We start from the raw sequence: 57170 nt of genomic DNA on the forward strand, positions 1-57170 counted from the left end.
TTTTGCATGATCATTAACAAGCTAATACATTTTTTTAGTAATACGCCCGCCGATTTGCCCATTACGCACGGTTTATGAATATCCGTGCAACGCACGATTTCAACTTTTCCGCCTTTCTCGGTGTAGGTATCAACAAATAGCCCCTCTTTGCGTCGGATTGTGTAACCGTATGACGGCGCATAAATGCTGTTATTTTCGCCCTTGGTTGGTACATAAGCCAAAATCACACAATCACTCCAAATAGGTTTTAATTGTCCGCTTTCCTCTTTCATGGCTGCGCCAATTTTGACCGTCTTAACGTCAATCAATTCAGCGAACACTTGCGGGGTTAAAATGCCTGCGCGGGTGTATTTAATGCGATCAAGTAGCACGGTGTTTTCTTTCAGTTTTAGCCATACATCTTGCGCAATTACGCACACGTTAGGGCGTCGCCCTGTGTTGCTGATAACTGCATCAATGGCGGTATCAAATATCGGCAACGGGTTTGATTTGAGGTTGGAGAATTTACTGTCGCCAGATAAGATAAATTTGTTTTGCGTATTGTAGTTGCTTTCATCTTGGGCAAGTTTGGCTGCTTCCATTTCACGCCCTAGCGCAATGATTTCCTGTACCACTGAAAGGGCGTGCTGTTTGAGTGGGTAGCTCGCTTCGTGGTCTTCGCGGTAGTCGATAGGGTATTCAATATCGTGTTCTTCAAGCTCAATGCTAATTGCTGTCACGTCTTCAGGGGTCAAGCGGTTGCTGTCGCCGTGAACTTGGCGCACGGTGGATTGTTGGCGAAACGCTAGGCGACCAAATTGGGGGATTTTCCCGCCCTCTTTTTCGATTTCCACGATAGGGAATAGCGTTTCACATACTAGCTCATTGTTGTAATAACCGTATGCAAGCTGGGTTAAAATTGGGTCTTGGATGCGTTTTTGTGAAAGTGTTGACATGGTTAAGCTCCTTTCTTGGTGATGATATTAAATGCGGTTAAATAGTCCGTGTTATGATGCCCCATATAAGCGCGGATTTCTTGATCTAGCGCAATCATTTCAGGCGGTGTATCGTCTGCATACGTTACACGGCTTGCGCTGTCGTTAATGGTTGCTGCGCGTTCTGTTGTGGCAATTTCTTCAAAGCAAATAACTTGCGGTAGCTCTTGAAAAAAGTCTTTTATTTTCTGTGTTAAGTTTTCTCCCTCTGAAAAGGTTAAGGTCTCGCCGTTGTCGAAGTTGTTCGCATAATTCAGCAATTCAAGTGAGCGGGCGCGGTGTTTTGGAATTAATTTTCCCTGTGCGATTAAGTCATCAATAAAATTGGCGTTACCGTCATTTTTTGATTGGTTTAACTGCGCTTTTAATTGCTCGTTTTCCGCTTTTAAGCGGTCAATTTCGGTTTGTTCCATTATTCCCCCGTTATTTGATAATTAAATTCAGTGCGGTTTTATAATCAATATCTAGTGCTTGAGATAAATAAATGGCTTTATTATTTAAATCATCAGCAAAAGAAATATCTTCATTCTCACAGTAAAAAATAAAGTCTTCTGTATCGTTAAAATAAAGATATTCAAGGCTTATTTCAGGTGGTAACATATTTTTTACGGCGGGCTTTTGGTCTTTCTCTAAAAAGCCAACGTGATTTAAATAAAATGAAATGCCTTTGGTTGGGTTTTTCTCATTCTCAATTGGAATAAAACTACTTGAAATGCCGTTAATTTGATTGCTTTTGATTTTGCCGATTAAATCGTTGTTGATTTCAGCTTCAGCAAATAACGCATTATTGCAATAAATAACACGATTTACTTTGCCGTATTCGGGCAAGTTGTTTTCAGGGTGGCCAATCACAAGAGGCGCGGGCTTAATTTCTGTATTGTATAAATTCGCAATGCGCTTTAACTCGCTTTCCGTCCATACTTTGCGCGCCCACTTGCCCCCGCCGTTATGCTTGCCAGTGCGAAATATTTCAAAAAGTGCGGTTTTCATTAATCGTCTTCCTTGAGAATGGTGTAAATCTTGTACATAGACAAATTGTACTTTTTGGCTAAAGCTGAATGATTGTTGCCTGTAAACTCTTTCTTAATGCGTGTATTACGCGCTTTAATAGATGACGGCGTAGATTTGGGAACATAGATCACAAGCCCTCCACAATAGTACGCCACCCTTTCTAGCGCATATTCAGTGATTTCGACAGCACTGCCGCCTTTCGCGATAGCTTCTTTCATGCTTTCCCTAATCCCGTCAAAAAGAACACTTGATTTTTGATTTCGTTTCGCCACAAAAGCCCTCCCTTGTTTGCTTTGGAATAACTTTAAAACACTTTAAAGAAAAAAAGATTTTAAAGTGCTTTAAAGAAAACACGCGGCCAACAAAACAAAAAATTTTTTCTATATAAGCAAAAAGTGCTTGGACAACTTGGACAATTGGACAATTTGAATTAAGCAATTGAAATTTAAGAAAATAATTTTTAAAAATTGTCCAAGTTAGGGGGTAAAAAACTTGGACAATTGTCCTAAAAACTTGGGCAATGCTCAAAAAATAGACCAAACAAGGTTATAAAATAATCAATCCTATTTTATATTATGTTAAATATGGCGGTAAGAATAAAAATCCCGCACTAGGCGGGATAATTTTTTCAGGGTTCACAGTAGGGCATAATCACATAAACGGGCGCGCGTTTTTTGTCTATGCGGTAGGGCATTTTTTGCGTGTAGCCCGCATTTTTGGACTTGTCTTTTTTCAATATGCCGTTGTTGTATAAAATTTCGCTAGCTTGGCGGTCATTAAAACCTGCTATAACTTCATTTTTGTACACAACGGGGAATATGTAAAACGTTTCTGTGCTGTTTGTTGGTGTTTCTATCTCCACATAGCCCGCGGCATCCATTGGTTGGTGTTGGCTTGGATTGTGGGGGAACTCCACAAAACGGGCGCGGTAGCGGTCAATAAAGCCGATCACTTGCTCAAGCACTTGTTCTTCTTCCTTGCTGCGTGTGCCGAACACATTCAGCCAGTCGTTGAAACTCACAATCAACGCTTCATTGATGATCTCACTTTCCCACGCGGTGAAGTTTGCTGCCATTTTGAGCGCAGTGTCAATCAAGGCGAACTTGTCCGCTACGCGGTAGATCTGCGCATCTGCGCCCTGCGGTACGCGTTTGAGCCATTTCTCTTTGTACATCTTGAAATTGGCTTTCACGCTCTCTTTGTGCGTGCTTAGGTGCTTGACCCACTCGCGCCCGATAACGCCGTAATTCTCCTTGCACGCCTCGTTTAAGTGGTCGGCGTGCGCCTTGGCATTGGCGAAGGTGTGAAAGTTTTCAGCCTTGCGAATAGGGATATTAATCAAGCGCACCAGTTGCCCCGCTTTAACGCGTATTCCCTCGCTCATTAAGAACGTCTCAACATCTTTTTCACCGGTAGACAATGTCACCGCTCGCCAGCGCATTAGCTCACGGTTTCCGCCGTCTTTTGCGCCCTGTAATTTACCCACGCCATTAAATAGCGTGTAGCAACTTGTTTCAACGTCCCGCACGCGTGAGCCTTGCCCGATTTCATCGAGTGGCAAAAAGCCGTCATTGTGCGCCATAGCTTCATTTGCAACGCCTAGGGCGGTGCTATACCACGTTAAGCGCGTTTTGTCGGGGTGTCCGTAAATGGTGCTAGCAATATTGGCGGTTGTAGTCTTGCCCGTGCTTGAGCCGCCATAAAGGTGAATGCCGAAGTTATCCGCACCTAGCAAGCCCAAAAGGGGCGCGGCAAGGCTTGCCCCCACGCCCAAAATCATGGAATGATTACCCTTGAGATAATCGCCCACATTTTCGCGCCAGCTCTCCAGCGTCCCGCGTGTGTCATAGCCATTCACTGCGGCTGATTGTCCCGCAAACAACACGGGGCGCGCGGGTTCGCCGATTACCTCACCATTTGGCAATAAGTACGCCCCGCCGTGCCAGCCTGTCAGCTCAGTAATCGTCCACGGCGTGCGCTCGCCCGCGGTTTGAAAATAGTCCGCCAGTAGGTTCTTGCTTTTGCTGTCGCTGGCGATTTTCAGCCCTTGCTTGCGTAATTGCTTCCAGCCCTCGCGCTCGCCAACAAGCTCAAGCGCAAGTGCGGTTGTTACGGGTTTATTTTCGTTTTCAGGGGTAAAGCGGAGCACAACGTAGGCGTTTTGTTCGCTCTTGCCCACGCCCACCACCTCAACGGGGCTAGAAAGCCATTTTGTATTTTCGCCCGTGATGTCGCCTGTGGCCTTGTCAATCTTTGGCACCACATAAAATAGCCCGTTTATGCCGTTTTCTGTGCGTTCGTCAATGTAGGGTGTGTTGCGGGGCTCTTTCACGGCTGCGGCGACTTGCTCGGCGATAGCCTGCGCGATTTCGTCGCCTTGGCGTATGCGCTCAATATAGCCGCTTAAATTGGCGATCTTTTGCCCTGCGCGGTCACAGTGCAAAAGCACCTTGGCGCGGGTGTTGTGGGCAATGTTCACACAAAGTGCGGTGATGGCTTTTTCGTCCACTTCGCCGAATTGATAAAGGGCGATCTCTTCTTGCTTTTCGTCAGCCACGCGGTAAAGGTTGATCTCGCTCAAAATATCATTATTGAGAATAACGGGCGGTTTTGATTTTTCGTGACTGATAAGATCACACAACAACCGCCAGCCCACGCCGTCGCCGTTGTGGTAGGCTTCCCACGCATCTGGACCGATTAAAATTAATTGTTGCTCACGGTAGTTGTTGCCTTGCTTTTTCAGATACGGGGCATTTTTAAGCTTGCTCATTGGTGCCCCCTTAATTGTTTTTCAATGATGTTTAATTTTCCAATCAGCACGGTAGACAGATCACTAAATCCCCTTAAAATAATTTTTGATGTTTCAATTTCTGCAAGTGCTTCATCAAATTTTGAGGTGGCTTTTTTTCCGCCTTTAATGATTTTCAAGGTAGGTTTTGAATTACGCATAACGCCCCCCTTTCACTCCTGCCACCAAAGTGCGGTCAGTCTTTGCACTGTCGGGCAATTGTCCTAGCAAAATCAGCACATAATCACGCGCAAAGCTGGCGCGGGCGTGTTGTTCGCTGTTGGCTTGAATGCGCAATTGTTGCGCGCGGGTGCGGTCGTAGTGTTGGCGTGATACGCCGAGAAATTGATAGATCATGGCTGTAACTCCAATGTTAAATTTTTCTGAAGTTACCGCTAAAGTTTCGAGGCTTGGGCGGTAACGTGTAACGGGCTCGAAAACTGCGAACACTGGAACACAGCAAAGGGCGGAACCTTTCCCGCTACACGCTACCATTGAAAGACGCTCTCGGCTTTCGTGAAGCTCTTGGCGTTCTTGAAGTGTACGTGCGCTACACATAAAAAAACACGCATGAGGCGTGCAATGCGCCAATGTTTTATCGTTCGAGTTTCGAGGCTCGGCGGTTGATTTTGCAACCGCACGGATAAAATACGACAAAAGGGGCGCACTTGTAAAGCGTTTTTTGCTAGAATGTGTGTTAGTCATTGTTTCGCGTCGTGTTTGTGAATGATGACTAGGGGCGGTGTTGTGTTGGCGCACAACTCGCCCCGCGTTGTTTCTGTTACTCGTCATTGGCGCTCTCCGTCATGTATCGCTTGATTTCACTAGCGGGGAAAAGCGTCGTCTTGCCGAATTTAACTTTTTTCAACTTCCCCACGCGCACAAGCCGATCGATTGTGGTCGGGTGGACCTTCAACAATTCAGAAAGTGTTTTGCGGGTGTAGTGTTGTTCTACTTCGTAGTTCATCGTAATGCTCCTTAATGCGTCGGTGTTCGTGTGCTGAAAATCTTATAAAATGCTTTATTGTGTTGTCAAATGTCGTCAAAATGATTAATTTGGACAATTAAAATGAGAAAAAGATTAAAACAAAAATAGCCTTCAAAGATACCTTATTTGACCCCGTTAAAATGCCGTTAAAGCGGCGCGCTATTCGTTAAAGGCTTTCTAATGGTAGGGCAAGCAAGGCAAAAGCAAAAAAGCCGTTATTTACCCTTTTTTTTCGTCGTTAAGTTTCTGATAATGATTTAACAAAAACCGTTGTGAGGAACAAAAACCGCATTTAAATGCCGTTTTAACGCTGTTTTTGATTAATTTTTTACAAAATATTACAAAAGACGAGCGGCAAGGTTGGTGGGATAACTTGGACAATTTCGCCAAAAACTTGGACAAAATGCGATTTTTCTTGGACAATTTAAGCTATAACTTGGACAATGATTTTAATATAAGTTATTGAATTTATTGTGATTGATATGTATAAATAGGGTAATTGTCCAAGTTGTCCAAGTACTTTTTGCTTATATAGAAAAAAATAAATAAAAAAGGGCGGAGATGTCCGCCCGTGGTGAAGTGCTTAAAGGGTGTTGGCTGTGGCGCACTGTTCGACATAGTCCGCCCAGCGTTGCATAATGGCTATGCGTTGCTCAAAGAAGTTAGATTGTAGGTAGGCACGGCGCACACTGTTGCCTTTCACGTCGTGCGCAAGGCATTTTTCTACCGCGTCGGGGTTTTCGCCTTGTTCGTTTAAATGCACACTGACAAGGGTTCGCATTCCGTGGGCGGTCATTACGCCCTTATAGCCCATTCTTTTCAGGGCGTTATTGAGTGTATCAGGCACCATAGGCAAGCGCGGTGAGCCAGATTTAGGGAATATATAACGGCTATTGCCCGTGATAGGTTTCATCATTGCCAGTATTTGAAGGGCTTGTTTTGATAGTGGTACACAGTGATCAACACGCATTTTCATTTTATGCGCGGGGATTGTCCAAACGGCGTTTTTCAGGTCTATTTCTTCCCACTCTGCATTGACGGCTTCTGATGACCGCACAATGGTGAGCAGTTTAAATTTGATGGCCGCTTTTGTCTGTGGTGTTGCTCTTGACTTAGCGAGGTCTTGCATAAATTGCGGTAATTGTTCAGACCTAATGCTTGGATTGTGTTTTCTCATGTGTCGCTTGAACATTTGCCCCACTTTAAGGCAAGGATTGAAAGGAATTAGCCCGCCATTTACGGCAAAATTTAAAATGGCGTTAATGTTGGTGATCAGGCGGTGGACCGTGTCTAGCGTTCCTTTGCTTTCCACCGGGCGAAGTGTGGCCACAATCAACGGCGGGGTTATGTCGGATATAGGGTAATGACCGATAAAGGGCAAAACATAAAGTTCAAGCTGTCGCCAGTATTTATCAAGGGTTTTGGCGGTGATGTCGTTTTTTTTCTTCTCTCGCCATTGTTCACATACGGCGTTGAAGGTGTTTTTATTGTCAGCCACGAGCTGCGCTTGTTGTTGCTGGCGGTGCAATGCTGGATCAATGTCATTAAGCAATAATGCCCGCATTTCTTCGCGCTTTGCCCTTGCCTGCGCTAGTGTGATTGTAGGGTAGTCGCCAAAAGAAATTTTGGTGCGCTTCTTGCTGATTGGGTGATCGTATCGAAAACGCCAAATTTTCGCGCCAGTGGGGCGGATATGCAAAAAAAGCCCCTTGCCGTCGTTTAATTCATAGTCTTTTGGCTGTGCTTTGGCTTGTGCGATCTGCGTGTTAGTTAAGCCTTTGACAATCCGCGCCATAGTACCCCCTGATCTGTTTTAGTACCCACATTTGAGGGCATTATAACGCGTGGGTACTTTATTGGGTACAATAATTTTGCGTTTATATGCGTCGTAGTGCGTCTATATACATCTTTAAAAGTGGCTGGAGTGGCGTATTTAGTGGGGTTGTGCGTCTATATGCGTCGTGGTGCTTCTTTGAATTGGTGGAGATAGACGGGATCGAACCGACGACCTCTTGCATGCCATGCAAGCGCTCTCCCAACTGAGCTATATCCCCACAAGGTGCTTTCAACTAGAAAGTGCGGTTATATTAATGACCGCACTTTTATCTGTCAATCATTTTTACAAGATTGGTCGCGATTTTATCTCAACTGTTTAAATTTGATACTACTCAGCAAATTTTTGTTCGAGATATGCAATGGCTTTGCTTAGTCGTGTAAGAGTCCGCTCACGCCCGATGGCTTCAAGGGTAATATCTAATGATGGCGATTGCCCCGAACCTGTTGTTGCTACACGCAATGGCATTCCCACTTTCCCCATACCGAGTTCAAGCTCAGCAGCCGTTTGTTCAATGACATGATGAATAGGCACTGCTTGCCACTGTGAAAGTGCGGTTAGCTTTTCAAGTACCAATTTAAGCGGTGCAATTGCCCCAACTTTAAAGTGTTTTTTATCCGCAGCTTCATCGTAGTGATCGAAGTCTTGATAAAAATAGCGACTGGCAAGTGCCATCTCTTTTAATGTTTGACAACGCTCACCGAGCATCTCCACGATCGTTGTCAATTTTGGACCTTGTGTCGTGTCGATATGATGGTGTTGCATTTGCCATTCGAGAGCGTTGGCAACCTGCTCAACAGGCATTTCGCGAATATAGTGATGATTGAGCCATTTGAGTTTTTCGGTGTTGAATGCACTCGCCGAGCGACTAACGGAATGAAGATCGAAAAGATCGATCATTTCTTGTTGGCTGAAAATTTCTTGATCGCCATGCCCCCAGCCGAGTCGCACAAGGTAGTTGATCAACGCTTCTGGCAAAATGCCTTCATCACGGTACTCCATCACACTCACTGCGCCATGGCGTTTAGAGAGCTTTTTGCTGTCATCGCCCAAGATCATCGACACATGTGCATAGATAGGGATTGGTGCACCAAGTGCTTTGAGGATATTAATTTGGCGTGGCGTGTTGTTGATATGATCTTCCCCACGCACTACATGGGTGATGCCCATATCCCAATCATCAATCACCACGCAAAAATTGTATGTTGGCGAACCGTCTGTACGGCGAATAATCAGATCATCAAGCTCACTATTGCTAATTTCAATCCGTCCACGGATTGCGTCGTCAAACACAACCGAGCCCTCTTGCGGGTTTTTAAAGCGCACCACGTGTGGCTCATCAGGGCTATGCTCGCTATGATCGTGTAAACAGTGACGGTCGTAGCGCGGTTTTTCTTTGTTGGCTTCTTGGCGCTCACGAAGCTCTTCAAGGCGCTCTTTTGAGCAGTAGCAACGGTAGGCGAGCCCTTGCTCAAGCATTTGATCGATCACGTCGTTATAGCGTTCAAAGCGTTTAGTTTGGTAATAAGGCCCGTGTTCCCAATTCAGCCCCAGCCACGCCATACTGTCTAAAATGGCATCGGTCGCTGCTTGGGTTGAGCGTTCGAGATCGGTGTCTTCAATACGCAATACAAACTCGCCTTGATTGTGGCGAGCGTAAAGCCAAGAGTAAAGTGCGGTTCGTGCACCGCCAACGTGTAAATAGCCTGTTGGGCTTGGGGCAAAGCGAGTGCGCACTTTTACAGCGGGATCTAGTGGAAAAAGGGGTTTCATTTCCATAATATAACCTTAAAATTCGATTCGTTAAGCAAATTACGGCTTATTGTACTCGGATGAGGCGGTGATGAATAGCAAAAATCAATGTTAGTGGCTATTTTTAAACCAGTTAAGCATAAAAAAAGAAAAAGTCGTTGACTGAAATACTGCGTCAATTATAATGCACCTTCACAACAAGTGGGCGATTAGCTCAGTTGGGAGAGCACCTCCCTTACAAGGAGGGGGTCACTGGTTCGAGCCCGGTATCGCCCACCACTTTTTCAAAGTCACTTGTTGCGCAAGATAAGGGTGATTAGCTCAGTTGGGAGAGCACCTCCCTTACAAGGAGGGGGTCACTGGTTCGAGCCCGGTATCACCCACCACTTATCTTGTACCCAATAAATCAAGGGGTGATTAGCTCAGTTGGGAGAGCACCTCCCTTACAAGGAGGGGGTCACTGGTTCGAGCCCGGTATCACCCACCACTTGATTTCCGCATTGCGGGCGATTAGCTCAGTTGGGAGAGCACCTCCCTTACAAGGAGGGGGTCACTGGTTCGAGCCCGGTATCGCCCACCATTATTTTTCATTGTAATTTCAGCCAAATTCATTAAAATCATGTTATTCATTTCTTACCGAGAAATATCATGAAGTTACTTAATCGGTTGCATAAAACATGCACGCGAGTGCGCTTTTATCTCGGTCAAACCGCACTTTTGCTTTTTCCTCAGTGGTATTTCCAGCGGAAAGCAAACGCCCTGAAGCGTCAGTGGCAGACAATTCAATCTTCTGCTCCCACGCGAGCGACACAGATTTTAGCGCGGGTCAATTATTATAATAAACTCACACGTCCGTTTGATCTTTCTTGCAATCCAGCACGGGAGCAAATTTGTTCGTTTCGCCTTGCCGATAATGGTTCAACCTATTATCTGGACAGTAAGCCACTGTTGAAACTGTTTTCACCGCACTTTTATTTTTTGCATGAATTTGGGGATGTAACACATGTTCCAACTGAGCCGAGTATTGTTAAAAGTCGTCCGATTATGAATACTATGCTTAACCAACCAACCAACCAACCAACCAACCAACCAACCAACCAACCAACCAACAATGAAAATTCTGTTGTGTTAAAACTCGACAGTGTGCGTCATTTCTATGTGTATCCTGATAAAGTGCGGTTTGAAGACAAAAAGCCGATGCTGGTTTGGCGTGGTGCCTCACATCAGCCGCACCGTCAACGATTTCTTGAAATGTTTCATGATCATCCATTGTGCGATGTGGGTTGCGTGCATAAACGTTCGTTAGCAACCCCTTATCATCGTGATTATTTAAGCATTGCTGAGCAATTGCAATATCGTTATGTGTTGAGCATTGAAGGCAATGATGTGGCGACGAATTTGAAATGGATTATGGCATCCAACTCACTGTGTTTTATGGTTAAACCAGTGTATGAAACCTGGCTGATGGAAGGGCGGCTTGAGGCGGGCAAGCACTATGTTGAGCTGAAAAGTGACTATTCTGATTTAGCAGAAAAAATTGCCTTTTATAATGCCAATCCTGATAAAGCTAAAGCGATTATTGCGAATGCCAATGCGTGGATGGCGCAGTTTTTCGACAAACGCCAAGAGCAACTGGTGAGCTATTTGGTGCTAGAGAACTATTTTCAATTGCAAAATGTGATGAAATAGGTCTCTTTTTTGTTGTTTTCTTAATCAAATGGGTGTAGTTTGAGCAGGAGATTATTGTGAATCCATTAGGAGGCTCTATGCGCGGGTTACACACAACACCTTATTCATCTCGCCACTATGGTGTGGCAACATTAGCAGGTATCGTCGGCGGGATACTTTCTGCCATGGTCAAATCAGGCTGTGAGGATATTTTGCCACCTCGTCCACCTGGTGCAGTGCCACCACCTATCGGTATTATCACGGATCTTGGGCTTTCGCCTGATTCGATGGTCTACACCTTCTCAGAGCAGGTCGTTAACTGGGGCGGCAATGGCATTCACTACCTCTTTTCCATTGTTATTGCCATACTTTATTGCTGCCTAGTTGAAGTGTACCCAAAAGTGAAAATGGCTTGTGGGGTAGTGTTTGGGCTAGTGGTTGCTGTGCTCGGCTTTCACACCATTGTGTTGCCTATTCTTGGGCTCACAGCCCCCATCTGGCAATGGCCAGCGGACAGCTTGATTTCAGAACTGATCGGCACCCCGATTTGGATCATTGTGATCGAAATGGTACGCTATTACCTACGCAGTCGCATTGTAGGCAATAGCATCAATTAATCACGCAACCGCACTTTGATGTAAAAGTGCGGTCTGGCATGCACAAAGCAGCGGTTATTTATGCCGCGCTTTCAGTTTGCCAATCACATCCGCCCAGCTTAAGTTGGCGTCTTGCAGCAACACGGTTAAGTGATAGGCTAAATCTGCGGCTTCACTAATTGTTTCTTCGCGATCTTTCACAGTGGCGGCAAGGGCGGTTTCCACCCCTTCTTCGCCTACTTTTTGCGCAATGCGTTTGGTGCCTTTCGCATAAAGTTGTGCGGTATAAGAACTTTGTGGATCGGCAGTTTTACGTTCACTGAGAAGGCGTTCGAGTTTAGCGAAGAAGACCCAGTTGAGTGCGTCGCTTTCAGCAAATTGGTGAAAGCAACTTTCTGCCCCCGTATGACAGGTTTCTCCGATGGGGTTTGCGATGATTAATAGCGTATCATTATCACAATCCACACTCATATCCACCACATTCAGAAAATGCCCTGAAGTTTCGCCTTTTGTCCACAACCGTTGTTTGGTACGTGAAAAAAACGTGACTTTTTTCTCAGCCAACGTTTTTTCCAGTGCCTCTGGATTCATATAGCCGAGCATTAGCACTTCACTGGTGACCGCACTTTGCACAATCACGGGCAGCAGCCCATCTACTTTTTGCCAATTGATTTCAGGCAATGTTGTCATAATAACCTTCCTGTTTAACGACGAATGTCGATCTGTTGTGTGGCGAGGTACGCTTTCAGCTCGCCAATATTAATAATTTGTTTGTGGAACACGCTCGCAGCCAGTGCGCCGTCGACGTTGGCTTCAATGAACGCATCACGAAAATGCACCATTTCGCCCGCACCGCCTGAGGCAATCAGTGGCACGTGGCACACCGACCGCACTTTTTGTAATTGCACAAGATCGTAGCCATTGCGTACACCGTCTTGATTCATCATATTTAGCACAATTTCCCCTGCGCCACGACGTTGCACTTCTTCCACCCAATCTAACGTTTGCCAGTTGGTTTGGCGAGTGCGTTTTTCATCGCCCGTAAATTGGTTGACCCAGTATTTATCTGTTTCAACATCATGCCAAGTGTCGATCCCAACCACAATCGCCTGCACGCCAAAGCGATCGGCAAGGCGTTCGATGAGCGTAGGATCAGCCAGTGCAGGGGAGTTGATGGAGATTTTATCTGCGCCAAAGGCGAAAATTTGCTCAGCATCTGCCACGGTTTTAATGCCGCCTGCGACGCAAAACGGGATATCGATTACCTCTGCCACTCGCTGCACCCAGCTTTTATCAATGGTTCGCCCGTGTGCCGAGGCGGTGATGTCGTAAAACACCAGCTCATCTGCGCCCTCTTCGGCGTAGCGTTTTGCCAGTGGCACAATATCGCCAATGATTTCATGATTGCGAAACTGCACGCCTTTGACTACCTGCCCGTCGCGCACATCTAAACAAGGAATTATCCGTTTTGCCAACATGCAATTGCCTCCGCCACGTTAAATTTGCCTTCCAACAGTGCACGGCCCACGATCACGCCAGCCACGCCTGTGCCTTTGAGGGCTTCAATGTCGGCTAGCGAGCCGATGCCGCCTGAGGATTGAAACCGCACTTTAGGGTATTGCGCGCACACTTGGCGGTAGAGATCTACATTCGATCCTGCGAGTGTGCCGTCGCGTGAGATGTCGGTGCATAGCACATGTTGTAAGCCCACTTGGCTGAAATCGTCAATCACATGCTCTAATGTGAGCGTGCTGGTTTCTTGCCAGCCGTGAATGGCGATCAATTTTTGCCCATGGGTAATATTCACATCCAGCGCAAGGACAAATTTTTCCGCACCAAAGCGTTCAAACCAGCCTTTCACCATCTCGGGTTGCTTGATGGCAGTGGAACCAATCACCACACGGTTGGCACCCACGGCAAATAAATCCGCCACATCTTGCTCAGTGCGAATACCTCCGCCCACTTGCACAGGACAGCCCGTTTTTTCAATGATCGAGCCAATAAGTGCGGTTTGGCGGGCGTTTGGATCTTTTGCCCCCGTTAAATCGACCAAATGCAACTGCTTTGCCCCTTGTGCTACATAGTCAGCAAATTGTGTGATCGGGTCGTCGCTGTAGGTGGTCTGCTTGGCATAATCGCCTTGATGCAACCGTACCACGTGCCCGTCAATTAAATCTAACGCTGGGATAATAAGTGATGTTGTCATAATGTTCCTTTCATTTTTTTCTCTGAAATCAGCGCATTTACGCTAACCATAATCGTAATTTCAAACCCCATTTGCTGGCAAGTCCTGTGGTGGTATGCACAACTTTGCCTTGTTTGATAATGATAATGCTTGGTGTTACTTGCACTTGCCATGCACTGGCAAGCGCACCTTGAGGGTCATTAATGGTGCGAAAGTGGTAATGATGCTCATGCAAATACGCCTTGACCGCACTTTTATCGCCTGAACGCAACGCTACACTGACCACTTGGACACCCTCATCCACAAGGCTTGCCACCGCAGGCGAGGTCAGCTTGCAAATCGAACACCAACTGCCCCAAAAATAGAGCAACACAGGCTTTTCTTCACTCAATTTTCCTAGCTGTAAAGTGCGGTTATTCATATCCACCAGCTCCGCCTCCAACGCATTTTGCGGCGCAACAGGGCGACGGAAGTGGTCAACAATGAGAGATATTATCAGCACTGTTAGCCCTAAGGCGAGTACATTTTTTAGCCCTTTCTTAATCCAAGGACGCATCACACCTTCTCCACAAAATTGCGTAGTAATTGTGCCCCGGCTTTTCCTGAGCGTTCGGGGTGGAACTGCACGCCGTAGAAATTACCCTGTCCAATGGCGGCGGAGAACGGTTCGCCGTAGTCGCAGGTGGCAATGGTGTGTTTATTTGGGCGCACGGCAAAGCTGTGGACAAAATAGAAGTAGCTGTCTTGCGCTAGGCCGTCAAATAGCGGATGATCCGCCTCAAACCGCACTTTATTCCAACCCATATGCGGCAGTGGTAATCCATAATCGGGCAGTTTTTCGGTTTGTCCGCCAATCACGCCCAGTGCTGCCACATTGCCCTCCACTGAGAAATCTGTCATCAGCTGCATGCCAAGGCAAATGCCCAGCACAGGTTGGGTGAGAGATTGGATGGTGTCAATCAAATCGCGATCGCGCAAATTCGCCATCGCTGCATTTGCTGTGCCCACGCCTGGCAATAACAATTTATCCGCTGAACGGATCGCATTTAAATCATGGCTAATCTCTGCCGCAATCCCTAAGCGATCAAACGCAAATTTAACAGAAGACAGGTTCGCACAACCTGTGTCGATGATAATGAGTTTGGTCATATTTCCTCTATGCAATTATTTGAATAATAGCGATTAAAATACCAATAATCACAAATGCTAAATTCCACTTTTCTTGTTTGTTTTGTTTCTCTTTTTCTTCAACTCTGCGCCTACTGTCGGCATCTAAATGTAAAATATAGTGAACATTGGCTAATTGTGTTAATAACTCTTGTGCAGACTGACTAACTTCGAGGGCATTATCAAAAACCTTCCAACATTCACATAAACTTGGATTTTTCATTAAAACAGGTTGATGAAAAAACAATATTGCATTGAATTTTGTCGCTTCAATATAGAGTTGATTTAATTCCTCTATATTACAATTTTTACTATTAATTTCTTGTGCAAGCCGATCAGCAATACATTCAATTGCGCCTAGATAAGCATAGGCGAGAGCCTGCAAAAGCAGTTGTCTTTTAAAATGATCTTTTTGTCCATCAATATGAGAGTAGAAGCAAAAACCACGCCCATCAATATATGCTCGATGTGACGGATAAGAGATGAAATCATTACTTTTTATGGCTTTTGAGCCTCGAATTTCTTTTGATAATAATGCTGCTTCATTGTCGTCGAACTGAGATTGAATTAATATACTTGCTTTGGATAATTCAAAAGCATGAACGGGTGGTGTGCTAGAATGTTCTGTAATAATTATATTCTGCTCATAGTTTTTTCCAACAAAGAATTTAAGAAAAAAGTTGCCTTGTTCATCCGTTTTAAATTGACAGTTATCAAGCAAGATTTGTCGCAGAAAGCCGATTCTACCGCCTATATTGAGATCTTGGTAGCCTGACATATCCTGTGGCGAAAATGTCTTAAAAAGCTGATATGTTTGCACTATTTCACCTCCGTTAATCAAGTGCGGTCAAACCGCACTTTGCTATTACAATACCCCTTTTGAACTCGGCAGTACGTCGCTTTCCACTTTAAAGGCTTGCCGCAAGGTGCGGCCGAAGCATTTGAAGAGGGCTTCCACTTGATGGTGGGCATTTTTGCCTTTGACTTTTAAATGTAAGGTGCAGGCGAGCGCGTAGGTGAGCGACATGAAAAAGTGCTCTACCATCTCGGTGCTGAAATCGCCGACTTTATCGCGGGTAAATTTGGCTTTGAATTTCAGGTAGGGGCGACCTGATAAATCCAGTGAACATTGTGCTTCGCATTCGTCCATCGGTAGCACAAAGCCAAAGCGGGCAATGCCACGTTTGTCGCCAAGAGCTTGTTTGAGTGCTTCGCCAAGGGCAAGTGCGGTGTCTTCGATGGTGTGGTGATCGTCAATGTGCAAATCGCCTTTCACTGTTACATTCATTCTAAAACCGCCGTGGGTGGCAATTTGGTCGAGCATGTGATCGAAAAAGCCCAGCCCCGTTGCGATGTTGTTCACACCGGTTTCATCAAGCCACACTTCCACGTGGATGTCGGTTTCTTTGGTGGTTCGGATTACGCTGGCGTGGCGTGGTTTGTGGTCTTTATAGACTTTTTTCTCCGCCAAGATTTTTTCTGCGATCAGTTCCCAAGGTAATTTCTCAGGGTGATATTGTAGACCTGTGATGCCTAAATTGTCTGCCAGTTGCAAATCCGTTTCGCGATCGCCAATCACAAAGCTATGGGCAGGGTCGAACAGTTTTTTATCAATGTATTTTTTCAACAATTTGGTTTTCGGCTTGCGGCAATCGCAGTTATCTTCGCTCTTGTGTGGGCAGATGAGAATATCGTCAAAGGTGATACCTTGGGAGCGAAAAATTTCTAACATCGTGTTGTGTGGTGCGTCAAAATCTGCCTGAGGGAAAGCGTCAGTGCCTAAACCGTCTTGATTGCTGACCATCACAAAACGGTAGCCTTTGTCCTTGAGTTTTAACAATGCCGGGATCACATTCGGCTCAAGTTTTAATTTTTCGAGGCTGTCGATTTGAAAATCGGTTTTCGGCTCGTCAATCAGCGTGCCGTCACGGTCGATAAAAAGAATGTTTTGTTGTGTCATAATGTGTCCTTAGCGTTGTGCAAATGTATTAATCGCCGCCAGTGTGCGTGCGTTTTCATCTTGGGAGCCGATGGTCATGCGAATGCAATTTTCGAGCATGAATTGGCTGTGTTGATTACGTAAAATAATGCCATTGTGCCAGAGATAATCAAATAGGGCTTGCCCGTCTTTGGCTCGGAACAGCACATAGTTAGTGGCACTATCAAATACGTGTTCAATAATCGGACAGTTTTGCAAGGCGTTGATGACGAAAGTGCGGTTGTCGATCACCTCTTGCACGCGTACACGCATTGCGTTTATCCCTTCATCGCTCAGGGCTTGTTCGGCGATGTCGCTTACTGGCACAGGGATGGGGTAAGGGGCAATTACTTTTTGTAACACCTCAATAAGTGCTGGGTTTGCCAGTGTGAAGCCGCAGCGAAGTCCTGCCAGCGCAAAGGCTTTGGACAATGTGCGGATAATCGCCAAGTGTGGGTAGCGTGGCAAAAGTGCGGTTACGCTGTGTTCTGGACAAAATTCAATATACGCCTCGTCCACCACCACGATAGCACGCTCGGCGGTCATGTCTAAAAGTGCGGTCAGATCATCACGGTTAAGCAACGTACCCGTTGGGTTGTTCGGTGAGCAGACAAAAATGACTTTCACGCCGTCAAGGTTTTGCTCAATTTGGGCTAAATCGAGCTGAAAATTCTCCTTTAGCGGCACGGATTTGAGCGAGACACCGCAAGTTTCGCTGCTAACAGAATACATGCCATACGTCGGCGGACAGTACATTACCGCATCGTGTTCTGGCTCACAAAATGCACGAATAATCAGCTCGATCGCCTCATCACCGCCACGGCTGACCAACACATTTTCAGGTGTCAGCCCTGCATAGCGGGCATAGCGTGCGATAAGGGTTTCAGGTTGTGCTTCGGGGTAGCGATGAAAAGTGCGGTTTTTCAGTTGAATATCAGGCGAGCTGTGGTATTCATTAGCGTTAAGCCAAATATCGCCATTGCCCCCTAAACGCCGCGCGGATTGATACGGTGTGAGAATTTGAATATTTTTACGAGCAAGAGCATTGATGTTCATAAGAAATCCTATTTATCTTTTAATGATTTTAAGCGAATGCTCACGGCATTTTTGTGCGCCTCAAGCTGTTCGGCACTGGCCATGAGTTCCACTGTTTTGGCTAAATCTTTAAACCCTTGTGGTGTGAGTTCTTGCACGGTCATGCGTTTAGAAAAATCCGCTAAGCCTAAACTGGAGCTGGTGCGTGAATAACCATAGGTTGGCAGCACGTGGTTGGTGCCGCTGGCATAATCGCCCATGCTTTCAGGGGAATAGGCACCTAAGAAAATTGAGCCTGCGTTATCTAATAGTGGCAAGAGGTTGCGTGCGTTGTCAATTTGTACGATTAAGTGTTCGGGTGCGTAAGCATTGCTGATCTCCACACATTGGGCGAGATCGCTTGCGATAATGGTACGGCTATGTTCAAGTGCTTTACGTGCTGTTTCTGCACGCGGTAATGTGGAGAGCTGGCTTTCTAGTGCTAAATCCACTTCGAGTGCGAAACTTTCACTGGTGGTAACTAGCATGACTTGCGAATCTGCGCCGTGTTCAGCTTGAGAAAGTAAATCTGAGGCGACAAAATCGGGGTCGGCCATGTCATCGGCAATGACTAACACCTCAGATGGCCCCGCTTGCATATCAATTGCGGCACCGCCTGGCATTTGGCTGACTTGGCGTTTTGCTTCGGTTACATAAGCATTGCCAGGGCCGAAAATTTTATCCACTTTCGCCACGCTTTCCGTGCCAAATGCCATGGCGACAATTGCTTGTGCACCACCCACAGCATACACCGTTTCAACGCCGCAGAGTTTGGCACAATAGAGAATTTCATCGGCAATAGGTGGAGGCGAGCAGAGCACGATTTTTTGACAACCTGCAATTTTGGCTGGAATCGCCAGCATGAGCACAGTGGAAAAGAGCGGTGCACTACCACCAGGAATATAAAGACCTACTCGATTTATTGGGCGTGTTAGCACCTGACAACGCACGCCAGCTTGGGTCTCGACATCAACGGTGGGCATCGTTTGTGCTTGATGAAACGTGCGAATATTATCATACGCATTTTGAATAGCGGCTTTTAATTCAACGCTGACACGTTCGCACGCAGCATCAATGTCAGACTGGCTGACAATGACACTTTCCAGCAATTCTTTGTCGAATTTTTCAGTTAAGGAGAGTAATGCTTTATCGCCTTGCTCTCGTACTAACGCCATGATTGTGCCAACCGCACTTTGGATATTACTGGAGGCGGACATGGCAGGGCGAATCAGTGCGTCTTGCTGTTCTGCTTTATTGAGTTCATTCCATTTTAAAATTTGCATGATTTACTCCATCATTTTTTCAATTGGCAATACCAGAATTGAACTTGCGCCGATATTTTTTAACTGCTCCATCGTTTCCCAAAATAACGTTTCTTGGCTTACCATATGCAGTGCTACACGTTCGTCGTCGTGCGCAAGCGGGATAATCGTTGGGTTTTCTACGCCAGGTAATAATGCTACTACCTCTTCTAACCGCACTTTGGGTGCATGTAGCATAATGTATTTGGATTCACGCGCTTGAATGACCCCTTGCATACGGGTGAGGAGTTTATCCACCAGTGCTTGCTTTTCGCCTTCTAGCGTGCCATCGCGTTGAATTAGGCAGGCTTTGGAACGATAAATGACCTCTACCTCACGCAACCCATTGGCTTCTAATGTTGCTCCTGTGGAGACCAAATCACAAATGGCATCAGCCAACCCTGCACGAGGCGCAACTTCAACAGAGCCATTGAGCAAGCAACTTTTGAATGTGATGTTTTGCTCTGCCATAAAGCGTTTAAGCAGTTGTGGATAAGAGGTGGCGATACGCATATTGTTTAGGGATTTTTCGCCATTGTATTGTGCATCATTAGGTACGGCTAGCGATAAGCGACAATCACCAAAGTCAAGACGGCGTAGCATGTGGTATTTCACGTCTTCACCCGAATTTAAGCGAGTCAGCTCCTCTTCTTCTAATACATTCTCACCGATAATGCCAAGGTCAACTACGCCATCAAATACAAGCCCTGGAATATCGTCATCGCGTACCCGCAGAATATCAATGGGCATATTTTCGGCATAGGCAATCAGGCGTTGCTCATTGAGGTTGATTTTTACCCCGCAACGTTTTAATAACTCTTGCGAGTCGCGGCTTAGACGACCTGATTTTTGCATCGCAATGCGTAAACGTTTTTTGTCTGACATCGTATTATCCTTTCTTTTATCATTCATTTAAAATTAGCAAAAATAAACCCCTCGAAAGTGTCCTTCCGAGGGGTTAGATTGACCATGTCGTACATCACTCGGAAGTTATCTTCCAAGCAACACCAAACGCCTGAAAGATTAATCAGGGAAATGATGGTGATGATGAGTGGTACGAACAAAATTCATGTAAAGCTCCTATATAATGGCAATAACAATACTGAAAAATGTGCTGTGATGCAAGCATTGTTTTTATTATTTTTTAGGTATTAAAAATAACCGAACCGCACTTTTACTTTTTTGTGCCAAAAATGTGAGAAAGCTCGCAAAATTTAATCTTCATATATTTATTTGCGAAAATCTAATTGTTCTTAAATTTTCATTTCGATAAGATTCACTGATCACATTTTTTCAGGGGGTGGCAATGCTTGCAACATTACAAGATATTTTAGAGACAGTTAAAGCCGAAAATCTGACCACACAGCAAAAATTGATGTGTTTAGGCAATATTGCGGAGCGGTTATTTGACCCGCGAGAATTGTTACATTATACCGAAGAAGAGTGGCAGCACATTCAAAATCAGATGATTTGCGATCTCAATGAGGGCTATGCGATTTATCGCCCACGCTATATTTTGCCTGATTATTCGGTGTATATTCAAAAAGGTTGCGAGTTTTTAGAATTACCCGTGCCACAAACACTCGACGATGTGCTTGATGGGTTACTGATTTTATACGCCAATGTGCCGTCGATTACCACGTATCCTGTCTATATCGGGCGATTAGATGAGCTGCTTGAGCCATTTATTACCGATGAAAAAACGGATTACATTAAAATTAAACGCTTTTTAAATCATATTGATAAAACCATCCCCGATTCGTTCTGCCATGCCAATATTGGACCGTATGATACACGAGCAGGGCGGTTAATTTTGCAAGCTGTGATTGAGCTTGAAAATACGACACCGAATATGTCTATTCGTTATGACAAAACTAAAACCAGCCGAGAGTTTGCAGAGCTTGCGGCGAAAGCATGTTTGTTAGTATCAAAACCTTCATTTGCTAACGATGCCTATTATCGTGATGATCTGGGTGAACACTATGGGATTGCCAGCTGTTATAACGCATTACCAGAGTGCGGTGGCGCCTATACCTTAACCCGTCTGCGTTTAGGCACTATTGCTCGTGCGTGCGACAGTGTTGATCAGATGGTTAATGATTTACTGCCGCGTGTCGCGAAAATGGCATTATCTACTATGGATAAACGCCACCGCTTTTTAGTTGAAGAAGCCAACTTTTTCAGCACATCCTTTTTGGTCAAAGAAGGCTTTATTCGGCGTGAAAATTTCACCAGCATGATTGCCATTGTGGGGCTGGCGGATGCAACGAACCATTTGCTTGCCAAAGAAGGCATTAATGAAACCTTTGGGCAGAGTGTGCGCGGTGATGAAATTGCCACCGCTATTATGCAAAAACTTGATGAAGTTAATCAGGCACATCAAGGGCTCTATGTAGAGCGCACTAATAATCACTATTTATTGCATGCGCAAGTGGGGGCAAGTTGCCATGAGGAAGACAAAGCCAATACGCCAGCCCACCGTATTAAAGTGGGGCAAGAACCAACACTCTTGGCGCATTTGAAACAATCCGCACCATTTCATCAGTATTTCCCATCGGGTACGGGCGATCTGTTTGCGTTCGATCAGACCTATGTCGATCACCTTGATGCGGTGGTGGATATTATTGATGGTGCGTTTGCATCGGATTATCGTTACATTACCACCTATTTGAAAAACACCGATTTGATTCGGGTCACGGGTTATCTGGTGAAGAAAAGTGAAGTCGAACGGTTTAGAAAAGGGGAAGCCGTATTGCGTGATACCACATGGTATGGCTCAGGCACAGACGAATGTGCCGATGTGTTTGATCGCCAGTTGCGTGATGAACATGATGTGAATGCGGCATAATGCGTGTTGATAGAACGAGAAAGTGCGGTCAGACCGCACTTTTATCACTCAATGAGATTTATGTACCCTTGCACCGCATTATTCCGTTTTCCAATGTGGAAGGCAAAGGCAATCGTACGAGCATTTTTTTGCAAGGGTGCAAATTGAATTGCTTGTATTGTCATAATCCAGAAACTATTGCACGGCATAATCCTGACGCAAAATTAGTGAGTTTGCAGTATTTAGTGGATGAAGTGAAACAGGCGATGCCATTTATTCGTGGCGTCACGATTTCAGGCGGTGAGCCCACGATTCATCATCGTAAATTGGTGCCCTTATTTCAGGCGTTGCATGAGCTTGGGCTAACATGTTATTTGGATACTTCAGGCTTTTTTGATGTTGAGGCAATGAGTGAGTTGATTGCCCTGACAGACAAATTTTTGTTTGATATTAAAGGCAGTGGGCTGGGATTGCAACAATTGTGCTTTGATCGGCAAAATCGGCAAGGTAAAGTGCGGTCAACCCCAATGGAAGGGATTCGTGCGCATATCAAAACAAAAAATCTCACACGCAATATGCATAATTTGGAATGCTTATTGCCAATGGGAAAAATAGAAGAAGTGCGGTTGGTATTGATTAATGGGTTTTATGATGCCAAAACGCTGGTGCACTCGGTGTGTGGTTTATTAAAAGATTACCCTGATGTGCAGTTTAAAATAATCCGTGTTCACAATAAAGGCGTGCGTGATGCCACAGGACTTGCGCCCTTTATCCCAACAAAAGAGGAGGTTGATGCGTTGGCAGAATTTGCCAAACAGTGTGCAGTAGATAATGTGGTCACGATTTATTAACTATCTGGCTGAAAAAACCGCACTTAGGCTAAAAAGTCGGTGGTTAGTTTGACTTTGATCGCTTTTTGTTAGTTTTTATAAGATTTTTTTTGAAAATACGTCATAATCAATAACATTCTTTTTTCATTTTAGAGGTAATGTATGGACTCGTTAATGAGCATTCTCGGTATTGTTGTTTTGATTGGGATTGCGGTAATTTTTTCAAATAATCGCCGTGCCATCAATATTCGCACAGTAATTGGTGCATTTTTAATTCAATTCTGCGTTGGTGCGCTGGTGCTCTATGTGCCACCAGGTCGTCAAGCATTGCTCGCAGCCTCTGAAGCCGTCAATAAAGTTATCAACTACGGTAACGATGGGATTAATTTTTTATTCGGCGGGTTAGTGAGCGATAAAATGTTTGAAGTATTTGGGGGCGGCGGCTTTGTGTTCGCATTGCGTGTGTTGCCAACGATTGTTTTCTTCGCTTCATTAATCTCTGTTTTATATTATCTTGGCATTATGCAACTTGTAATTCGCCTCATTGGTGGATTTTTGCAAAAAGTGCTTAATACTTCAAAAACAGAATCAATGTCAGCTGCGGCCAATATTTTCGTAGGGCAGACTGAAGCACCATTATTAGTGCGTCCATACCTTGCAACTATGACAGAGTCTGAGCTATTCGCCATTATGTGTGGTGGAGTCGCCTCAATTGCGGGTGCGGTGATGATTGGTTATGCACAAATGGGGGTACCTCTTCCTTATTTGATCGCAGCGTCCTTTATGGCAGCACCAGGCGGATTATTATTTGCAAAAATTTTATACCCACAAACGCAGCATGTTGATGATTCGTTGCATATTGATGATAAAGCGGAAAAACCAGCAAATGTGCTTGATGCTGCGGCAATGGGCGCATCATCGGGTATGCAATTAGCACTTAATATCGGTGCGATGTTGCTGGCATTTATTGCATTAATTGCAATGCTTAATGGTATCATCGGCGGTGTGGGCGGCTGGTTTGGCTATGGTGATTTAAATCTTCAAACAATTCTCGGTTGGATTTTCCGTCCATTGGCATGGGTGATCGGGGTACCATGGGAGCAATCTGAAGTAGCGGGTGCTATGATAGGTCAAAAACTAGTCATTAATGAATTTGTGGCCTATGTTGATTTTGCACGCTATTTAGGAGAAAACGCCCCAATGGTGTTAGATGAAAAAACCAAAGCCATTATTACATTCGCATTATGTGGTTTTGCTAACTTTAGTTCTATTGCGATCTTAATCGGTGGTTTAGGTACCATGGCACCAAACCGTCGTAGCGACATTGCACGCTTGGGTATTCGTGCGGTAATCGCAGGATCATTATCTAATTTAATGAGTGCAACAATTGCAGGTCTATTCATCGGCTTGACAGGTGCGGTTGTCCTCGGTTAAGTTTATGCACCAATACACCACGGCTTGCCGTGGTGTTACTTTTTACAATAATAAAAAAGAGAGGCTACCATGTCGAATTTACAATCCCTGCCAGGTGCTGCCGAATTAGCACTGTCATTAATGGATTTAACCAGTTTACATGATGATGACACAGATGCGAGCATAACCGCACTTTGTCATCAAGCAAACACGCCGAAAGGTACGCCTGCCGCCTTATGTGTTTATCCACAATTTGTGCCGCTTGTGCGAGAAACGCTGGCAAAGTTGGGCTTAGAACAGGTCAAAATTGCAACGGTCACAAACTTTCCTCATGGAAATAGCGATGTTGCCAACGCGGTGGCGGAAACGGCAAGTGCGGTGCAAGCAGGCGCAGATGAAGTGGATGTTGTTTTTCCATACCGCACGTTGATGGACGGTGATGAAAAGTGCGGTTTTGTCTTGGTGCAAGAGTGTAAAAAAGTCTGCGCAGATGCAGGCGTGACATTAAAAGTCATCATCGAGACAGGTGAGTTGAAAACACCTGAATTGATTAAAAAGGCATCAGAAATTGCCATTCGCGCGGGAGCTGATTTTATTAAAACATCAACAGGAAAAGTGAGCGTGAATGCGACACCAGAGGCAGCGCGTGTGATGTTAAGCACCATTAAAGAAATGGGTGTGGAAGACAGAGTGGGATTTAAGGCAGCAGGTGGTGTGCGTACAAGCGAAGAGGCGCAATATTATTTACAGCTTGCTGCAGAGATTTTAGGCGAGAAATGGCTGGACGCTTCACATTTCCGCTTTGGTGCATCAGGGCTACTTAATGCGCTGTTGCGAACTTTAGGCGTCGATTCGTTGTCTAAATCGGATAGCTCGTATTAATAGGCAACGTGCTTTGCGTTAGACTACGCTAGGAGAAAAATAATGAAAAGAGCATTTATTTTAATGATGGATTCCTTTGGAATCGGTGCGGCTGATGATGCGGATAAATTCGGTGATGCAGGCGCAAATACATTGGGTCATATTGCACAACTGTGTGCTGAAGGTAAGGCAGATAATGAACACCGTCAAGGGCCATTAAGTTTGCCAAATTTAACGAAATTAGGTTTAGCATTAGCGGCAAAAGAATCCGCGGGTAATGTTCCTGCGGGGATGGACGCAGACAGTGATATTATAGGTGGTTATGCCTATGCGAAAGAAATTTCCTCTGGTAAAGATACGCCATCAGGGCATTGGGAAATCGCAGGCGTACCCGTATTATTTGAGTGGGGCTATTTTAAAGATCATCAAAACAGCTTCCCCCAAGAACTGCTTGATCGTATTGTCGAAAAATCAGGCATACCGGGCTATCTGGGGAATTGCCATTCATCAGGGACTGTCATTTTAGATGAATTGGGTGAGGAACATATGAAAACGGGCAAACCGATTTTCTATACGTCCGCCGATTCTGTATTCCAAATTGCTTGCCATGAGGAAACCTACGGCCTTGAAAAACTCTATGAGCTATGCCATATCGTGCGTGAAGAGCTCGAAGGCTATAACATCGGACGTGTTATTGCCCGTCCATTTGTGGGGGAGCGTGCTGGCAATTTCCAACGCACAGGTAATCGTCATGATTACTCTATTGAGCCACCTTCAGCAACGGTATTACAAAAATTGGTCGATGAGAAAGGCGGTGATGTCGTCTCTATCGGTAAAATTGCCGACATTTATGCTCACACGGGTATTACTCGTAAAATTAAAGCGACAGGGATAGAAGAGATTTTTGATAAAACAGTTGCTGAAATTAAAGCAGCTGGCGATAACACCATTGTGTTCCCGAATTTTGTCAATTTTGATTCTGACTATGGTCATCGCCGTGATGTTGCTGGTTACGCACAAGCATTAGAGTATTTTGATTCTCGTTTGCCAGAAGTACTCAAATTGGTTGAGGAAGGGGATTTATTAATTATTACCGCCGATCACGGTTGTGATCCAACTTGGCATGGCACAGATCACACTCGTGAGCATATCCCTGTGTTGATGTATGGCAGTGATGTGCCAAAAACATTTTTAGGTAAACGTGAGACATTTTCCGATGTAGGGCAAACATTAGCCAATTATTTTGACCTAAGCCCAATGGATTACGGTAAAACCATTATTGATTTTAAACAAGAAAAATAAGGATAAATTATGGCAACTCCACATATTAACGCAAAAGATGGTGCATTCGCTGATGTTGTATTAATGCCAGGCGATCCGCTACGCGCTAAGTACATTGCAGAAACATTTTTAGAAAACCCAGAGCAGGTAACGAATGTTCGTAATATGCTGGGTTTTACAGGGACTTATAAAGGGCGTAAAGTATCCGTTATGGGGCATGGCATGGGGATTCCATCGTGCTCAATTTATGCGACCGAATTGATCAAAGATTATGGCGTGAAAAAAATCATTCGCGTGGGTTCATGTGGCGCAGTGAAAGAAGATGTAAAATTGCGTGATGTCGTCATTGGGATGGGGGCATGTACTGATTCCAAGGTCAACCGTATCCGTTTTAAAGATAATGATTTTGCTGCGATTGCAGACTACTCACTGGTTGAAAGTGCGGTTCAAGCGGCGCGCGCACGCGGTGTGAATGTGCGTGTCGGGAATCTGTTCTCAGCGGATCTCTTCTATACGCCAGATGCTGAAATGTTTGATTATATGGAAAAATATGGCATTTTAGGGGTTGAAATGGAAGCGGCTGGCATCTACGGCGTGGCGGCGGAATACGGTGCAAAAGCATTAACAATCTGTACTGTATCAGATCATATTCGCACAGGTGAGCAAACCAGCGCAGAGGAACGTCAATTAACGTTTAATGAAATGATTGAAATTGCTCTTGATGCCGTATTGCTAAACGATAACGCGTAACAGGAAATGTGTAGGTATAAGGCAGCGTTGGCTGCCTTTTTCTTTGGGCTTTAAACCGCACTTTTGTTATACTGTCAACACTTTTTATCGTTAGTATAAAGTGCGGTCAACAAGGAATCGAAATGAATTTTATCGGAAAAATTTTAGGCTTTATTCTAGGCTACCGTTACGGTGGTTTTTTTGGTGCCATTTTGGGTGTCATTTTAGGGCATATGGCTGACAAAAAACTCTATGAGTTGGGATCCGTTAGTTCGAGTATTTTTAGTCGAAAATTGACGCGCCAACAGCTATTTTTACAGACGACATTTGCGGTCATGGGACATTTGAGTAAATCTAAAGGGCGAGTGACGGAAGAAGACATTCAAATGGCGCAGGCATTGATGAATCGCCTTAATTTGGACAGCAATGGGCGCAAAATGGCACAAGAGGCGTTTAATCAGGGAAAACAAAGTGATTTTCCTGTACGTCAAGTCATCCGCGAGTTTCGTCAAAGTTGTGGGCAGCGACCTGATTTATTGCGGATGTTTCTGGATATTCAAATTCAGACCGCACTTTTAGATGGGCAACTTGAAACGGCAGAGCGTGAGTTGCTAGCGGTTATTGCCCAAGAACTCGGCTTGAGCCAAATGCAATTTGAGCAAATGATGGCGATGATTTTTGCAGCGCAAAACTTCACCAGTGGTGGTTATCAGCAACGTAGCCAAAACCAAGGGGGCTATGAATACCAAGAGCAAGGAGGGGCGAGTTACACCAGCCAAAGTAGCTTACATTCCGCTTATCAAGTTTTAGGGGTGAGTGAAAATGACGATAAAACCACCGTTAAGCGGGCTTACCGTAAATTAATGAATGAATATCATCCCGACAAATTGGTCGCCAAAGGGCTGCCGCCTGAAATGATGGAAATCGCTAAGGAAAAAGCACAGAAAATTCAAGCCGCTTACGATATGATTTGTAAAGCCAAAGGCTGGAAATAATGCGCTCGCTCACACCACATTATGTGCCCGCCCTGTTGTGTGGGCTTATTTCAATATTGTTGATTTGGTCTGCGATAGCACCTTATTCGCGCGCTGTGTGGTATGCTGAAGCGTTGCCGATTATTGGCGTCTTCGCACTATTGCTATTCACGTATCCCAAATTTCAATTTAGCCAAACTGCTTATGTTTTAATGAGTATCTGGCTTATCATGCATACGATCGGCGCACACTACACGTTTGAACGTGTTCCCTTTGCATGGGGTAATGCGATGTTAAGCCCGTGGTTAGGTGAGGGGCGCAATCATTTTGATCGTGTGGCGCATTTTGCGATCGGATTTTATGCTTATCCTGTGGCGGAAATTTTACTGCGTCATCGTGCGTGTAACCGCACGTTAGCGATGCTGTTTGGGCTCTTTTTTATTATGAGCTTGGCGGCAAGCTATGAACTGATCGAATGGCAATATGCGGTAATAGCAGGCGGTGATGAAGGGGTAGCATTTTTAGGCAGTCAAGGTGATGAATGGGACGCACAAAAAGATATGCTTGCCGACACACTGGGGGCTCTGACCGCACTTTGTCTTTTTTATGTTAAACACCATGCGTAACATCAAGTTGATTCTCGCGCCAATGCAGGGGGTGCTTGACCCCCTTATGCGAGATGTGCTAACTCGTGTGAATTGCTATGATTTATGCGTGTCGGAATTTGTTCGGGTGGTCGAACAACGCTTACCAGCGAAAGCCTTTTACCGCTTATGCCCAGAACTGAAAAATCAAGGCTATACCGCCTCAGGCACCCCCGTGCGTGTGCAATTATTGGGACAATCGCCACAGTATCTAGCGGAAAATGCCGCATTGGCAGTTAGGCTGGGCTCTCATGGCATCGATCTTAATTGTGGTTGCCCGTCGAAAACGGTTAATGGCAATTGTGGTGGTGCAAGTTTATTAAAAGATCCTGAATTGATTTATCGTGCCACACTTGCTATTCGGCAAGCACTTGGTGCATCGCACTGTGTTAGTGTTAAAGTGCGGTTAGGGTGGGATAGCAGTGCTTATGCGTTTGAGATTGCAGATGCTGTTGCATGTGGTGGCGCAGATGAAATTGCGGTACATGGACGTACGAAACGTGATGGCTATCGGGCAGAGAAAATTGATTGGGCAAAAATTGGCGAGATTCAGCAGCGGTTACGTATTCCCGTCATTGCCAATGGCGAAATTTGGAATCGTGAGGATGCTGTGCGTTGCCTTGAGATGACGGGCTCTTCCCACTTAATGGTAGCACGTGGTGCGTTGAATATGCCGAATTTAAGTTATGTGATCAAACACGGAGCACCGATGGCAACCTGGCATGAGGTGGTTTCGTTGCTGGTGAACTATATCGATCTTGAAAGCCCAAATACTACCGCACTTTATCATATCGCTCGCATTAAGCAGTGGTTGCATTATTTAAAAGTGCGGTATCACCAAGCCTATGACTTATTTGAGATGATTAAACCGATTATGGACAGCCAGCAACTTAAAAGTGCGGTGCAAACCTATGCGAGAGGAGAGAGAAATGGTGCGATATGATTGGGTATTTTTTGATGCCGATGAAACCCTGTTTTCGTTTGACGCGTTTCGTGGGCTGCAATTATTGCTCGCAGATTATGGTGTAGGTTTTAGTGCACAAGATTTTGCAGAATATCAGCAATTAAATAAGCCACTATGGGCACAATATAATCAAGGACAAATTAGCGCACAGCATTTGCAAACGGCACGTTTTGCCGATATTGCGTTGAAATTGCGTGTCAGTGCAGAGGAACTTAACCATCAATTTCTTTTGAAAATGGCGGAAATTTGTCAGCCATTGCCAAATGTGGTGATGATGTTAGAAACATTGCGTGCGTTGGGGTGCCAATTGGGCATTATTACGAATGGCTTCACAGCGTTACAGCAACTACGCCTTGAGCGTACAGGATTGGCACACCATTTTGCCTTTGTGGCGATTTCTGAGCAAGTTGGTGTGGCAAAACCGCAAGTTGAGATTTTTGATTATGCGTTGCAGTGTGCCAATAATCCACCTAAAAGTGCGGTTTTAATGGTGGGAGATAGCCTTGAAACAGATATTCAAGGGGCATTCAATGCAGGTGTGGCGAGCTGCTGGCTTAACGCTAAACGACTTGAATCTTCAACACTCACGCCAACATTTGAGATTCAGTCTATGGCGCAGCTCCCTGCGCTGATTATTCAAGGTAAAAGTGCGGTTTAACCGCACGTTTAAATGCTATTGTCGGTCAGGTTGTTTCGAGCTTACTTTTTTTCGACAATTCATCGCTGAGTTTGACAATGCCACGCATACCACTTTCAACTGCTAAATTGACCAGCTCAGGGAGTGATACATTGTCTTTTTCCATGGCACATTCAATGATCATTTGTAAATTTGTACCAGCGATAACATCAACGGAATCTAATTCGTGCGCAACTGTTGCCGCAGTGCGAAATGGCGTGCCGCCTAGAATATCACAGCAAAAAAGTACGTTGTTCTCTCGCCCCATATCGTTAAGTGCGGTTTCAATTTCTTCTTTGAGCTCCGCAGGACTTTTGCTTTCAGGAAAATTTAAAAAGACGATATTTTCTTGTGGACCAATAATTTGCTGCATTGCATACTGTAGCCCAGAACCGAACTCGCCATGTCCAAGTACAATCATATTAATCATGTTTGACTCCTTCAAAAATTATCGGCTGGCTTACCAGTCGATAGCGTGATGATAAAACACTTAAGAAACACTCTATACTCATTTTAGTAATTTAAATAGATCGTGAGCCTCTTCTGTTGGAACGCCTTGAACATAGCACTCCACACCTAACGCTTTAAGTCTGTTGAATGCTCGAATGTCTTCATGGTTGACAGAACCTGTTTTGTGAATGTGTTGTTTACCTTCTGTGAAGTGCATATTACCAACATTAATGCGTGTAATTGGCACACCACCTTCAATAAGTTGTAAGCAATCAGCAGGTGTTTGACATACTAATAGAATTTTTTGGCGATCAGCCGCTTTATGGATGTTATCAATGACGTTTTGTAGCGACCAAAAACGGACATCAATACCATCAGCGAGTACCATTTCCATTAAATTTTGTCGCATTTCATCTTCTGCAACTTCATCGTTGGCAACCAAGACCAAATTTGCACCAACAAAGTCAACCCATTGTATGCCAACTTGTCCGTGGATTAACCTTTCATCAATACGACATAGTACAATATTCGGCATAGCGTTCTCCTCTATGTACATTGCACCAAACGATTTTTTTGCTCAGCTTATCAATATGATTGTAAGCATTATGAAAACCTTTTGTATGGGGGTAAAGGAGCAATTGAGTGAAACAAGATATAGTTCACAAATTTTATATGAATGAAAGGATTAAACAAGAAAAGCAGTTATGAGTGCGTCAAAAAAGACATCAGTTCAGGATGGTGAGCGAGCAGTTGATTCCATTTCGTGCTATCAATTTGTACATTAAGCAAAAAATTGCCCATGTCGTCGATTTGTTCTCGTGTGACCGCATTTTGTTGGTATAGGGCATGTCTAAGTTTCCCCGCAGATACTGGCAAACTGAGCTCAAGAGTTAAAATCGTATTTTTCAAATGTGCTTGAATGGCATCAAGTAAGAGATCTAGCCCAAGATGTTGTTGTGCTGAAATATAAACCGCACTTGGCTTTCCTTGCGCATCAAATTCCATATGCGGCTGCACGTTTTCGCACTGATCAATTTTGTTAAATACCAATAACTGCGGAATATCATCGGCTCCAATTTCTTCTAAAACAGTGTGCACAGCATCAATATTTTCTTCGCGTCGCTCATCACTGGCATCAAGCACATGTAATAGCAATGTGGCTTGTGTTGTTTCCTGCAAAGTGGATTTAAATGCTTCGACCAAATCATGGGGAAGATGACGAATAAAACCGACGGTATCGGCTAAAATGGTGGTGCCGACCTGTGCGATCTCCAACTTGCGTAAGGTGGGATCAAGGGTCGCGAAGAGTTGATCTGCGGCATATACCTCAGCCGTAGTTAAGGCATTAAATAGGGTTGACTTTCCCGCATTGGTGTAGCCAACAATGGAAACGGTAGGAATTTCTGCTTTTTGTCGCGTGCGACGATTTAAATGGCGTTGTGCACTGACTTTTGCAAGTTTTGCTTGTAATTGACTCAACCGCACTTTAATCAAGCGACGATCCGTTTCAAGCTGGGTTTCTCCCGGGCCTCTTAGCCCCACACCACCTTTTTGCCGCTCAAGGTGGGTCCAGCCTCGCACAAGACGAGTAGAGATGTGTTTGAGCTGGGCGAGTTCAACTTGAAGTTTGCCTTCGTGCGAGCGTGCACGCAGGGCGAAAATATCTAAAATGAGGGTGGTGCGATCAATAACGCGACAGCCACATAACTGCTCAAGGTTGCGGTTTTGTGCCGCACTTAGTGTGTGATTGACTAACACTACATCAGCTGCGTGCGTTTTGACGGCGGCGGCAATTTCTTCCGCTTTGCCTAATCCGACAAAATATTTCGCTTGTGGCGTGGAGCGGCTCGTTGTGAGAATATCAACGACATCAACACCAGCAGAATTTGCAAGCAGGCGGCATTCTTCAATATTTTCGACATCTTTTTGCTGTGAAAAAAATACATGCACGAGAATGGCTTTCTCATGTTCACGTACTCCTTTCGCCGCACTGACAGTAATATCGAAGGTAGGATTGACCCTGTTATCCACTTCAGGCATTAAGTACGGTAGCCTTAGTTATTTTCAACGCTGTCGTTGTTTGATGCTTGATTTGCATTGCCACTGTGATGTGAAATAGCACGCGCGGGTACAACTGTTGAAATTGCGTGTTTATACACCATTTGGCTAACGGTGTTTTTCAGCAAAATTACGAACTGGTCAAATGATTCAATTTGCCCTTGTAATTTGATGCCATTAACTAAATAAATTGAAACAGGAATGCGCTCACGACGAAGTGAGTTCAAATAAGGATCTTGTAAGGATTGTCCTTTTGCCATAATGAATTCCTTAATTGTTATAGGTTACATTCAAAAATAACATAATGATGTGAGAAATAACGAAAATAAGTCTCCACGCTCAATATAGCAACTTTCTTGACAAAAGTCATTAGGAAAGCGTGGGTAAATTATCACTTTGTGTTAGTTTTTGCAAAACAGAGTTTTTATTTTGCTCAGGTTGTAGGCTATCAAGCCATGTTATAGGATGTTTCCAGCCACGCAACCACGTGATTTGACGTTTCGCCAATTGACGCGTGGCACAGATTCCGCGATAGCGCATCTCGTCCCAGTCATAATCACCTTGCAGATATTCCCACATTTGGCGGTAGCCTACACAGCGCATTGATGGTAAGTTTAAATGCAGATCACCGCGTTGATATAATAACCGCACTTCTTGCTCAAAACCTGATGAGAGCATAAGATCAAAGCGATGCTCAATACGTTGATGTAAAATATCACGCTGTGTGGGGGCGATGGCAAATTGCACGACAGTATAGGGCAGGCTGCTATCCACAGTTTGTGAGAGTTCGGTTAAACTTTTGCCTGAAATATAATACACCTCCAACGCGCGGTTGATCCGCTGTGGATCGTTAGGGTGAATGCGTGCGGCAGACACAGGATCGACTTTTGCCAGTTCTTGATGTAAGTATGCCCAACCATGTGTTTGTGCCAGATGTTCAATCTTTGATCGCACTTTGCTATCTGCCGCAGGTAACGGCGAAAGCCCTTCTAATAGGGCCCGAAAATAGAGCATCGTGCCACCCACGAGTAAAGGAATTTTACCCTGTGCGGTGATGTTTGCCATCTCGCGTAGAGCATCAGCACGGAAATCCGCCGCGGAATAGCTTTCGCTCGGATCTTTAATATCAATTAAGCGGTGCGGTGCAAGTGCGAGCTCATCAGCATTGGGTTTGGCAGTACCAATATCCATACCGCGATAAATCAGGGCTGAGTCAACGCTAATGAGTTCAAAAGGCAAATGTGCACGCAAACGAATGGCGAGATCGGTTTTGCCTGAGGCAGTGGGTCCCATTAAAAACACGGCAAGGGGTTTTTGGCTCATGGCGCATCCTGAAATTGACTGAGATCTAGAGGCATTAAAAGTGCGGTTAAGGCAGCGGCATCATAACGTTCCACACAGTTTAATGCTTGGCTTGCATCAGCAAGTGATGTCATTTTGTGCGAAATAGGGCGGCATAAGGCCTGTAGCATATCTGCTTGTGTCGTATGTTTTGCTGTCAATGCACTTAACATACAGGCTTGTAGATTATGTGTGCGTAATGGGTTAGGGACAGCCGTTATCGTCAAGCGATGGGAGTTCCCTTGTGAATATACACTAACCTCAAAACCAAGTGCGGTGAAAAATGGCTCTTGTGCGTGCCAATGAGTCAATTGCTGGTTATCTAATCTCAAGACCAGCGGAATAAGCAATGCATGGCGTTCAACATTATGTTGTAAATCCAATCTAAATGCACAGGCACCGAGTGCAGTGGCTTGGCATACAAACACGTGTCGTTGGCGTTGAAGCAACAATAACTGGCTATCACTTAACAGCGTTAATAAGCGTAAATGGCTCGACGCTACTGAAACCGCACTTTTCGGCTCAGGTGTAGTTACAGGCTCTGTTTCAACCGCACATTGTAGTTTGGGTGCATACTGCTCTTGGGGTTCTTGCACCATTGGGGTTGATAGTAATTGCTGATAAAGTGCACGCTCTTGCAAGCTAACACCTCGCTGAGTGTTAGGGCGGTATGTGCGTGGAGTAAAACTATTTTCGCCTGCAGCTGCTCGATTTGGCGTAGCGGTAGGCGCATTCAACGGTAATTGTTCTGCTTGATTTAGTGCCTCTTTCACTCCTTGATAGATAAAATCGTGCACCAACCGCACTTGATGAAACCGCACTTCGTGTTTTGCTGGATGCACGTTGACATCAACTAAACGTGGATCGAGATCCAAAAACAGCACAAAAGCGGGGTAGAGTTGCGAATCAAGGTGCTCACCGTAAGCTTGGCGAATAGCGTGTAAAATGGTTTTATCACGCATCATACGACCATTGACGTAACTATAATTGAGATCATTTTGGCTACGTAAAAATTGGGTATCCGCCACCCAACCATATAAGTGCATATCATTATGTTGCCAGTTGATTTCAAGTGCATGCTGTACAAATTCCGCCCCACAGATTTGACTTAACCGTTTACGTTTTTGTGCTTCGCTTTGTGCTTTCGGGTATTGACGGATCGTTTTACCATTATGGCTTAAGGTAAAACTCGTGTTGTTTTTTACTAATGCAATGCGACGGATGACCTCATCAATATGGCTAAATTCTGTTTTTTCGGTGCGCATAAATTTGCGCCGTGCAGGGGTATTGTAAAATAGGCTCGCTACCTCAACGGTGCTCCCCACAGGATGGGCGGCAGGCTTGATTGTGGCAAGCATATCTCGCCCTTCCACATATACTTGCCATGCGGCACTTTGCTCGGCAGTGCGAGAGGTAAGGGTGAGACGAGAAACGGAGCTGATACTCGCCAGTGCTTCACCACGAAAACCAAAACTCAAGATATGTTCAAGATCATCTAAATTGCTGATCTTACTGGTTGCGTGGCGAGCCAGCGCAAGAGCAAGTTCATCTTTCGCAATGCCCACGCCATTGTCGCGAACACGAATTAATTGTGCACCGCCTTGTTCGATGTCGATTTGAATATCCGTTGCGCCAGCATCAAGGCTATTTTCGACTAATTCTTTGACCACGGAAGCGGGGCGTTCCACCACTTCACCTGCGGCGATTTGATTTGTGAGTTGAGGGGGAAGGATTTGAATCGGCATGATTATTTCAACTTAATTTTTTGCCCAACACGCACATTATCGTCTTTTAAGCCATTTAAACGACGCAATTCACGCAATTTGATATTGTATTTAATTGAGATTAGCCCCAGACTTTCACCAGATTGCACGATATGCACACTTGGCAGTTCAGCACTGCTGGCATTTTGAGATTTATTGGGTGCGCTAACCGCACTTTTATAATTTGCCGCCTCACCGCTATTATTATAGTAATCAATTAAACCTTGATAAATGGCATTGGCAATTTTGCGACGGTGTGCGGTTGTGGAAAGCAGTTGCTCTTCACGGGCATTGGATAAAAAGCCGGTTTCCACCAGCACAGAAGGAATGTCAGGCGAACGCAACACGCCAAGGCTTGCGTGTTGTGGACGATTTTTGCTTAAACTGGCCACCCGTCCAATGCGACGTAAAATTGACTGCCCGAGTTGATAACCCGCCCGTTGCGAATGCCCAAATTGCAAGTCTAACACAGTTTGGTTTAAGTATTTTTCATCATGGGAAGCAAGCACATTGCCCGCACCACCGAGTAATTCTGATTGTTTTTCGTGATCCTCTAGCCAACGACCCATTTCACTATTTGCCCGTTTATTCGACAGAACCCACACTGACGCACCTTGGAAGCTGGCAGACATATTGGAATCGGCATGAATGGAAATCAAGTAATTGGCTTTATTTTTACGTGCTATTTCTGAGCGTTCTGGAACAGAAATGTAGTAATCTCCTCGGCGAGTTAACACACTACGAAAACGAGGATCCGCATCAAGCATTGCCTTTAATTCTTTTGCAATTTGTAGCGTAACATTCTTTTCTCGCACGCCTGAGTTTGCCCCAATTGCACCAGGATCTTTGCCGCCATGTCCTGCATCAATGGCAATGGTAAGCACACTGGAACGGCGAACGGGCGGTGTAGGTGGTGTTACAGTCTTGTTTCGGTTGGCTTGCTTTGACGGCGGGGAGACCGCACTTTTGTTTTTTGTATTTTTGGCATTGCCTGATTTCGGCACACTCACAGTGATAGTTTTGCCGTTTTGGGCAAATTTGACCGCACTTTGGTTTTCTAATTCCAGCACAACACGCAGTGTCGTACTACGAGGAGACTGGCTGGTTCGTACCTTTTTCACAGCCCCCTTGCCGTTGAGCGGCAACAAGGCTTTATTTTCCAACTGGCTATGTTGAAAATCAATCACTAAGCGTTCAGGCTTGTGCAGGTTGAAATAGCTGTATTTGCTTGGCAATGAAAAAGAAAACCGCACTTCAGTGTTCGTGTTATTTTCCACGACTTTAACGCCGTTTAACGTGCCAGCAACCGCAGAGGCACAAAACAGAAAAAACAGCGCAATCGCACTATAAACGCGTGCAAATTTCCCCATAATCGCCAAGTCCCTTTTCTTGATATTTAAAACTGCTTATTGTGCGAAAATTTGCGCTAATTGGCAAATAATTTGTGCTCCCAGCGGATTTTGTGGGGTAAAGGTTAGCCTACGCCCTTGTGTTTGATAGGCAATATCTAACGTTACATCAGGCGAAGGGATGAAGCCCAGCCCTTTCTGTGCCCACTCAATTAAGCACAGGGCGTGTTGTTGGGCATAATCACGAATGCCCATAAATTCCAATTCTTCAGGATCAGCAAGGCGATATAAGTCAAAATGAAACACGCTCAGTGGTGAAAGCGGATATTCTTCGACTAACGTATAAGTTGGACTTTTGACATTGCCTTTATGCCCAAGAGCCTGCACAACACCACGGCTAAATGTGGTTTTGCCTGCCCCTAGATTGCCATTTAAATAAACACAAAGTGCGGTATTTTGCGTGCCGATAACTTGAGCAAATGCTCGCGCGACATTTAAAAGTGCGGTTTCGTCTGCACAATCAATTTTCCAAGGTTGCATAGTTTTCCTTATGTGCTGGGGTTGATGAACGGATAGCACAGTTTGCTATAAGTCCGTTATCTTAGAGCGGTTATCGGCACAATACAACCAGGTTTATGTGTTATAGCGATTTAATCAAGCTTGTTGCTTTATGCTTGATAACCTCTAGCGAATCGCCAGCCGTAAAAATATTCCCGCCAATCCCTAGCCCAGCAGCGCCATTACGCATAAACATTTTACTATTTTCAGTGTTCACACCGCCCACAGGGATAAGTTTTGTCTCTTTAGGAAAAACACTTTTCCATGCCCTAATGACCTGCGGTGTGATCATTTCTGATGGAAAAAGTTTTAAGCCATCGGCGCCGTATTTTAATGCAGTAAATCCTTCTGACGGTGTCATGACACCCGGTAGCCAAATCATGCCGAGTTGTTTTGCTTTTAGCCCCACATCGGTATCAAGATTGGGCGCTATAACGATTTCTGCACTGATCTCTTTTAATGTTATGACATCATTAACGTTTAATACAGTACCCGCACCAATAAGCGCGTTATTTTGGAAATGATGTCTTAATAAAGCAATGCTTTCAAATGGAGAAGGGGAGTTTAATGGCACTTCAATAATTCTGATGCCCACTTGATATAGTATATTCGCAACATCAATACATTCTTCAGGTGTGATTCCACGTAATATGGCAATAATAGGACATTCTTGAATATAAAGGTCAAATTTATTTTTCATAAGATAGCTCCTGATCGTGTTTAAATATTGCGAGTGTGCCTTGAATAACTGTATTTTCAGGCACGATTTTCACTGTAAAGCCTAAATGTTGTAGGGCGTTAGAATAGGCTTGTGGGAGTTTGCCATTTCCCATTATCCATATTATGTCGTGTTTATAATCCGATGCACCGATTTCAGAACCAATTAGAATTCCACTTAAAAAACTTAATGAACATTCTGGTGGTAAATCGCCACACAGCACATTCGTTCTGGCAAGAAATATATGATTTAATAATTCACCGCTATGTTTAGAATGAAAGCCCTTTTCTACACCTTTTTTAAACCAAATTGAATAACTATCAACCTCACCTTTAAATGCCCCGAGAATAGTAGATTGGCGCAGGGCATAAAACATCTCACCTGTTAGGAATGTTTTAAAGTCAACTAATTTTCCATTTTTTATGGTAGCAACTTTAGAATGCGTTCCAGTAATAATCATTGAAGCGTCTGTTAGGTTTAATGCGTTGATCGCACCCACAATTTCTGTCTCCTCCCCCCGAATAACATCTGCATCGTCCCCGATTTTATAAACGCCAGGGATTAAAATGATATTGGCATTATGTGAGTTAGGAATAGAAAGAATATTCGCTGCTAATGTGCTGGCATCACAAGGTAATGTAATATATGGGATTTCATGCCAGCCATTTTTTGAACCAATCATGCCTGACATAACGATGGGAAGTGTATCGGAATACCCCTGTAAATGTGTTATGTGTTTAAATAGAACTTTCTCAAAGTGCGGTGCGGCGTTAAGAATACCGTCATTGGTTGAGATACAATCAATAATCTTGCCTTCGTAACTGATTGTTCTAGCTCTAAAAGAGGATGTTCCCCAGTCAATTGCGATAAGATAAGGTTTAGGTAATGTAGTCTGCATTATAGCACCTCTTTAAATCTGGTTTCAGGAATGCCTTGATAATGTGTATCTATAAGAAGCACCTTACCAGCATAAGGATCATTTAATAGATCATGCTCACCACGACATAGTGATGTGATAAATAGTGTCTTGTAATCCCGACCTCCAAACATACACATTGTTGGTTTTTTCATTGGCGTTTTGATTATTTTATCGATTTTCCCTTGTGGTGTGATGCGGAGAATGAGGCCCTCATCTAAACAGCAACTCCAATAGCATCCGTCAACATCCACTGTTGCACCATCTGGACGACCTAAACTGTTATCTTTAAATGTAATATAAGGTGTTATGTCGGTTATTACACCATCATCAATATCATAGCGACATTGAAATATTTTTCGATCTTGTGAGTCGGTTTCAGAAAAATAGAATAACTCACCATCAGGACTAAATGCAGAGCCATTTGGAATGATATAGTGAGATGAATGAATTTGTTTTAAGTGATACTCTTCTGATGATTGTTTTAATGAAAACCAATTTCCCCATGATTTTCTTTCACGAATATCAGCATTCATTGTTGAGACAATAAATCGTCCTTGTCTATCACACTTGCCATCTGCAAATTTGATTCCCTGATGAGGGTGATGAACTGAAAGGACATCCGTCATATTTTCTTTATTTACAGTAAATATAGTATCTTGAGCGGCAACAAGGAGATTTCCATTTTGTTGTAACACCATGCTGCCTAGTTTTTGTTTTGTCTCAATTTCTGTATACAAGTGCGTTTGAGGGCTGTAACTATAAATTTTTCCAGCTTGATCTAGCCAGTACCATATTTGAAGGGCTTCATCCCAGCATGGTGATTCTCCAACATGATTTCTTATAGGAATGGGAATGATATTATCGATACTGATATTCATATGTTATCCTCTATTTCGTCAAATTCGTATTAAATATCGCTTTAAAGATTAATTTGATTATTGGAAATAAAATGGTAAGCATTGCAATAGAAAAAAGCGTTAATGTAATTGGTCGGGTATATAAAAACTCAATGCTTCCATTATGTAATGCTAGTGCTCGTCTGAAATTTGATTCGGCCATTGGTCCCATAATCATTGCTAAGACAATAGGCGATACAGGAAAATCACGCATACGTAAAACATATCCCAAAATGCCAGCGGTTAACATAATACTAATATCAAAAACAGAGTTGTTGATCGCAAATGTCCCGACTAAACATAGACAAAGAATAATTGGAATTAAATAAGATTTTGGCATGGATAACACTTTTACCAAATATTTTAATGTAGATAATCCAATAACCAGTAAAGCAACATAGCAAATGAGCATTCCTGCAAAAAGTGTGAATACCATAGTGCTATGTTCTTTAAATAATAAAGGACCAGGTTGCAAACCCTGTAGTGTTAATGCACCAAGCATAACGGCTGTAACGGCATCACCAGGAATACCTAAACTTAACATGGGTAGCATCGCACCCCCAGTACAACCATTGGAACCTGCTTCTGCAGCAGCGACACCTTCAATACGCCCTGTTCCAAAGTGTTCTTTGTGTTTAGAAAAACGTTTTGCTTCGTTATAAGACACAAAAGCAGCAATATCAGCTCCTGCACCAGGCACAGAACCAATACAACTACCAATAAATCCAGAGCGAATCATCAGTAGCATTTGCTCTTTGATTTCTTTTAATTTAGGGATCACGCTTGGAATTTGAATATGATTACGCTCCACTTTATTCGGCTCAGATATAGATTTAAATGCTTCAGATCCAGCAAATAGTCCAATCATTACAGGGATAAACGGAATAATCATCAGCTCTTGATTGCCAAAAGTAAAACGTGGATATCCCGTCATAGGATCAAGCCCAATAGTAGCAATCAGCAATCCAATAAACCCTGTAATTAGCCCTTTTAAGATAGATTTTCCCGAAATACTGATAATAATGCTAAGGCCAAATACGGCCAGTGCAAAATTTTCAGGAGCCGAGAATTCTAAGGCGAACTTTGCGAGTAATGGCGCGAGAAAGACTAACATTAATACACTAACAATTCCCCCAATAACCGACCCGATAGTCGCAAAGCCAAGAGCTAATCCCGCTTTACCTTTTCTTGTTAATTGATAGCCATCAAGTGCGGTTGCCGCAGCAGCAGGAGTGCCAGGGATATTTAATAAAACCGCCGTAATAGAGCCACCATAAATACCACCAAAAAAGACACCACTAATCATCAATAATGCAGAAACAGAATCCATGCCGAAAGTAAATGGCAATAATATGGCCACGCCCATTGTTGCCGTTAGTCCAGGCAAGACCCCTAACACTAGCCCAATACAAACACCAATTAGCCCTAAACATATTGCCATTGGTTGTGAGAATAGGCTGTAAAAACCATGGAGTAAGAGTTCTAAATTATCCATTTTAAGATTCTCCTCAATACTTACTCAAATAAGATGCCAATAGGTAAAGGCACATTGAGTAATAATTGAAAAACAATATAAATTAAGAGAATTAAACCAGTTGAAGATAAAATAATCTTTGTTTTGCTTCTTACGCCTAATAAAATCATTAACGAGCAAGAAAATAAGAAAGCAGAAATATAAAATCCAACAATGGAGATTAAATAAATCGTGATAATATTGAGTAAAATAGCAATAATTGTTCTTCTACTATTAAGTGGCAGTGAGCTGATTGCAAATGACTCGGCTTTTTTAAATAATGAAGTGAAGATGCCTATAAGGCAAAGTATAGCTAATGCAGTTGCAAAAAAGATTGGAAATCTTGCGGCACCAATATCATTGGCCATTGTAAAATCAGGGAATGTATTTGCATGATAGATTGCAAATATTGCGACGAATAATAAAAAAAGATATATGGATAAGAGAATATAATCTTTTTTATACGCTTTATGGTTCTCATTTGACATAATAAACCTCAGTTTGAAAGGGATAGGTGCTAAAAACTAGCACCTAAATTTCATTATTTTGTCATGCCTAACTTCGTCATAATGTCATGAAAAAACGCATTATCTTTTTCAATAACTTTTTCAAATTCTTCTGAATTTAAATAAGCAGGTGTTAGATTCATTTTTTCAAGAGATTGGTTAAACTCATCATTTTGGCTAACTTTAAATGCAACTTCACTGAGTTTATTGACAACATCATCCGGTGTTTTTTTCGGAACAACAATTCCTCGCCAAGTCGCAATTGAGAGATCAACACCCAATTCTTTTAAGGTTGGCACATCAGGGAATTTTTCCGAACGTTTATCCGCCATAATAGCAAGAATACGGATGGTATTATTTTGTACATGTGTAATCACTTCCGCTGGGCTGACTGTAACAGCTTCAATGTGTCCACCTAAAAGTGCGGTAACAGCAGGATTTGCACCGCCGTATGGAATATGCGTGAATTTTGCGCCTGTTTTATCGCTTAATGCTTCGGCTGCAATATGCCAAATTGCCCCTGTTCCAGAGTTACCGATACGAATTTTGTCAGGATTATGCTTAGCGTAATCAATAAATTCTTGGAATGAATTCCATTGTGAATCCGCTTTAACGGAAATGGCGGAAGGTTCTGCGTTTAATCTCGCAATAGGTTTTACATCAGAAGCTTTCCAATTCACTAACCCTAAGTTAGGGAGCATGGTTAATTCAACCGTACCTGTCCCAATTTTATATCCATTTGGGCGAGCCATCACAATTTCTGTTAAGCCCACGGCACCACCGCCACCCGCTTTATTAACAACGCCCATATTGTGCGGTAAATATTTGTTGGCGGCATCAACAAAAGCTCTTGTGACAAGATCTGTACCGCCCCCAGCAGAATAAGGCACAATAACCTCAATATTTCGAGTTGGATAGTCAGCAGCTAACGTTACTGTTGGCGCAATGAGACAAGAAAGCCCCATAATGCCGAGTAGATGTGCAAATTTCTTCATAAAATCTCCTTGTTAGTCATCAAGTTAAGCTAGAACTAAGGCATGTATTGCCCACCGTTTACATTAATAATTTGTCCTGTAATATAGCCAGCGGCTGAATGTGAGGCTAAAAATGCAAATGCTGGAGCCATTTCTTCCGCATTACCAAAACGCCCTAATGGAATGGTTTTATTAATTGCTTCACGTGTGGCTTGATCTTTGTCGGCATGAAAATCTGTATCCACCGTACCAGGCGATACAACGTTAAAACGAATGCCATCTTTTGCGTATGCCATAGCCCATGATTTGGTAATCGTATGAATCCACCCTTTTGATGCGGCATATAACGATGCACCAGGGCCGCCGCCCATATAGGCAGCAAATGAGCCAACATTAATCACGGAACTGGTCCAATTGGCTTGTTTGGCTGATGCTTGTAAATAAGGCAGGGCGTATTTGGTCATATATTGGGCTGAAATAACATTAAGATCAAAAACCTGCTCAATAAACTCTTGGTCAATATCAGGGATTTGTTTTCGCCCGACTAAGCCACCGACGTTATTAACCAGAATATCAATGCCGCCGTGTTCTTCAACAAACGCAGTAACAAGCTTTTGACAGTCGGCTTCTTGGCTTAAATCAACGCAATAATAAGAGGCTTTGCCACCTAATTGGGTAATGTCATTTAACAATGCGTCGAGATCCTTAGGTGGGCGTCTGGACGTAATCGCAACTGTTGCCCCTAATGTTGCAAATAATTTTGCCACAGCCAGCCCAATGCCAGCAGAGGAGCCTGTAACAATCACTTTCTTATTGGCTAAATCGCTTAACATAGTTTCTCCTTAACGTCATGGTTCATTATGAGGACAAATGTTCAATCTCATTTGAAATGGCTTGAGATGTTTGCTTTAACGTATCAACTAGGCGATACATTCGTTCTTCAGGCATATAAACACTGATACTGGCAACAGAAATTGCCGCAATAATATGCCCATATTTATTTCGAATAGGCACCGCAACACAACGGAGAATTTCACAGTTATCCTCAAGATCAAAACTAAAATCACCGTCACGGTATGTTTGCATACGTGCTTTCAAACTGTCCCACTTCTCAGAAGCTGCGTACTGTGTAATAAGGCGATGCGTTTCAGTCATAGGCAAATCCAACATCAATGCTTTTCCAATGCCTGTAATGGCTAAGGGAAGCCGATCACCGATTCTGGATCGCATTTCAATTTGGCGTGAGCCTGAAATTTTGTCTAAATAAAAAATATAATCCCCTTCACGAATGCCTAAATGCACAGTGTCTTGCGTGCTTCTGGCTAATTTTTCTAAATAAGGGTGCGCAATGGCTTTTAACGGCATTTGCTCCTGTGCGATAATACCTAAACGGATAATGCCCGTGCCCAGCACATACCCAATGCCTGCAACTTGTCGAATATAATGTTTTGTCTCCAGTGATTTTAAGGTTCTATGCACAGTTGTTTTGGGCATATTCAACGCTTTTTGAATATCCGTTAGAGTGCGATGCCCCACCGAAATTGCCTCTAGCACATCAATGCTTTTTAAAATACTTTTTGTTTCATTCATATCTCAATCCTTGTGTTGAGGGTACTTTATCGAATTATTAACGCGATTTATGTGATGAATCTCAAAGTTTCATATTGTAAAACAACAATTCCTTATTGCGGAATTTTTAATAAAACGCAAACGTTTAGCTAAGTAAACAGGAAACGGATGAACTCATGACCAACCGCACTTTAGGCGTATTGATTGAAAGGTGAGAGGTTTGGGATTATTATAGTAAAGAACATGTCATCGATGATCTGTGCGTATTGTCTAATAAAAGTGCGGTTAGTCATTGATTTTAAAGATATTTATTGACTTTTAGGTGCGGAGTGAGTATAATGCCAACAGCCAACGCTCAACTAGCGTCTGCGGAACAACAAGCCTTTCTCAACGACCTTGACACACGGCTGTGGAAAGCCGCCGACAAGCTCCGCCAGCAGCTCGACGCCGCCAATTATAAACACATCGTTCTCGGCTACATTTTCTTAAAATACATCTCCGACAGCTTCACCGCCTTTCAAGCCGAGCTGAAAGCGCAGCTGCAAAACCCCAAAAGCGACTACTACCTCGACCCCGCCGACTACCCGAGCGACTACTTTGAAGCGCTTCAAACCGAGCTGGAAACCCGTGATTACTACACCGCCGCACACATCTTCTGGGTGCCGCCTGCCGCGCGCTGGGAAAACATCAACAACGCCGCACACCTCAACATCGGCGACCCCTTGCCGTGGGACGACACCCAAACATTCAAAGGTGTGGCGAATTTAATCGACAACGCCTTCGCTGCCATCGAACGGGAAAACGCACCACTCAAAGGCATTATCCAACGCATTTCAGGCTACCAAGTGAGCGAGCCCACGCTGATCGGGCTGATAGACCTCTTTTCCGACACCAACTTCACCAAGCCCACCCACGACGGCAAACCCATCAACCTTGCCGCCAAAGACATCTTAGGGCACGTATACGAATACTTTCTCGGACAATTTGCGCTGGCCGAAGGCAAAAAGGGCGGGCAATATTTCACCCCAAAATCCATTGTTAGCCTGATTGTCGAAATGCTCCAGCCCTTTACAGGGCGGATTTACGACCCCGCCATGGGCTCAGGCGGCTTTTTCGTGCAAACCGAACGCTTTATTCACGCCCACCAAGGCAACATCGACAACGTCACCATCTACGGGCAAGAATACAACCCCACCACCTGGAAACTCGCCGCCATGAACATGGCGATTCGCGGCATCGCCTTCGACTTCGGCAAAAGCAACGCCGACAGCTTCACCAACCCACAACACATCGACGCCAAAATGGACGTCATCATGGCAAACCCGCCGTTCAACATGAGCGACTGGTGGAGCGAAAACCTCGCAAACGACCCCCGCTGGGCATACGGCATCCCCCCACAAGGCAACGCCAACTTCGCCTGGTTGCAACACATGCTTTACCACCTCAACCCCACGGGGCGTATGGCATTATTGCTCGCCAACGGCTCCATGAGCAGCCAAAGCGGCGGCGAAGGCAGCATCCGCCAAAAACTCATCGAAGCCGACCTTGTCGAATGCATGGTCGCTTTGCCGGGGCAACTGTTCATCAACACCCAAATCCCCGCCTGCATCTGGATTTTAAACAAAGCGAAACGGCAAAAAGGGCAAGTGCTCTTTCTCGACGCGCGCCAAATCGGCTACATGAAAGACCGCACTTTGCGCGACTTCACGCCAGACGACATCGCCCACCTTGCCGACACCTACCACGCTTGGCAACGCGGCAAGGGCTATGAAAACCAAGCAGGCTTTTGTTACGCCGCCACGCTGGAGGAAATCCAAGCCAACGACTTCGTCCTCACCCCCGACCGCTACGTGGGCAGTGCAGAGGTGGAAGACGACGGCATCCCTTTTGCCGACAAAATGCGCGAGCTGACCGCACTTTTAAACCAGCAATTCAGCCAAGGGCAGCAGCTCGAAGCCCAAATCCGCCACAACCTCGCTGTTTTTTCAGGCAGCCTTAATGATTCAGACGGCATTGATGCCGTCTGAAAGGGGGAATAAATAATGAGTGAATGGCAAGTAAAGAAATTGGGTGAAGTGGCTTCATTAATTTCTGAAAAAATAGACGTTTCAGGTATTACCAGAGAACAATATATTTCCACAGATAATATGTTGCCTAATTTAGGTGGGATTGAACTGATTGATAAATTGCCCGAAGCTAATCGTTGCAATTATTTTCAAAAAAATGATGTTCTTTTTTCTAACATAAGGACTTATTTTAAAAAAGTTTGGAAAGCCGAGTTTTCAGGTGGCTGCTCGGCTGATGTATTAGTTTTTAGGACTAACGATACATCAATTTTGTTAAATGATTATCTCTATTTAATTCTTTGTTCTGATGATTTTATTCAGTTCACCGTTGCTTCATCTAATGGTGCGAAAATGCCAAGAGGCGATAAAAAAGCGATTATGAATTATGAGTGTTTAATTCCGCCACTATCAGAACAAGAGAAATTATCGAAAGAATACTTATCATTTGATAAAAAAATCCAACTAAACACCGAAACGAACCGCACATTAGAGCAAATCGCACAGGCAATCTTTAAACACTGGTTTATCGACTTCGCCCCCGTGCGTGCTAAGGCACAAGCCCGTGCGCAAGGCAAAAGTGCGGTTGACATCGAACACGCCGCGATGATGAGCCTGAGCGGCAAAACCGCCGATGAACTCGCCGCACTGGCGACCGACAACCCCACCGCCTACACCGACCTGCAAACCCTCGCCGCCGCCTTCCCCGACGAGCTCACCACCACCGAGCACGGCGACGTGCCGAAGGGGTGGGAGGTTGTGCCGTTAATTGAACTTTTCACCTTTATTGGTGGTGCTCAACCGCCGAAGTCAGAACATATTTATGAAGAAAAAGAAGGTTATGTGCGTTTTGTGCAAAATAGGGACTACGCCAATGAAAATCACAAAACATTTATCCCTATTTCCAAGAAAAATAAGCTATGCAATGAAAAAGATATTTTAATGGATAAATATGGAGAGGCAGGCAAAGTGCGGTTTGGTATTGGAGGTGCATATAATGTTGCACTCGCCAAAATTGAGCCGAAACAGCCTGAATTGCTTGAATATTTGCGTTGGCATTTTATGCAAAAATCAACACAAGGCTATTTGTCTGCTGCATCTATGGCATCAACTCGCAGCTCGTTAAATTCCAAAACATTCACAGGAATGATGATTTGCATCCCACCTGAAGCAATTTTATCTGAATTTAACCGAATTTCTACGGATTATATTGATTTTTCATTACATGTGAAAAAAGAAAACGCATCACTTGAAAATACAAGAGATGTTTTATTGCCTACACTACTGAATGGGGAAATTGAATTATGAAAGATAAAACAGAGATAATTCATAAAGAAATAGACTTATTGCAAGCCTGCATAACTCGTATGGCAAATAATTCATTTTTGATTAAAGGTTGGGCGATCACACTTGTTTCCTTAATTTTAACTATAAACAATAATCATTCGAAATTTAATTGGTTTGTTATCATACCAGTCCTTGCTTTTTGGTATTTAGATGCATTTTTCTTAAAATCAGAAAGGTTATATAGAAAACAATATGATTGGGTAATTGTAAACAGAGAAAATACAAATGAAAATTTATATGAGCTTAATCCTTCAAAATTTCAAGGTAATGGAGATATTTGGAAAATAATAATATCAAAAAGCCTTTTGATATTTTATGGAATGCTAATTGTGTTAAGTCTATTTCTTTCTTATTGTATTTTAGGAGATTGATTATGAGACGAGTATTTTTTAGTTTCCATTATGAAAATGATAACTGGCGAGTTCAAACCATCAAAAATATAGGCGTTGTTAATAATCAGATTCCTGTTTACTCTAATGAATGGGAAAAGGTTCGTCTAAAAAGAGACAACGAGATCAAAAAATGGATTGACGAGAATATAAAGGGTTGCTCTTGTCTTGTGGTTCTAATTGGCGAAGAAACCGCTAGCAGAAAATGGGTTCTCTATGAAATTGAACAAGCCTGGAATAATGGAAAAGGAGTTTTGGGAATCTATATTCATAATTTAGAAGATAAAAATGGAAACACTTCAGTAAGAGGTAGCAATCCTTTTGAATCATTTGAATTATCTCAAAATTTATTGAGTTTAAATATTCCTGTTCATTGTTATAACCCGCTTATTTATACTGGAACTTTAACAAATGAAAAGAAAAAAGTGAGCCAAAGATGGTATGAACAAATTAAAGAGAATTTAGTGGGCTGGGTTGAGGAAGCTATTAAATATAGAAATACTTACAATTATATGATTACAAGAAGATAAATAAAACAGAGAAATATATGGAAAAATTACAATATATATACAGAATAATTAAGCCTCATTATTGATGAAATATCAAAACATATTGAAGTAGCAACGTAGTGGGCTTTAGCCCACCCTACGCGGAAATAATGAAAAACAACAAACAGGATCCCCAATGCGAATAAACGAAGCCACCATCGAACAGCACGCCATCAAGCAATTTGAGCAGCTCGGCTGGCGTTATGTCAACGGCAAAAGCATTCTGGCGGGGCGGGCGAATCCGTGGCGGGAGACCACGGCGGAGGTGGTGTTGCTGCCGCTTTTAAAAACCGCACTTTTGCGCATCAATCCGTGGCTGCCTGAAATGGTGGCGGACGAGGCAATCAAAACCGTTACCCGCCCTGATATTCAATCGCTTTCGGTGCGCAATCGCACGTTTTATGATTGGCTGAAACACGGCGTGGCGGTGAGCTTTGTTGAAAACGGCGAGGAAAAACACGAGTTTGCGCGGCTGGTGGACTTTCAGACGGCATCGAATAATGATTTTCACATTGTCAATCAGCTTGAAATCACGGGAAAAAAGGGCAGGCGTATTCCTGATGTGATTGCCTTTGTCAATGGTTTGCCGCTGGCGGTGTTTGAGCTGAAAAATCCGCTCGATGAGAAAGCCGATTTGCGCCGTGCGTTCAAGCAGTTGCAAACCTATCAAGACGAGATGGCGGAGCTGTTTGTGTTTAATCAGGCGTGCGTGGTATCAGACGGCACGGCTGCGCTGATTGGCTCGCTCACTGCGCCGTTTGAGCGGTTCACGCCGTGGCGGGTGGTGGACGAGAAAAACCAAAGCCAGCGGATTGAATTTGCCGATGAACTTTCGGGCGTGATTGCGGGGCTGTTTAGGCCGTCTGAATGGTTGGATTATGTGCAAAATTTCATCACCTTTGAGAGCAATGAGAAAAGTGCGGTGGTGAAAAAAATTGCGGCGTATCATCAGTTTTACGGCGTGAATGAGGCGGTGGAATGCACCATTGCGGCGCATGCGGAAAACAGCCGCCGCATTGGGGTGATGTGGCACACGCAGGGCTCGGGCAAGTCGCTGTCGATGTTGTTTTATGCGGGCAAATTGCTCGCCCAGCGCGAATTGCAAAACCCGACCATTGTGGTGGTTACCGATCGCAACGACCTCGACGGGCAGCTGTTCGCCACGTTTTGTGCTGGCAAGGCGTTGTTGCGCACCGAACCCGTGCAGGCGGACGGGCGGGAGGCTTTGCGTGCGGAGCTGGCTCGGCGGGAAAGCGGCGGGGTGATTTTCACCACCATTCAAAAATTCGGGCTGGCAGAGGGCGAAAGCCGTTTTCCTGTGCTCAATACGCGGCACAATATCATTGTGATCAGCGACGAGGCGCACCGCTCGCAATATGGCTTCAACCAGCATATCAACCACAAGGGCGAATACCGTGTGGGCTATGCCAAGCATTTGCGTGATGCGCTGCCGCAGGCGTCGTTTATCGGTTTCACAGGCACGCCGATTGCGCTGGACGACCGCGACACGCAGGAAGTGTTCGGGCGGTATGTGTCGATTTACGATATTCACGATGCGGTGGAAGACGGCGCAACCGTGCCGATTATCTATGAAGCACGGCAAATTAGCCTTAGCCAAAGTGCGGAATTTGACGAAATCGTACGCCAAGCACAGGACATTGTGGACGAAGACGAAAACAGCGAGCGTTTTAGCCTTGCCGAACAGCTGATGGGGGCGGACGTTCGCATTCGCCAGCTGGCAAAGGATATTGTGGCGCACTTTGCTGAGCGAACCGCACTTTTCGACGGCAAGGCGATGGTGGTGGTGATGAGCCGCCGCATTGCGGTGAAATTGTATAATGAAATCATCACGCTACAACCCGACTGGCACAGCGACGATGTGCATCAAGGCCGTCTGAAAATCATGATGACAGGTTCAGCCAGCGACGATGAGGCGATGCGTCAGCATGTTTACACCAAACCAGAAAAACAAACCATTGAAAAACGCTTTAAAGACCCCGACGACAGCTTGCGGATGGTGATTGTGTGCGATATGTGGCTCACAGGCTTTGATGCGCCGTGCTGCCATACTATGTATCTCGACAAGCCGATGAAAGGGCACAATCTGATGCAGGCGATTGCACGGGTGAACCGTGTGTTTGCCAACAAAAGCCGTGAAAATGGCGGGCTGATTGTCGATTATGTGGGGCTGACCGATGCCTTGCGCGAAGCCACGCAAACCTACACCAATGCAGGCGGTGAGAGTACGCTCAAAACCGACGTGGAAGCGGTGTTTGCCAAAATGCAGGAATATCTCGGCATTATCCGAGGGCAACTCGCCACGCCTGTGGACGGCAAGACAATCGACGTTCAGGCAGCCTTAAAGCTGACCGAGCCTAACGAACTGCTCGCTGCCATTCGCCGTGCCGCCTCGCATATTTTGGCGTTGGACAGAATCAATCCAAACACGGACGGCACGCCACGCAAAAATGCGTTTTTAGATGCCATACGTAAAGCTAAAAAAGGCTTTTCACTGTGCGGCATGCGCCCCGAAAGTGAGCAATACAAGCAAGAATTGGCGTTTTACGATGCGGTGCGTGCCACCATTGTCAAGGCCTCGCAACACCACAGCCCAAACCGCCCGAAAGAGCGGCAACTGCAACTAGTACAACTGCTCAACCAAGCCGTGCATTCAGACGGCGTCGTCGATTTATTCGAGCTGTTGGAACAAGAACGCCCCGACGTGCGCCTGCTCTCGGACGATTTTCTCGGGCTGGTGAAACGTTCCGACAGCCCCGATTTGTGGGCATTGGCCTTGGAAAGCTACCTCAAAAGCGAAATCAACAGCAAAGCAGCACAAAATCTGGCGGTGAAAAAATCCTTTGAAGACAAGCTCAAAGAGGCGATGAACCGCTACCACAACCACAACCTCACCGTGTTGGAAATCATCGAAGAGCTGGTGGCAATGGCGAAAGCCGTACAAGCCGAGCTGGCACGTGGCAACGAATTGGGGCTCAATGCCTCAGAGCTGGCGTTTTACGATGCGCTGGCCCGCAATGAAAGTGCGGTCAGGGAAATGGGCGACGTGGCACTGATCCGCCTGGCGCAAGAAATCACCGCCCAACTGCGCAAATCCGTAACGCTTGATTGGCAATATAAAGACGCCGTACGCGCCAGAATGCGCCTTCTTGTGCGGCGGCTTTTGCGCAAATACAAATACCCGCCCGATATGCAAGACGAGGCGGTGGAGTTTGTGCTGCAACAAGCCGAGAGCGTGGCAGAGGGGTTACCAATTAGATAAACTATTACATGACTTGGAGCAAGGGGCTGAGTTGATTGATGCCAGTCATGCCAAATTTGTCTTTGATGATGCTTTATTTATGTACCAAAGAGCCTGTACATTAGCTAACCCTATCGACCCCAAACTTAAACACAAACTCATCGGTGTTCAGAGAAAACCCAAATCAGCACACCCTTTAATAGCTCCCACACCCTTACATTATCATCAAGAAACAGCATTGGTTTCCTTATGTTTTGACAACATCAAAAAACTTTGCCAAACAGAACAAGGCATTCAAGAGATGGAGCGTTTTGTGGCACTTTTTTATAACAAGGTGAGTAGCAATAAATCACAGATTCGCTTTCGTTTTAAACACAAAGATGAATGCTTGTTTTATTTAAAGGTTGCCATAGCCATCCTGCCAAGCAAATATTGGCGTATCAACATCTGTCAGTTAAATACACCCAAACAATTGGGTAATGAAAGTATTTACCCAGAGTGCAACCATGATGCCACACAAAAACTCACCAAAAGACTTTTAAAAGATCTAAAAAAATTTGAGGGGCAGGTTACCCACAAAGCTGATTATAATGGTTATGCTATTAGTGTTATCAGACCCAATGCCAACGGCAAACCCACCATTGACGAGCCTGCGTCTGCCATCATGAAATATGTATGTCATTTGTTGCTTGTGTATGGATTTGGCTGGGGAATGGCAAGCAACGAAGATAGTCTAGGTCTATAAAACATGTCATAAATATTGAGATGTTAAGATTTCACATTTGCAACCAAAATCAAATTATCCTTGATTTTAAAATTTCTTTCAAATCAGGATGATTATCTACCTTATCAAGATAGTCATATAGATAGCCTGCTATCGTATCTATATGATTGATGATGGAGAGACCGTGATATACTTTTGCTTATTACTTGCAATGATTTTGGTGGCACTCTCAATTTTATCTAATTTTTTGTTATTGGGATTCTCAAAGGCTTTGGTGTCTTTCCAGTTAAGACCTAGGTGGGTGAAGTTGTTATAAATACTGACATTACTTTTATCTTTTGAATCATCAGTTGCCCATCTAAACTGACCGCCTGCACTAAATAAAGGCATTGACCACAAACTATCGTGAACAATAGGGTTATTTACTTGATTATATTGGCTATAATCTTTAAACTTGATGTTACCCTTTTCTTGGGCGTGTTTAATCATCCACATCAAGGTAACATTGGATAAATCGCCACTCTCATACCCACCGCCAATATCCGAATGAGCACCCATAAAGCCTTGTTCTAGACGGTATTTGCCATTGATATTTAGGTTGTCCATTTGTTTTTCCTAATTGGTTCATGTTCTATGGTTTGGCTAATATTACCATTACTATCTATATATAAAGTGATGATTACTTTTGTACCATGAGCCCAAGTTTTGGCAGGTGAGCCATTAGCAGGCATTGCTCTGCCTTGCTCCAACAACTGCTTAGGGTAAATGGTATAAGTACGCCAAGCGGAGGGTGGGAGGGATTGGGCGTGTTGATTTATGTAAGATTGCTCGTCTGCTTGACGATTTTGCAATCTTGGAATGATAGCGTATTCTATTGTTAGAGCATCGTAATTCTCTAATCTGTGGCAGGCTGTGCCAAAATATTGAGCAATATTATTGCCACTTATATCGCATTTACTCTTTAAAGTTGGACTTACTTTTAAAATGGGTGTGATACCCTTGTCAGAATTACCTTGTTGGGAACGCAATATTAGTTCTAATTGTGTTTTTTGTGAATTTATTTTACTAGAACTGACACAGCCAAACAATCCAAGCATCATCAAAAATGCAATCCAACCATTTACTCCCTGCTTTTTGGTTTCAATGGGCAAATAAGATTGCAGGGGTTTTCCATTGCATAATTGTTGCTCAGTTAGATTGCTAATAAAGTCGTCTTTATCTCTCTTTGTGCTTATACCTAATTGATAATTGCACTTCAACCACTTTAAGTAGTCATATAGAGCAATGGATTTATTTTTGTCGGTAGCATTTATCAACACATTACCATCAGTCATATCACTCCCCTTATTCGACCGCACTTTGGGCATGAAAAAAGCAAAGTGCGGTTGGCAGGTGGTAAATTTTAGGCAAAAAAATACACACCGATTGGTGTGTTATTTGGAGCGGGAAACGAGACTCGAACTCGCGACCCCAACCTTGGCAAGGTTGTGCTCTACCAACTGAGCTATTCCCGCAGGGTGTTAATCATTTAACGAGTGGCATTATACAAAAAATGTTGCCTACTGCAAGCGAAAATTTGCGATAAATGTTTATTTGCTGAAAATTAAAGCAAAGTGCGGTTGCGTTTTGCTCAACTGCACTTGGATATTATGGGTTCACATTGAGCAAGTGCTGACGATAATAGGCAAGCTCGGCAATCGATTCGCGAATATCATCTAATGCAAGGTGAGTATTTTTTTTGCTAAAACCGCTTAAAATGTCGGGCTTCCAGCGAGCGGCAAGCTCTTTTAAGGTGCTAACATCAAGATAGCGGTAGTGGAAATAGTCCGCCAGCTCAGGCATATAGTTAAATAAAAAGCGTTTGTCTTGTGCAACGCTGTTGCCACAAATGGGCGAACAGTTTTTGCCAACCCAGCGTTTGAGAAAATCCAGCGTTTGCAGTTCAGCCGCCCGTTCGGTTAGCGTACTTTGGCGAACACGTTCGGTTAGCCCATTCGCTGAATGGGTTTTGACACACCACGCATTCATGGCATTGAGCACTTCGTCAGGCTGATGAATGGCTAATACGGGCCCTTCGGCAAGAATATTGAGATCTTTGTCGGTGACGATGGTGGCAATTTCAATAATGCGATCGGTGTTCGGATCAAGCCCTGTCATTTCGAGGTCGATCCAAATAAGATTATGTTTATCTGTTGGCATACGTTGGCTATCCTGATTAAAATAGCACTATTGTACCTGAAAATAACGCAAGAGAGGCAACTGTTGGGCAAAAAAAAATTAACCCAAAATCAAAAGCGGCGGATCACGTCCAATCATCAACGGACATTGAGTGCTCATAGAAAGCGCAAGGCAAAAGACAGTGTTGAGTGGCAAGATGATATGCTCGGCGACATGCGTCAGGGGCGTGTGGTGTCACGGTATTCGGTGCATGCGGATGTGGAAGATAGCACAGGGGAGGTGTTTCGTTGCAATGTGCGGCGCACCATTCCAAGCCTGGTTGTGGGGGATAATGTGCTATGGCGTGAAGGGCTTGAGCAATTACAAGGCATCAGTGGCGTGATTGAGGCGGTTGAAGCGCGCCAAAATGTGTTAGCTCGCCCTGATTATTACGACGGCATCAAACCTATTGCCGCGAATATTGATCGCATTTTTGTGGTGTCTGCGTTATTGCCTACGTTTTCGACGAATATCATTGACCGCTATATTGTGATTTGCGAAAGTATTGGGTTTAGCCCGATTTTAGTGTTGAATAAAATTGACCTTGCGACCGCCCAACAGCGTGATGAATTGATGGCACAATTTGCGATTTATCAAGCGATTGGCTATGAGGTATTATTTGTTTCCAGTGAAACAGGCGAGGGCATTGCGCAATTTAGAGAGCGTTTGCAAGCGGGTTGCTCTATTTTGGTGGGGCAATCGGGCGTGGGGAAATCCAGTTTATTAAATGCCGTGGACTCGTCGCTTAATCTGGCAACGGGGGCCGTGAGCGAAACTTCACAACTTGGACAGCATACCACCACTGTATCGCGCTTGTTGCGTTTGCGTTGTGGGGGAGAGGTGATCGACTCGCCAGGTATCCGTGAGTTTGGTGTGTGGCATTTAGATGTTGCTACGATCACGCAAGGCTATCGTGAATTTCAGCCGTTTTTAGGCGGTTGTAAATTCCGTGATTGCACCCATTTAGCTGATCCTCAATGTGCCATTCGTGCCGCGGTAGAACAAGGTAAAATTAGCCGTGAACGCTATGATAATTATCATCGTTTGATTACCGCACTAGAGGAAAATAAAGCACAGCGTCATTTTTTCACAGATGAATAAATGTTACAAAAAGGCGGATATAAAAGACGCAATCGACCGCACTTTTTTGTTTACAAAAAAATCAATGTGCGGCGGTTATGGTTAAAAATCCATCTTTTTGAATGAAAAACTGTGCAGTAAATCATATTTCTATTGCTTGGTGCTTGATTCTTACAAGAGAATGATGATACTTAATAAAAATTAATTATTTTAACAAGTAAAATAATTATGAATAAATTGTTATAAGACGCTTTGGCAGGCTTAAATAGTTGCTTGAGCGATTTCATTAACTACACATAAAAAGGAAAAGGCTATGTATTCTAAAGACGTTACTATCACTGCTCCAAACGGTTTACACACACGCCCAGCGGCTCAGTTTGTGAAAGAGGCAAAAGCATTTGAATCAAAAATTGA

Annotated in this window: 58 protein-coding genes, 6 tRNA genes, 2 pseudogenes and 1 other annotated feature (1 of these 67 running past the window's edge); of the genes and pseudogenes, 24 read left to right on the top strand and 42 right to left on the bottom strand. The window is 44.2% G+C overall.

Annotation, left to right across the window (positions count from 1 at the left end):
• From HPC40_RS00005 to gltX, 11 genes are all read right to left on the bottom strand, one after another.
• A partial coding sequence (locus HPC40_RS00005; RefSeq protein WP_208117431.1) for a major capsid protein occupies positions 1-935 on the bottom strand: 935 nt, incomplete at its 3' end.
• A 2-nt stretch (positions 936-937) separates the two neighbouring features.
• The gene (locus HPC40_RS00010; protein ID WP_208117432.1) at positions 938-1387 is read right to left on the bottom strand and encodes a hypothetical protein; all 450 of its coding nucleotides are present in this window, start codon (positions 1385-1387) and stop codon (positions 938-940) included.
• Between the two features lie 10 nt (positions 1388-1397).
• A complete protein-coding gene (locus HPC40_RS00015; protein WP_208117433.1) occupies positions 1398-1964 on the bottom strand; it encodes a hypothetical protein in 567 nt (188 codons plus the stop codon).
• A complete protein-coding gene (locus HPC40_RS00020; protein WP_208117434.1) occupies positions 1964-2257 on the bottom strand; it encodes a Mor transcription activator family protein in 294 nt (97 codons plus the stop codon). The genes HPC40_RS00015 and HPC40_RS00020 overlap by 1 nt, the downstream gene beginning before the upstream one ends.
• A gap of 356 nt (positions 2258-2613) precedes the next feature.
• Positions 2614-4755 (bottom strand): DUF927 domain-containing protein, encoded by a 2142-nt coding sequence (locus tag HPC40_RS00025; RefSeq protein ID WP_208117435.1) that lies wholly within the window; start codon positions 4753-4755, stop codon positions 2614-2616.
• Positions 4752-4934, bottom strand: a complete 183-nt coding sequence (locus tag HPC40_RS00030; protein WP_208117436.1) for a hypothetical protein — start codon at positions 4932-4934, stop codon at positions 4752-4754. Before HPC40_RS00030 ends, HPC40_RS00025 begins: the two co-directional genes overlap by 4 nt.
• A complete protein-coding gene (locus HPC40_RS00035) occupies positions 4927-5565 on the bottom strand; it encodes a host cell division inhibitor Icd-like protein (protein ID WP_235972243.1) in 639 nt (212 codons plus the stop codon). Before HPC40_RS00035 ends, HPC40_RS00030 begins: the two co-directional genes overlap by 8 nt.
• Positions 5555-5740 carry a helix-turn-helix domain-containing protein gene (locus tag HPC40_RS00040; protein ID WP_208117437.1) on the bottom strand — a complete coding sequence of 62 codons (186 nt, stop codon included), beginning with the start codon at positions 5738-5740 and terminating at the stop codon, positions 5555-5557. The genes HPC40_RS00035 and HPC40_RS00040 overlap by 11 nt, the downstream gene beginning before the upstream one ends.
• Positions 5741-6344: 604 nt before the next feature.
• Positions 6345-7556, bottom strand: a complete 1212-nt coding sequence (locus HPC40_RS00045) for a tyrosine-type recombinase/integrase (protein ID WP_208117438.1) — start codon at positions 7554-7556, stop codon at positions 6345-6347.
• A gap of 183 nt (positions 7557-7739) precedes the next feature.
• Positions 7740-7815, bottom strand: a tRNA-Ala gene (locus HPC40_RS00050).
• 110 nt (positions 7816-7925) lie between these two features.
• A complete protein-coding gene (gene gltX / locus HPC40_RS00055) occupies positions 7926-9374 on the bottom strand; it encodes a glutamate--tRNA ligase (RefSeq protein WP_208117439.1) in 1449 nt (482 codons plus the stop codon).
• Positions 9375-9550: 176 nt separating this feature from the next.
• On the opposite strand from gltX, the gene HPC40_RS00060 reads away from it, so the two are divergent.
• The 6 genes from HPC40_RS00060 (at position 9551) to HPC40_RS00085 (ending at position 11632) form a co-directional block, all read left to right on the top strand.
• Positions 9551-9626 (top strand) — tRNA-Val (locus tag HPC40_RS00060).
• Between the two features lie 31 nt (positions 9627-9657).
• Positions 9658-9733: transfer RNA gene (locus tag HPC40_RS00065), tRNA-Val, on the top strand.
• Between the two features lie 25 nt (positions 9734-9758).
• Positions 9759-9834, top strand: a tRNA-Val gene (locus HPC40_RS00070).
• Between the two features lie 17 nt (positions 9835-9851).
• A tRNA-Val gene (locus HPC40_RS00075) sits at positions 9852-9927 on the top strand.
• Between the two features lie 68 nt (positions 9928-9995).
• Complete coding sequence (locus HPC40_RS09460) at positions 9996-11036, top strand: glycosyl transferase family 90 (RefSeq protein ID WP_208117440.1); 1041 nt, start codon at positions 9996-9998, stop codon at positions 11034-11036.
• A gap of 77 nt (positions 11037-11113) precedes the next feature.
• Positions 11114-11632, top strand: coding sequence for a DUF1440 domain-containing protein (locus HPC40_RS00085; RefSeq protein WP_208117441.1), 519 nt, complete (start codon positions 11114-11116; stop codon positions 11630-11632).
• A gap of 54 nt (positions 11633-11686) precedes the next feature.
• Here HPC40_RS00085 and hisIE read toward each other — a convergent pair whose 3' ends face one another.
• The 10 genes from hisIE to hisG are packed head-to-tail and all read right to left on the bottom strand — an operon-like array spanning position 11687 to position 20201.
• On the bottom strand, positions 11687-12301 hold the full coding sequence (hisIE, locus tag HPC40_RS00090) for a bifunctional phosphoribosyl-AMP cyclohydrolase/phosphoribosyl-ATP diphosphatase HisIE (RefSeq protein ID WP_208117442.1): 615 nt from the start codon (positions 12299-12301) through the stop codon (positions 11687-11689).
• Positions 12302-12315: 14 nt separating this feature from the next.
• Entirely contained in the window at positions 12316-13089 is a 774-nt protein-coding gene (gene hisF, locus HPC40_RS00095) for an imidazole glycerol phosphate synthase subunit HisF (protein WP_208117443.1), read from the bottom strand.
• Complete coding sequence (gene hisA / locus HPC40_RS00100) at positions 13071-13817, bottom strand: 1-(5-phosphoribosyl)-5-[(5-phosphoribosylamino)methylideneamino]imidazole-4-carboxamide isomerase (protein WP_208117444.1); 747 nt, start codon at positions 13815-13817, stop codon at positions 13071-13073. Before hisA ends, hisF begins: the two co-directional genes overlap by 19 nt.
• 37 nt (positions 13818-13854) lie before the next feature.
• Positions 13855-14352 (bottom strand): protein disulfide oxidoreductase, encoded by a 498-nt coding sequence (locus HPC40_RS00105; RefSeq protein ID WP_208117568.1) that lies wholly within the window; start codon positions 14350-14352, stop codon positions 13855-13857.
• On the bottom strand, positions 14352-14945 hold the full coding sequence (gene hisH / locus HPC40_RS00110) for an imidazole glycerol phosphate synthase subunit HisH (RefSeq protein WP_208117445.1): 594 nt from the start codon (positions 14943-14945) through the stop codon (positions 14352-14354). The genes HPC40_RS00105 and hisH overlap by 1 nt, the downstream gene beginning before the upstream one ends.
• Positions 14946-14952: 7 nt before the next feature.
• Entirely contained in the window at positions 14953-15783 is an 831-nt protein-coding gene (locus tag HPC40_RS00115; RefSeq protein ID WP_328805290.1) for a hypothetical protein, read from the bottom strand.
• 45 nt (positions 15784-15828) lie between these two features.
• Positions 15829-16923 carry a bifunctional histidinol-phosphatase/imidazoleglycerol-phosphate dehydratase HisB gene (gene hisB / locus HPC40_RS00120; RefSeq protein ID WP_208117446.1) on the bottom strand — a complete coding sequence of 365 codons (1095 nt, stop codon included), beginning with the start codon at positions 16921-16923 and terminating at the stop codon, positions 15829-15831.
• Between the two features lie 9 nt (positions 16924-16932).
• The gene (gene hisC / locus HPC40_RS00125; protein WP_208117447.1) at positions 16933-17997 is read right to left on the bottom strand and encodes a histidinol-phosphate transaminase; all 1065 of its coding nucleotides are present in this window, start codon (positions 17995-17997) and stop codon (positions 16933-16935) included.
• 8 nt (positions 17998-18005) lie between these two features.
• Positions 18006-19298: a histidinol dehydrogenase gene (hisD, locus tag HPC40_RS00130; protein WP_208117448.1), complete on the bottom strand. Its 1293-nt coding sequence runs from the start codon at positions 19296-19298 to the stop codon at positions 18006-18008.
• Positions 19299-19301: 3 nt separating this feature from the next.
• The gene (gene hisG, locus HPC40_RS00135; protein ID WP_208117449.1) at positions 19302-20201 is read right to left on the bottom strand and encodes an ATP phosphoribosyltransferase; all 900 of its coding nucleotides are present in this window, start codon (positions 20199-20201) and stop codon (positions 19302-19304) included.
• Between the two features lie 39 nt (positions 20202-20240).
• Positions 20241-20364: a sequence feature (His leader region), on the bottom strand.
• Positions 20365-20622: 258 nt separating this feature from the next.
• Between hisG and HPC40_RS00140 the strand changes: the two genes are divergently transcribed.
• The 10 genes from HPC40_RS00140 (at position 20623) to yjjG (ending at position 30497) form a co-directional block, all read left to right on the top strand.
• Positions 20623-22164: a YjjI family glycine radical enzyme gene (locus HPC40_RS00140; protein ID WP_208117450.1), complete on the top strand. Its 1542-nt coding sequence runs from the start codon at positions 20623-20625 to the stop codon at positions 22162-22164.
• Positions 22164-22994 (top strand): radical SAM protein, encoded by an 831-nt coding sequence (locus HPC40_RS00145; RefSeq protein WP_208117451.1) that lies wholly within the window; start codon positions 22164-22166, stop codon positions 22992-22994. The genes HPC40_RS00140 and HPC40_RS00145 overlap by 1 nt, the downstream gene beginning before the upstream one ends.
• Positions 22995-23135: 141 nt before the next feature.
• Positions 23136-24407, top strand: coding sequence for a NupC/NupG family nucleoside CNT transporter (locus HPC40_RS00150; protein WP_208117452.1), 1272 nt, complete (start codon positions 23136-23138; stop codon positions 24405-24407).
• Between the two features lie 69 nt (positions 24408-24476).
• On the top strand, positions 24477-25268 hold the full coding sequence (deoC, locus tag HPC40_RS00155) for a deoxyribose-phosphate aldolase (RefSeq protein ID WP_208117453.1): 792 nt from the start codon (positions 24477-24479) through the stop codon (positions 25266-25268).
• 42 nt (positions 25269-25310) lie between these two features.
• The gene (gene deoB / locus HPC40_RS00160) at positions 25311-26549 is read left to right on the top strand and encodes a phosphopentomutase (RefSeq protein WP_208117454.1); all 1239 of its coding nucleotides are present in this window, start codon (positions 25311-25313) and stop codon (positions 26547-26549) included.
• A gap of 9 nt (positions 26550-26558) precedes the next feature.
• A complete protein-coding gene (gene deoD, locus HPC40_RS00165; protein ID WP_208117455.1) occupies positions 26559-27278 on the top strand; it encodes a purine-nucleoside phosphorylase in 720 nt (239 codons plus the stop codon).
• 122 nt (positions 27279-27400) lie between these two features.
• Positions 27401-28252 carry a co-chaperone DjlA gene (gene djlA, locus HPC40_RS00170; protein ID WP_208117456.1) on the top strand — a complete coding sequence of 284 codons (852 nt, stop codon included), beginning with the start codon at positions 27401-27403 and terminating at the stop codon, positions 28250-28252.
• The gene (locus HPC40_RS00175) at positions 28252-28857 is read left to right on the top strand and encodes a DUF2238 domain-containing protein (RefSeq protein ID WP_208117457.1); all 606 of its coding nucleotides are present in this window, start codon (positions 28252-28254) and stop codon (positions 28855-28857) included. Before djlA ends, HPC40_RS00175 begins: the two co-directional genes overlap by 1 nt.
• Positions 28838-29818: a tRNA dihydrouridine(16) synthase DusC gene (dusC, locus tag HPC40_RS00180; RefSeq protein WP_208117458.1), complete on the top strand. Its 981-nt coding sequence runs from the start codon at positions 28838-28840 to the stop codon at positions 29816-29818. The genes HPC40_RS00175 and dusC overlap by 20 nt, the downstream gene beginning before the upstream one ends.
• The gene (gene yjjG / locus HPC40_RS00185; RefSeq protein WP_235972244.1) at positions 29805-30497 is read left to right on the top strand and encodes a pyrimidine 5'-nucleotidase; all 693 of its coding nucleotides are present in this window, start codon (positions 29805-29807) and stop codon (positions 30495-30497) included. Before dusC ends, yjjG begins: the two co-directional genes overlap by 14 nt.
• Before the next feature lie 25 nt (positions 30498-30522).
• On the opposite strand, the gene agaF is transcribed toward yjjG, so the two are convergent.
• From agaF to HPC40_RS00265, 17 genes and pseudogenes are all read right to left on the bottom strand, one after another.
• The gene (gene agaF / locus HPC40_RS00190; protein ID WP_208117459.1) at positions 30523-30945 is read right to left on the bottom strand and encodes a PTS galactosamine/N-acetylgalactosamine transporter subunit IIA; all 423 of its coding nucleotides are present in this window, start codon (positions 30943-30945) and stop codon (positions 30523-30525) included.
• A 78-nt stretch (positions 30946-31023) separates the two neighbouring features.
• Positions 31024-31500 carry a PTS N-acetylgalactosamine transporter subunit IIB gene (gene agaV / locus HPC40_RS00195; protein ID WP_208117460.1) on the bottom strand — a complete coding sequence of 159 codons (477 nt, stop codon included), beginning with the start codon at positions 31498-31500 and terminating at the stop codon, positions 31024-31026.
• A gap of 167 nt (positions 31501-31667) precedes the next feature.
• A complete protein-coding gene (gene hflX, locus HPC40_RS00200) occupies positions 31668-33005 on the bottom strand; it encodes a ribosome rescue GTPase HflX (RefSeq protein WP_208117461.1) in 1338 nt (445 codons plus the stop codon).
• A 14-nt stretch (positions 33006-33019) separates the two neighbouring features.
• Positions 33020-33283, bottom strand: coding sequence for an RNA chaperone Hfq (hfq, locus tag HPC40_RS00205; protein ID WP_208117462.1), 264 nt, complete (start codon positions 33281-33283; stop codon positions 33020-33022).
• A 109-nt stretch (positions 33284-33392) separates the two neighbouring features.
• A complete protein-coding gene (miaA, locus tag HPC40_RS00210; RefSeq protein ID WP_208117463.1) occupies positions 33393-34346 on the bottom strand; it encodes a tRNA (adenosine(37)-N6)-dimethylallyltransferase MiaA in 954 nt (317 codons plus the stop codon).
• Positions 34343-36109 carry a DNA mismatch repair endonuclease MutL gene (gene mutL / locus HPC40_RS00215; RefSeq protein WP_208117464.1) on the bottom strand — a complete coding sequence of 589 codons (1767 nt, stop codon included), beginning with the start codon at positions 36107-36109 and terminating at the stop codon, positions 34343-34345. Before mutL ends, miaA begins: the two co-directional genes overlap by 4 nt.
• Positions 36110-36117: 8 nt before the next feature.
• Positions 36118-37011, bottom strand: a pseudogene (locus tag HPC40_RS09370) (N-acetylmuramoyl-L-alanine amidase); the annotation flags it as partial.
• Positions 37012-37143: 132 nt separating this feature from the next.
• Positions 37144-37497: pseudogene (locus tag HPC40_RS09375) on the bottom strand (AMIN domain-containing protein); the annotation flags it as partial.
• 36 nt (positions 37498-37533) lie between these two features.
• Entirely contained in the window at positions 37534-38016 is a 483-nt protein-coding gene (gene tsaE / locus HPC40_RS00225) for a tRNA (adenosine(37)-N6)-threonylcarbamoyltransferase complex ATPase subunit type 1 TsaE (RefSeq protein WP_208117466.1), read from the bottom strand.
• Between the two features lie 100 nt (positions 38017-38116).
• Positions 38117-38734: a 2-dehydro-3-deoxy-6-phosphogalactonate aldolase gene (locus tag HPC40_RS00230; RefSeq protein ID WP_208117467.1), complete on the bottom strand. Its 618-nt coding sequence runs from the start codon at positions 38732-38734 to the stop codon at positions 38117-38119.
• The gene (locus HPC40_RS00235; protein WP_208117468.1) at positions 38724-39650 is read right to left on the bottom strand and encodes a 2-dehydro-3-deoxygalactonokinase; all 927 of its coding nucleotides are present in this window, start codon (positions 39648-39650) and stop codon (positions 38724-38726) included. The genes HPC40_RS00230 and HPC40_RS00235 overlap by 11 nt, the downstream gene beginning before the upstream one ends.
• Positions 39650-40549, bottom strand: a complete 900-nt coding sequence (locus HPC40_RS00240; RefSeq protein ID WP_208117469.1) for an SMP-30/gluconolactonase/LRE family protein — start codon at positions 40547-40549, stop codon at positions 39650-39652. The genes HPC40_RS00235 and HPC40_RS00240 overlap by 1 nt, the downstream gene beginning before the upstream one ends.
• A gap of 10 nt (positions 40550-40559) precedes the next feature.
• Positions 40560-42062, bottom strand: a complete 1503-nt coding sequence (locus HPC40_RS00245) for a tripartite tricarboxylate transporter permease (RefSeq protein ID WP_208117470.1) — start codon at positions 42060-42062, stop codon at positions 40560-40562.
• Between the two features lie 20 nt (positions 42063-42082).
• The gene (locus tag HPC40_RS00250) at positions 42083-42568 is read right to left on the bottom strand and encodes a tripartite tricarboxylate transporter TctB family protein (RefSeq protein ID WP_208117471.1); all 486 of its coding nucleotides are present in this window, start codon (positions 42566-42568) and stop codon (positions 42083-42085) included.
• 53 nt (positions 42569-42621) lie between these two features.
• Positions 42622-43581 (bottom strand): Bug family tripartite tricarboxylate transporter substrate binding protein, encoded by a 960-nt coding sequence (locus tag HPC40_RS00255; protein WP_208117472.1) that lies wholly within the window; start codon positions 43579-43581, stop codon positions 42622-42624.
• A 35-nt stretch (positions 43582-43616) separates the two neighbouring features.
• Positions 43617-44393, bottom strand: coding sequence for an SDR family NAD(P)-dependent oxidoreductase (locus HPC40_RS00260; RefSeq protein ID WP_208117473.1), 777 nt, complete (start codon positions 44391-44393; stop codon positions 43617-43619).
• A 25-nt stretch (positions 44394-44418) separates the two neighbouring features.
• Complete coding sequence (locus tag HPC40_RS00265; protein WP_208117474.1) at positions 44419-45150, bottom strand: IclR family transcriptional regulator; 732 nt, start codon at positions 45148-45150, stop codon at positions 44419-44421.
• Between the two features lie 317 nt (positions 45151-45467).
• Here HPC40_RS00265 and HPC40_RS00270 point away from each other — a divergent pair, with 317 nt between their 5' ends.
• The 6 genes from HPC40_RS00270 to HPC40_RS00295 all read left to right on the top strand — a co-directional run bounded on the left by HPC40_RS00270 (position 45468) and on the right by HPC40_RS00295 (position 53480).
• A complete protein-coding gene (locus tag HPC40_RS00270) occupies positions 45468-47156 on the top strand; it encodes a class I SAM-dependent DNA methyltransferase (RefSeq protein ID WP_208117475.1) in 1689 nt (562 codons plus the stop codon).
• Between the two features lie 15 nt (positions 47157-47171).
• Positions 47172-48500 carry a restriction endonuclease subunit S gene (locus HPC40_RS00275; protein ID WP_208117476.1) on the top strand — a complete coding sequence of 443 codons (1329 nt, stop codon included), beginning with the start codon at positions 47172-47174 and terminating at the stop codon, positions 48498-48500.
• Positions 48497-48910: a hypothetical protein gene (locus HPC40_RS00280; protein WP_208117477.1), complete on the top strand. Its 414-nt coding sequence runs from the start codon at positions 48497-48499 to the stop codon at positions 48908-48910. The genes HPC40_RS00275 and HPC40_RS00280 overlap by 4 nt, the downstream gene beginning before the upstream one ends.
• A 2-nt stretch (positions 48911-48912) precedes the next feature.
• Positions 48913-49458 (top strand): TIR domain-containing protein, encoded by a 546-nt coding sequence (locus HPC40_RS00285; protein WP_235972245.1) that lies wholly within the window; start codon positions 48913-48915, stop codon positions 49456-49458.
• 154 nt (positions 49459-49612) lie between these two features.
• Positions 49613-52756 (top strand): type I restriction endonuclease subunit R, encoded by a 3144-nt coding sequence (locus HPC40_RS00290; RefSeq protein ID WP_208117478.1) that lies wholly within the window; start codon positions 49613-49615, stop codon positions 52754-52756.
• A 31-nt stretch (positions 52757-52787) separates the two neighbouring features.
• Complete coding sequence (locus HPC40_RS00295) at positions 52788-53480, top strand: hypothetical protein (RefSeq protein ID WP_208117479.1); 693 nt, start codon at positions 52788-52790, stop codon at positions 53478-53480.
• A gap of 138 nt (positions 53481-53618) precedes the next feature.
• On the opposite strand, the gene HPC40_RS00300 is transcribed toward HPC40_RS00295, so the two are convergent.
• The 4 genes from HPC40_RS00300 to orn all read right to left on the bottom strand — a co-directional run bounded on the left by HPC40_RS00300 (position 53619) and on the right by orn (position 55658).
• Positions 53619-54065, bottom strand: a complete 447-nt coding sequence (locus tag HPC40_RS00300) for a phospholipase effector Tle1 domain-containing protein (RefSeq protein WP_208117480.1) — start codon at positions 54063-54065, stop codon at positions 53619-53621.
• Complete coding sequence (locus HPC40_RS00305; RefSeq protein ID WP_208117481.1) at positions 54053-54793, bottom strand: hypothetical protein; 741 nt, start codon at positions 54791-54793, stop codon at positions 54053-54055. Before HPC40_RS00305 ends, HPC40_RS00300 begins: the two co-directional genes overlap by 13 nt.
• Before the next feature lie 104 nt (positions 54794-54897).
• Positions 54898-54973: transfer RNA gene (locus HPC40_RS00310), tRNA-Gly, on the bottom strand.
• 133 nt (positions 54974-55106) lie between these two features.
• On the bottom strand, positions 55107-55658 hold the full coding sequence (gene orn, locus HPC40_RS00315) for an oligoribonuclease (RefSeq protein WP_208117482.1): 552 nt from the start codon (positions 55656-55658) through the stop codon (positions 55107-55109).
• Between the two features lie 63 nt (positions 55659-55721).
• Between orn and rsgA the strand changes: the two genes are divergently transcribed.
• Positions 55722-56777 carry a small ribosomal subunit biogenesis GTPase RsgA gene (gene rsgA, locus HPC40_RS00320; RefSeq protein ID WP_208117483.1) on the top strand — a complete coding sequence of 352 codons (1056 nt, stop codon included), beginning with the start codon at positions 55722-55724 and terminating at the stop codon, positions 56775-56777.
• A 292-nt stretch (positions 56778-57069) separates the two neighbouring features.
• Positions 57070-57170, top strand: the 5' end (the start) of a protein-coding gene (gene ptsH, locus HPC40_RS00325) for a phosphocarrier protein Hpr (protein ID WP_208117484.1). Its footprint extends 157 nt past the window's final position; the window shows 101 of its 258 coding nt (coding positions 1-101); it begins with the start codon at positions 57070-57072; its stop codon lies beyond the right edge, outside the window.

Source organism: Spirabiliibacterium falconis (assembly GCF_014885015.1).
Lineage (GTDB): Bacteria > Pseudomonadota > Gammaproteobacteria > Enterobacterales > Pasteurellaceae > Spirabiliibacterium > Spirabiliibacterium falconis.

Excerpts from the sequence above, each read along its gene's own strand:
- HPC40_RS00145 (WP_208117451.1), top strand. The coding sequence starts at position 22,164 with ATGCGTGTTGATAGAACGAGAAAGTGCGGTCAGACCGCACTTTTATCA.
- HPC40_RS00150 (WP_208117452.1), top strand. The coding sequence starts at position 23,136 with ATGGACTCGTTAATGAGCATTCTCGGTATTGTTGTTTTGATTGGGATT.
- HPC40_RS00290 (WP_208117478.1), top strand. The coding sequence starts at position 49,613 with ATGCGAATAAACGAAGCCACCATCGAACAGCACGCCATCAAGCAATTT.
- HPC40_RS00300 (WP_208117480.1), bottom strand. The coding sequence starts at position 54,065 with ATGGACAACCTAAATATCAATGGCAAATACCGTCTAGAACAAGGCTTT.
- HPC40_RS00025 (WP_208117435.1), bottom strand. The coding sequence starts at position 4,755 with ATGAGCAAGCTTAAAAATGCCCCGTATCTGAAAAAGCAAGGCAACAAC.
- hisIE (WP_208117442.1), bottom strand. The coding sequence starts at position 12,301 with ATGACAACATTGCCTGAAATCAATTGGCAAAAAGTAGATGGGCTGCTG.
- HPC40_RS00270 (WP_208117475.1), top strand. The coding sequence starts at position 45,468 with ATGCCAACAGCCAACGCTCAACTAGCGTCTGCGGAACAACAAGCCTTT.
- hfq (WP_208117462.1), bottom strand. The coding sequence starts at position 33,283 with ATGGCAAAAGGACAATCCTTACAAGATCCTTATTTGAACTCACTTCGT.
- HPC40_RS00030 (WP_208117436.1), bottom strand. The coding sequence starts at position 4,934 with ATGCGTAATTCAAAACCTACCTTGAAAATCATTAAAGGCGGAAAAAAA.
- hisB (WP_208117446.1), bottom strand. The coding sequence starts at position 16,923 with ATGACACAACAAAACATTCTTTTTATCGACCGTGACGGCACGCTGATT.
- HPC40_RS00260 (WP_208117473.1), bottom strand. The coding sequence starts at position 44,393 with ATGTTAAGCGATTTAGCCAATAAGAAAGTGATTGTTACAGGCTCCTCT.
- djlA (WP_208117456.1), top strand. The coding sequence starts at position 27,401 with ATGAATTTTATCGGAAAAATTTTAGGCTTTATTCTAGGCTACCGTTAC.
- deoC (WP_208117453.1), top strand. The coding sequence starts at position 24,477 with ATGTCGAATTTACAATCCCTGCCAGGTGCTGCCGAATTAGCACTGTCA.
- hisA (WP_208117444.1), bottom strand. The coding sequence starts at position 13,817 with ATGACAACATCACTTATTATCCCAGCGTTAGATTTAATTGACGGGCAC.
- HPC40_RS00040 (WP_208117437.1), bottom strand. The coding sequence starts at position 5,740 with ATGAACTACGAAGTAGAACAACACTACACCCGCAAAACACTTTCTGAA.
- dusC (WP_208117458.1), top strand. The coding sequence starts at position 28,838 with ATGTTAAACACCATGCGTAACATCAAGTTGATTCTCGCGCCAATGCAG.
- mutL (WP_208117464.1), bottom strand. The coding sequence starts at position 36,109 with ATGCCGATTCAAATCCTTCCCCCTCAACTCACAAATCAAATCGCCGCA.
- agaV (WP_208117460.1), bottom strand. The coding sequence starts at position 31,500 with ATGCCGAATATTGTACTATGTCGTATTGATGAAAGGTTAATCCACGGA.
- tsaE (WP_208117466.1), bottom strand. The coding sequence starts at position 38,016 with ATGCAACCTTGGAAAATTGATTGTGCAGACGAAACCGCACTTTTAAAT.
- HPC40_RS09460 (WP_208117440.1), top strand. The coding sequence starts at position 9,996 with ATGAAGTTACTTAATCGGTTGCATAAAACATGCACGCGAGTGCGCTTT.
- HPC40_RS00305 (WP_208117481.1), bottom strand. The coding sequence starts at position 54,793 with ATGACTGATGGTAATGTGTTGATAAATGCTACCGACAAAAATAAATCC.
- yjjG (WP_235972244.1), top strand. The coding sequence starts at position 29,805 with ATGGTGCGATATGATTGGGTATTTTTTGATGCCGATGAAACCCTGTTT.
- HPC40_RS00265 (WP_208117474.1), bottom strand. The coding sequence starts at position 45,150 with ATGAATGAAACAAAAAGTATTTTAAAAAGCATTGATGTGCTAGAGGCA.
- gltX (WP_208117439.1), bottom strand. The coding sequence starts at position 9,374 with ATGGAAATGAAACCCCTTTTTCCACTAGATCCCGCTGTAAAAGTGCGC.
- HPC40_RS00275 (WP_208117476.1), top strand. The coding sequence starts at position 47,172 with ATGAGTGAATGGCAAGTAAAGAAATTGGGTGAAGTGGCTTCATTAATT.
- HPC40_RS00285 (WP_235972245.1), top strand. The coding sequence starts at position 48,913 with ATGAGACGAGTATTTTTTAGTTTCCATTATGAAAATGATAACTGGCGA.
- hisC (WP_208117447.1), bottom strand. The coding sequence starts at position 17,997 with ATGAACATCAATGCTCTTGCTCGTAAAAATATTCAAATTCTCACACCG.
- miaA (WP_208117463.1), bottom strand. The coding sequence starts at position 34,346 with ATGAGCCAAAAACCCCTTGCCGTGTTTTTAATGGGACCCACTGCCTCA.
- HPC40_RS00035 (WP_235972243.1), bottom strand. The coding sequence starts at position 5,565 with ATGACGAGTAACAGAAACAACGCGGGGCGAGTTGTGCGCCAACACAAC.
- HPC40_RS00255 (WP_208117472.1), bottom strand. The coding sequence starts at position 43,581 with ATGAAGAAATTTGCACATCTACTCGGCATTATGGGGCTTTCTTGTCTC.
- HPC40_RS00280 (WP_208117477.1), top strand. The coding sequence starts at position 48,497 with ATGAAAGATAAAACAGAGATAATTCATAAAGAAATAGACTTATTGCAA.
- HPC40_RS00175 (WP_208117457.1), top strand. The coding sequence starts at position 28,252 with ATGCGCTCGCTCACACCACATTATGTGCCCGCCCTGTTGTGTGGGCTT.
- HPC40_RS00235 (WP_208117468.1), bottom strand. The coding sequence starts at position 39,650 with ATGCAGACTACATTACCTAAACCTTATCTTATCGCAATTGACTGGGGA.
- hisF (WP_208117443.1), bottom strand. The coding sequence starts at position 13,089 with ATGTTGGCAAAACGGATAATTCCTTGTTTAGATGTGCGCGACGGGCAG.
- HPC40_RS00250 (WP_208117471.1), bottom strand. The coding sequence starts at position 42,568 with ATGTCAAATGAGAACCATAAAGCGTATAAAAAAGATTATATTCTCTTA.
- HPC40_RS00140 (WP_208117450.1), top strand. The coding sequence starts at position 20,623 with ATGCTTGCAACATTACAAGATATTTTAGAGACAGTTAAAGCCGAAAAT.
- hisG (WP_208117449.1), bottom strand. The coding sequence starts at position 20,201 with ATGTCAGACAAAAAACGTTTACGCATTGCGATGCAAAAATCAGGTCGT.
- HPC40_RS00045 (WP_208117438.1), bottom strand. The coding sequence starts at position 7,556 with ATGGCGCGGATTGTCAAAGGCTTAACTAACACGCAGATCGCACAAGCC.
- hflX (WP_208117461.1), bottom strand. The coding sequence starts at position 33,005 with ATGCCTGAAGTGGATAACAGGGTCAATCCTACCTTCGATATTACTGTC.
- HPC40_RS00245 (WP_208117470.1), bottom strand. The coding sequence starts at position 42,062 with ATGGATAATTTAGAACTCTTACTCCATGGTTTTTACAGCCTATTCTCA.
- orn (WP_208117482.1), bottom strand. The coding sequence starts at position 55,658 with ATGCCAACAGATAAACATAATCTTATTTGGATCGACCTCGAAATGACA.
- HPC40_RS00105 (WP_208117568.1), bottom strand. The coding sequence starts at position 14,352 with ATGCGTCCTTGGATTAAGAAAGGGCTAAAAAATGTACTCGCCTTAGGG.
- agaF (WP_208117459.1), bottom strand. The coding sequence starts at position 30,945 with ATGATTAATATGATTGTACTTGGACATGGCGAGTTCGGTTCTGGGCTA.
- HPC40_RS00010 (WP_208117432.1), bottom strand. The coding sequence starts at position 1,387 with ATGGAACAAACCGAAATTGACCGCTTAAAAGCGGAAAACGAGCAATTA.
- HPC40_RS00085 (WP_208117441.1), top strand. The coding sequence starts at position 11,114 with ATGCGCGGGTTACACACAACACCTTATTCATCTCGCCACTATGGTGTG.
- hisH (WP_208117445.1), bottom strand. The coding sequence starts at position 14,945 with ATGACCAAACTCATTATCATCGACACAGGTTGTGCGAACCTGTCTTCT.
- hisD (WP_208117448.1), bottom strand. The coding sequence starts at position 19,298 with ATGCAAATTTTAAAATGGAATGAACTCAATAAAGCAGAACAGCAAGAC.
- deoD (WP_208117455.1), top strand. The coding sequence starts at position 26,559 with ATGGCAACTCCACATATTAACGCAAAAGATGGTGCATTCGCTGATGTT.
- HPC40_RS00230 (WP_208117467.1), bottom strand. The coding sequence starts at position 38,734 with ATGAAAAATAAATTTGACCTTTATATTCAAGAATGTCCTATTATTGCC.
- HPC40_RS00240 (WP_208117469.1), bottom strand. The coding sequence starts at position 40,549 with ATGAATATCAGTATCGATAATATCATTCCCATTCCTATAAGAAATCAT.
- HPC40_RS00015 (WP_208117433.1), bottom strand. The coding sequence starts at position 1,964 with ATGAAAACCGCACTTTTTGAAATATTTCGCACTGGCAAGCATAACGGC.
- deoB (WP_208117454.1), top strand. The coding sequence starts at position 25,311 with ATGAAAAGAGCATTTATTTTAATGATGGATTCCTTTGGAATCGGTGCG.